Genomic DNA, 57,671 nt, shown 5'->3' on the forward strand with positions numbered 1-57,671 from the left:
ATGACGATTCCGAAACACGAGCCGCGCGAGGTCTTCGATCGGGCGATCGAGCATACGCGGGCGCTTTCCCCGGCCACTTTCGATCAGTGGTTCGGGGGAGTTCAGTTCGATGATCTGACCGACGGCGTCCTGACGCTGCGTGTCCAGAACGAGTTCGTCCTCGAGTGGGTCAGGGACAATTTCCTGCCAGCGCTCACGGACAAGATCCGAGAGCTCACCGGCTGGTCGGTCCAGGTCGCGTGGACGGTGGATCAGAACCTCGACGCGCCCATTGCGCAGCGCGTGGAGCTCACCCCGGTGCGTCCGCGGGCGCTCGTCGTGCGTCCGACCAGCGCGGCGCCGGCGCCGGCGCCCCGCCCCGAGCCGGCGCTCCGGCGCGTCCCGTCGATGCCGGACGACCTCAACCCGAAGCACACCTTCGCGAGCTTCGTCGTGGGCCCCTCGAACCAGCTGGCGCACGCGGCCGCGATCGCGGCCGCGGGCGGCGGGGGGCGCCGCTACAACCCGCTCTTCATCTGCGGCGGCACGGGGCTCGGCAAGACCCACCTCATGCACGCGATCGCGCACCGCGTCTTCGAGGGCAGGCCGGACGCGCGGATCATCTACGTCTCGGCCGAGAAGTTCACGAACGACTTCATCACGGCCATCCAGCACCACCGGATGGACGAGTTCCGCACGCGGTACAGGTCGAGCTGCGACGTGCTGCTGGTCGACGACATCCAGTTCCTGGCCGGACGCGAGCAGACGCAGGAGGAGTTCTTCCACACCTTCAACGCGCTCCACACGCTCGACCGGCAGATCGTGGTGACGAGCGACAAGTACCCCCAGAACCTCGAGCGCATGGAAGAGCGGCTCGTCTCGCGGTTCTCCTGGGGGCTCGTCGCCGACATCCAGGTGCCGGAGCTCGAGACGCGCGTCGCGATCGTGCGGAACAAGGCGGCGCTCGAGGGCATCGCGCTCACGGACGACGTGGCGCTCTACCTCGCGCAGATGGTCCGCTCCAACGTCCGCGAGCTCGAGGGGACGCTGATCCGGCTGGCGGCCAAGAGCTCGCTCACGGGCCGCCCCGTCGACCTCCCGTTCGCGCGCGCCGAGATCACGGCCACGTCGCCGCCGCGCGCGCAGATGATGAGCGTCGAGGACATCCAGCGCGCGGTGTGCCACCACTTCCACCTGCGCTCGATCGACCTCACCTCGAAGGACCGCCACAAGAGCGTGGCCTTCGCGCGCCACGTCGCGATGTACCTCTGCAAGCAGCGGCTGAAGTGCAGCTTCCCGGAGATCGGGCGGGCCTTCGGCAACCGCGATCACACGACGGTGATGAGCGCCGTCCGCAAGATCGAGGCGCAGCGCGACTCGGATCCGCAGGTCCGCGCCCACCTCGAGGCGCTCGAGAAGAAGCTCGCCGACGAGTGAGCGGCGCGCGCGCCGCGCGGCGAGCGCGCGAGGTCAGAGCTCGGACAGCGCGGAGCGCGCGTCGTCCGCGACGAGCTTGTTGCCGTACGCGGACGCGAGATCGAGCACCTCGGCGAGCTCGCGCCGCGCCTCCTTGACCAGGCCCCGCTGCTTCAGGAGCGCGCCGAGCAGGTACCGGCTCTCGAGGGCGTCGGTGCGGTAGGAGCGCGCGTCGGCGTAGCGCGCGAGCTCGCGCAGGAGCTCGCCGGCGCCGGCCGCGCCGCTCAGCCCGTCCAGGTAGGCGAGGTGCGCGCGGTTGATGGAGGCGAGGCGCTCGTGGCCGCTCTCCTCGGCGAGCTCCTTCGACTCGGTGAGCGACGCGTAGGCGCGCGGCAGATCGCCGAGCCGCCGGCTCGCGTCGCCGAGGTTGTGCAGCGCGGCGGCCGTCTCGAAGCGCAGGCCCGCGGACCGGGCGAGGTCGACGGCGCGGGCGGAGCTCTTCACCGCCGCGTCGAAGTCGCGCAGGAACACGTGCACGAGGACCCGCTGCTTCTCGCGCTCGCTCGCCGCCGCGAGGTCGCCCGGATCGCCGAGCGCCTCCGCCCGATCGAGGGCGCGGAGCGCCGCCGCGATGTCGCCCGTCGCCGCGCGCGTCTGGGAGATCGCGAGCAAGAGCCTCGGATCGTCGATCGCGCCCGTCGCCTCGAGCTGCTCGACGGCGCGCTCCGCGCGCGCGAAGTCGCCGCTCCGGACGCCGATCTCCGTCTCGCTCGCGAGCGCCTTGCGGCGGAGGTCCTCCCGATCGCCGGCGAGGGCGTAGGCCTCCTCGAGCCTCGCGTACGCGTCGGCGAAGAGATCCACCGCGCCGAGGGCGCGCGCCAGGTCGACGCGGGCCGAGAGCTTCTGCTCCGGCGCGCCGGCCTCGTCGATGCGCCGGAGCGCGCGGGCGGCGACGTCGACGAGATCGGGCGCGGAGCGCACGCGCACGACGACGTCGGCGAGCGCGCCGAGCCACGCGGCGAGCTCCGCCGGCGAGCGGTGGGCGTGGTCGCCGAGATCGAGCGCCTGGAAGATGAGCCGGAGCGCCGGATCGAGCTGGCTCGCGCGGATCTTGTGGAGCGCCGCGCGCGCGTAGAACGTGGCGGCTCGGTCGCGATCGCCGGCCTGGTAGAAGTGCTGCCCGATGCGCTCGGCGTGCTCGGTGCCGTCCTCGCCGACGACGGCGACGTACGCCGCCGCGGCCGCGGCGTGCAGCTCCCGGCGGAGCTCCGGCGGGATCGCGTCGAGGACGATCTCCCCGTGCATGGGCGACGCGAAGCTCGCCTGCGCGGGGCCCTTGAGCCGCAAGAGGTCGCGGGTCGCGAGCCCGGAGATCGCGCGGTTCACGGCGGGGAGCTTCTGCTGGAGGAGCGCCGCGAGGACCTCGGTCGGCACCGGATCGCCGAGGATGGCCGCCGCCTGGAGCACGGCGCGGTCGCTCGGATCGAGCCGCCGCACCCGGGTCGCGATGAGCGTGCGCAGCGAGCGCGGCACCGCCGACGCGCCGTCGAGCCGCGCCTTCACGACGCCGCTGACGACGCTGAGCGCGCCGGAGTCGAGGAGCTCCTTGATGAGCTCCTCGAGGAAGAGCGGGTGGCCGCCGGCGCGCTCGCGGCAGAAGGCGACCACGTCGGGCGGCAGGAAGCTCGCGCCGATGCGCGCCGACATGAGGCGCGCGCTGTCGCTGTCCGAGAGCTCCCCGACCTTGAGCCGGTAGAAGTGGGGGTGCGCCTCGAGCAGCGGCGGCGGGTCGCAGCGCGTCGCCAGCATCAGCACGGCGCGGAGCCCGCCGGCGCGGCCCGCGGTGGCGAGCAGGGTCTCGGCGGTGAGCTGGTCCATCGCCTGCGCGTCGTCCCACGCGAAGCAGTGGAGGCGATCCTCGCAGAGGCTCTGCACCATGCGCGGGAACGCCGTGCGCAGGATCGCGGTCGTCCCCTGCGGCGCCCGCCTCTCGGCGAGCGCCGCGCCGAGCTGACCGAGCACGGCCGCGGACTCGTCGTCGCGCAGGCCGAGCGCCCGCAGCCGCGGCAGCACCGCGCGGATGCGCTCCTCGTCGTCGCCCTCCTGGATGCCGCAGAGCACCTGGAGCATCGCGGTGAGGCCGCTCCACGGGACGTCGGCGCCGTTGTGCGGGCACGCGGCGACGTAGACGCCGACGTTGTAGTCGCCCTTCGAGAGCCGCCGCTCCATCTCGGCGAGCAGCCGCGTCTTGCCGATGCCGCGATCGCCCTGGATGACGACGATCTGCGCGCGCTTCCTCGTGGCGGCGGCCAGGATGTCGCCGAGCTGCTTGAGCTCGTCGCGGCGGCCGATGAAGCGGCCGTACGCGCCGTCCGGGGGCTGCGCGGACGTGACGACGCGCCCCCCCTCGGGCGCCGTCCGGCCCGCGCCGGGCAGCTCCTCGGTCGCGAACGCGTTGCGGAGGACGCGCCCGGTGAGGTTCGACACGGCCACCTGGGACTCGGTCGCGCGGGCGAGCGCCTGGGCGGAGGCGATGAGCGAGGTGAGCCGCTCGTCACGGATCGGCGCGCCGGCGCTGTCGACGAGGATGCGGGCGAGGTGGATGCCGGCGGAGACCGCGGCGCCCCCGCCGCGCGAGCGCAGGATCACGAGGGCGGCGCGCACCGCGGCCTCCGTGTCGCGGCCGTCGGCGTCGCCGAGCCCGAAGACGGCGACGAGCTGCGACGCCTCCTGCTCGAGCAGCAGCGCGCCATAGCGCGCCAGCACGTCGCGGGCCCGCGCCATGCGCCTCGCCGCGTCGTCCTCGGATCCCGTGAAGATGAGCACGAGCGCCGTGACCTCGCGCCGCTCGCCGAGCCCGCGCGCGGCCGGGCCGCTGTCGGCCTTCTCGAGCAGCTGGAGGAGCCCCGACGCCGAGCGGCTGCGCGTGCTCGTCGTGTGCGGCACCTCGACGGGGGTGCGCTCGTTGGCCCCGTTCGGCTCCTCTTGGAGCACGGCGCTCGCCTGGATCTCGGCGCTCTTCTCCTCGTGGAACGGCTCCAGGAAATCGGCGAGGTCGTTCGCCCCGAACCGCTCGGCCGTCGCGTAGAAGAAGCCGAGGAGCGCCTCGTGCAGCCGCCCGGCGTCGGGGAACCGATCCTCCGGGTTCTTCGCGAGCATCGTGCTCACGACGTCGGCGAGCGACCGGGGCACGTCGGGGCGCACGAGCGCGAGCGGCGGATACTCGCTCGCCTGCAGCCGCCGCATGATCTCGAACGCCGTCGGCGCCGCGAACGGGTTCGACCCGGCGAGCATCTCGTAGAGCACCGTGCCGAGCGAGAAGAGATCGCTCCTGCCGTCGATCGCGCCGGCGCGCGACTGCTCGGGGCTCATGTAGGCGAGCTTTCCGCGGATCCTCCCTGCGCGGTTCTCGCCGACCTCCTCGTCGGTCATCGATTGCGTCGCCTTCGCGATGCCGAAGTCGGTGACCTTCACCTCGCCCTCCCAGGAGAGCAGGATGTTCTGCGGAGAGATGTCGCGGTGGACGATGCCGAGGGGGCGCGACTGCTCGTCGCGCCGCCGGTGCGCGTGATCGAGCGCCTTCGCGATCTCGGCCGTCATGAAGACGGCCATGGCGAGGGGGATCGGCTTCTTCGCCCTCCGGCAGCGGGCGAGGAGCGTCGCCAGGTCGAGCCCGGGGACGTACTCCATCGCGATGAAGTAGCTGGTCGGATCGCCGTTCGGATGGTCGACGCGGCCGAGGTCGAACACCTGCACGATGTTCGCGTGCGAGAGGCGCACGGCGAGCTTGGCCTCGTGCACGAACATGTCCACGAAGCGCCCCTGCTCGGCCAGCTTGGGGAGGATGCGCTTGATGACGAGGACCTTCTCGAACCCCTCGACGCCGAAGCTCTTCGCCTTGAAGACCTCGGCCATGCCGCCTTCGCCCAGGCGCTCGAGCAAGCGATACCGCCCGAAGGTCTCGCTCAGCATCGCCCCGCCCGCGCTCCACGCAGCCTCGCGCCTTTGGCGCGCGCGGCGCTCCGGAGGGGACGGCCCGCGATCGGCGCGCGAGCCGGCGCCGCCGCGCCGGCCGCGTCGCCTAGCCGCGCGTCATGTCTCGACGGCCTTGTTTGCGCCGGCGTCATCGTCCCCTCCATACATCGACTCCGCGATCCGGAACGCCGCCCCCTCGAGACGCGCGTACGCGTCGCGGAGCGCGTCGAGGTCGCCGCCGGCTTCGAGCAGCTTCCGCAGCGCCGCGCACTCGGCGTGGACCTCGCCGAGGAGCTCGGCGTCGAGCAGATCGCCGTAACCTTCGAGGGCCTGCTCGGTCGTGTAGACGAGGGTCTCGGCCTGGTTGCGGAGCTCGGCGAGATCGCGCCGGAGCGCGTCGGTCTCCTTGAACCGCTCGCCCTCCGAGACGAGCCGCTCGACCTCGTCCGGCGTGAGGCCGCTCGTGGGGGTCACCCGGATCTCCTGCACCCGCCCCGTCCCGAGATCCCGCGCCTCGACGCGGACGATCCCGTTCTCGTCGATGCGGAAGGTGACCTGGATCTTGGGCAGCCCGCGCGGCGCGGGGGGGATGCCGGTGAGCTCGAACCGGGCGAGGCTCCGGCAGTCCGCGGCCATCTCGCGCTCGCCCTGGAGCACGTGCACGGGGACGAAGCTCTGGTTGTCGACGCTCGTCGTGAAGATCTCGCTCCGCTCGGTGGGGATGGTCGTGTTCCGCGGGATGAGCTTGAAGCTCACGCCGCCGCCGGTCTCGACGCCGAGCGACAGCGGCGTCACGTCGAGGAGCAGCACCTCGTCCACCTGCCCGGAGAGCGCGGCGCCCTGCAGCGCGGCGCCGACCGCGACGACCTCGTCGGGGTTCACGCCCTTGTTCGGCTCCCGGCCGAAGAACTCGCGCACCGCCGCCTGCACCGCGGGCATCCGGGTCATGCCGCCGACGAGGACCACCGTGTTGACGGCGGAGACGGGGAGCTTGGCGTCCCCGAGCGTCGCGCGACAGACGTCGATGGTCCGCCGGATGAGGCCCTCGCAGAGCATCTCGAGCTCGTTGCGCCGCATCGTCCGCTCGAGGTGGAGCGGCCCTCCGCCCGGGCCGACGGCGATGAAGGGGATGTTGATCTCGGTCTCGAGCGACGACGAGAGCTCGTGCTTCGCCTTCTCGGCCGCCTCCTTGAGCCGCTGCAGCGCCATGCGGTCCCGGCGCAGATCGATGCGGCTCTTCCCCTCGAACTCGTCGGCGAGCAGGTCGATGATCCGCTGGTCAAAGTCCTCGCCGCCGAGGTGCGTGTCGCCGCCGGTCGCCTTGACGCTGAAGACCCCGCTCGCGATCTCGAGGATCGAGATATCGAACGTGCCTCCGCCGAGATCGTAGACCGCGATCGTCTCGGCCTTCACCTTGTCGAGGCCGTAGGCGAGCGCCGCGGCGGTCGGCTCGTTGATGATCCGGCGCACGTCCAGCCCGGCGATCCGCCCTGCGTCCTTCGTCGCCTGTCGCTGCGCGTCGTCGAAGTAGGCGGGGACGGTGACCACCGCCTCCGTCACGGGCTCGCCGAGGAACCGCTCGGCGACCTGCTTCATCTGGCCGAGGATCACCGCGGAGATCTCGGGCGGTGAGTAGTTGCGCCCCTTGACCTCGACCCACGCGTCGCTGTTCGGCGCCTCGACGATCTTGTAGGGGGCGAGGCTGATCTGCTTGCTGACCTCGGGCGCGGTGAACTTGCGGCCCATCAGCCGCTTCACCGCATAGATGGTGTTCTGCGGGTTCGTGACCGCCTGGCGGCGCGCGACCTGCCCGACCAGGCGCTCACCGCTCGCGGGAAAGCCGACCACGGACGGCGTGGTGCGCGCGCCCTCGGCGTTCGGGATCACCCGAACATCGTTCGCCGAGGCGACGCCTGCCCCTTCGACGACAGCCACGCACGAGTTCGTCGTCCCGAGATCGATGCCGATCACCTTCCCCATATGCGGCGAAAGATACTACAGGCCTGGATGCTCGCCGGGTGGGGAGACGACCTGGGCGCCCGCGATATTTGGGGAGATCGTGCGGCGAGGTAGCGGGGCACGGCAGATCCCGGACACGATCACCGCAAGGATGCGCACCGTGCCGGAGGTGTGCGCCGAGGGAGCCGGCGCGACGCCGCGCGGAGGTTCAGTTCGCCGCGGGCGCCGGCTCGACGGGCGAGCCCTTCGAGACGACGACCATGGCCGCGCGGATCAGGTAATCGCCCAGCATGTATCCCGGCTGGACCTCCGCGATCACGACGCCGGCGGGGTGCTCGGTCGAGTCGAGCTGCTGGATGGCCTCGTGCACGCTGGGATCGAAGGGCTTGCCGACCGCGGCGATGCGCTTGATGCCCATGCGATCGAGCGTGTCGACGAACTGCTTCGTCACGATCCGGACGCCCTCGGCGACCGACTTCGCGTCCGGCGCGCTCTCGGCGTGGCTGGCGGCGCGCTCGAGGTTGTCGAAGACCGGGAGCAGATCCTTCAGGATCGCCTCGCGGCCGCGGCGCTGCGCCTCTTCGACCTCGCGCCGGGAGCGCTTACGGAAGTTGTCGAAATCCGCGGCGGTGCGCAGCAGCTGCTCGCGCATCCGCGCGGCCTCGGCCTGCGCCTCGCCTAGCTTGTCTTCGGGGGTGGAGGCCTGCTGCTCCGCGGCTTCTGCGCGCTCCGCGTGCGCCTCTGCCGTCTCCCCCGTGTTCTGGTTCGACCCATTTTGTTCCGAATCGCTCATAGGACGGCGGCACTATAACCAGCCGCGATCCGCTGGCAATCGCCAGGCCCATGGTCGGTCCGCAGGCGAGCGCCGCCGACCGAGCGCGCCGGCGCTCGCCGCCGCGCCGGCCCAGGACGCCCGTGGGGGGGGCCGGCGCGCGGGCGCTCCGGACGCGCTCCGGCCGCGTCCCCGGCCGCGCTCCGGCCGCTGAGATTGCCCGGGTCTCCACGATCCGCTGCGGGCGCTGCATCGAGCGTTTGCTCCGACCCCCCGCCCGGCGTTAGATCGCCCCCATGAGCATCGCCACAAGCCCCGCCGCCGAACCTCCTCCGGCGAACGCCTCGACGCCGGCCAGCGCGCCGCTCCTCGCGGCGCAGAAGCACCTGCTCGGAAACTACCGGCAGCCGCCGTTCGTCCTCGACCGCGGCAGGGGTTGCGAGCTCTTCGACACCGAGGGGCGCCGGTACCTTGACATGTGCGCGGGGGTGGCGGTGGCTTCGCTCGGGCACGCTCACCCGCGGCTCGTGGCGACCATCTCCGAGCAGGCGGGTCGCCTGATGCACGTCTCCAACTATTTCTTCAACGCCGAGAACCTCCGCCTCGCCGAGGAGCTCTGCGCGAAGACCGGCTTCGACCGCGCCTTCTTCTGCAACTCGGGCGCGGAGGCGAACGAGGCGATGCTCAAGCTCGCGCGCCGCCATTTCTTCAACCGGGGCGAGGAGGGGCGCTACCGGATCATCGCGTTCGACAACGCGTTTCACGGCCGCACCCTCGGCGCGGTCGCCCTGACCGGGACGCCGAAGTACCGCGAGGGCTTCGGCCCTTCGCTCGCCGGCGTCACGCACGTGCCGTACGGAGACGCGGCGGCGGTGCGCGCGGCCATGGGCCCGGACGTCGCGGGGATCCTCGTGGAGCCGGTGCAAGGGGAGGGCGGCGTGCTGCCGGCCCCGGCCGGCTTCCTCGCCGAGCTGCGGCGCATCGCCGACGAGCACGGCGCGCTGCTGCTCATCGACGAGGTGCAGACCGGCATCGGGCGCACGGGGCACTGGCTCGGCGCGATGTACGACGGCGTCCAGGGCGACGCCGCGGCGCTCGCGAAGGGGCTCGGCGGTGGGTTCCCTGTCGGCGCGCTGGTGCTGCGGGAGCGGCTCAACGGCGCGCTGCCCCCGGGCTCGCACGGCTCGACCTACGGCGGCAACGCGCTCGCCTCCGCCACGGCGCGCACGGTGCTCGCGGTCATCGAGGAAGAGAAGCTGTGCGAGGCCGCCCTGAAGCGCGGCGAGCAGCTCGGCCGCGGCCTCGCCGCGATCGCCGCGCGGCTGCCGGGCGTGTGCCTCGGCGAGCGCGGTCGCGGGTTGCTCCGCGGGCTCATCCTCGCGCCGACCGTCGACGCGCGCGCCGCCCTCGGCCGCGCGCGCGATCGGGGCGTGCTGCTCACGATCGCGGGGAGCAGCGTGCTCCGGTTCACGCCGCCCCTGATCGTCAGCGAGGCGGAGATCGACGAGGCGCTGGCCGAGGTCGAGGCCGCGCTCTCCGAGACGCCGGCTGCGGGTTGAGGTGGTCGCCTCGCGCGCTGCGGGTCCCGCCGCCGCACCCGTCCCGTGCTCGGGCTGCAGCAAGCTGATCGATCCCCTGCGCGCGGGGCAGGTGGGGATCTTCGATCAGCGCTTCCATTACTTCTGCAACGCGCGGTGCCGCCACGCCTTCCTCGGTGAAGCGCCGCCTGCGCCCGGGGACGGCCGGCCTGCGGGCCTCGCGGCGTCGGGCGCGCCCTTCGCCGGCGCTCCTCCCCGGGGGCTCCCGTCGGGCGCGCCGCCCGGGGCCGGCGGGCACCACGCCTCCACTCCGCGCACCCCGCGCGCGGAGCCCGCGCGGGCGAGCGCCGACGAGGTCGCGGCGCGCGTCGCGGACCTCGACGCGCCGATCGTGGACGCGTTCCCGCCCGTGTCGCTCGACGAGAAGCTCCCGGACCTGCCCGTCCTCGACGACGATCGCGCGCTGCTCGAGCCCATCGGGAACACCATCCTGAGCGAGGAGCCGCAGCGCTACGACGCGGTCGAGGGGCGGGACATCGGCGCGCTCCTGCTCGTGCTCGCGATCATCGCGGGGACGCTGGCCGTCGCGCTCACCCTCGCCGGGGACGCGAAGCTCGTCATCGGCGCGCGGATCGTGCTCGCCACGGTGAGCGCCGGGATGCTCCTTGGCCGCGCCGCCACGACCGCGCGCGACGCCACCGATCCGCACCCTGCGCCGATGCTCGCCCCCGTCCTGGGCGGGCTCGTCGCCGCCGTCTGGGCCCTCTTCGGTCAGGACCGCGCCCTCGCGGCCGAGGCCGCGTCGCTCGCCGGCGTGATCGCCACCGCCAGCGCGATCAGCGCGTGGCTCATCGAGAGCGCCCGACATCGCGTGTTCGCGGAGCGGGCGTGGATCGGATCCGTGCTCTCGACCCCCGCGCGCCGGCCGCCTGGCGCGTGGGCGCAGGGCCAGGCGCCCGCCGACCGCGCCCCTCAGCGCGGCGGCGACGGCGGTCCTGTCGAGGGCGCCGGGGATGAGCTCTACGAGCTGCGACCGGGCGAGAGCGTCCAGGTCGACGCGGGGGAGATCGTCCCCGTCGACCTCGTCGTCACGGGCGCCGACGTCGAGGTGCTCCCCTGGATCGGCGCGACAACGCCGACCCGCCGCCGCGACGGCGACCCGGTCGTCGCCGGGGCCACCGTGGTCCGGGGTCGCCTCGTCGGCGCGTGCACCTTCTCCGGCGGCGATCGCGCGGTCGCGCGCGTCCTGCTCGACCCCCGCCGGCGCGCGGACGCCCTCGCGCCCATCGCGCAGGCCTCCCGCGCGCTGACCGAGCGCTGGGCGATCGGCGCCGCGGCGATCGGCGCGCTCTCCGCCTTCGTCGCCGGGCGCGCTCCGGTCGAGATCGCGATGACCGCGGCCGCCGTGCTCGCCGCGCTGTCCACGGCGATCACGGCCTCCATCGCCTCGGTGCACGTCGCGCGGGGCATCTTGCTCGGGCTCCGCCGGGGCATCGTTTACAAGAGCGCCGACGCCTGGGATCGCGCAGGGAAGACCTCGGTCGCCGTGTTCTGCGCCCGCGGCACGCTGCTGCTCGGCGAGCCCGAGCTCGCGGAGCTGGAGGCGACCGGCCAGAAGCTCAAGCCGAGCGACGTGCTCGCGCTCGCGGCCGGGGCGGAGCGCACCGAGGAGCACCCCGTCGCGACGGCCATCGTCCGCGCCGCGCGCGCCCGCGGCTTGCGGCCCGACGGCGTGCGCAACCCCAACTTCCACCCCGGCCTCGGCGTGACGGCCGTCACCTCGTCCGGCGAGGAGCTCTGCGTCGGCAACCGCGCGCTCATGCTCGAGCAGCGGATCTCGATCGCCGCGGCCGAGAGCCGCGTCGCCGAGCTCGAGGCGCTGGGGCGCACGGTGGTCCTCGTCGCGGTCGGCGCTCGCCTCGTCGGCATCATCGGCCTGCAGGACGGGCTGCGCCCCGGGGCGCGGGCCGCCATCCAGCACCTGCTCGACGCGCAGATCGAGCCCGTGCTGATGTCGGGCGACGCGCGCGAGACGTGCGAGGCGATCGGCCGCTCGCTCGACATCGATCACATCCGCCCCGAGATCCTCCCCGCGGATCGCGGCACGGAGGTGCGTCGCCTGATCGACGCGGGCACGAGCGTCGCCGTCCTCGGCCACGCGGGCGTCGACGACGCCGCGCTCGGCGCCGCGGACGTCTCCGTGGCGCTCGGCGCCGCCGGCTCGGCGCCCGCCGACTTCTCGACGGTCCTCGCGTCGGACGACGTCCGCGACGCCGCGCTCTCCCTCGCGCTCGCGCACCGCACGCGCCTCGAGGCACGCGTCGGGCTCGCGCTCAGCGTCGCCCCGGCGCTCGTCGGCGCCGCGGTCATCGCCGCGTTCGTGCTCCCGCCGGCCTACGCGCCCATCGCCTCGCTGCTCGGCGGCGTCATGGCCGTCGTCCACGCCCGCGCGCTCGACGCGAAGAGCTGAGCGCCGGGCGCGCTCGCCGGCGCGGGGCTCCTCGCCGCGCCGGGGCGGCCTACGAGACGTCGGGCGTCGTGTCCTTGGCGTCGCGGCAGTCCGCGCAGACGCCGTACATCTCGTGCTTGTGCCAGGTCACCTCGAAGCCGTACTTCGCGGCGATCTCTTCCTGGAGCGCCTCGATCCGCGGCTCCTCGAACTCGATGATCTTCCCGCAGTTGACGCAGATCAGGTGGTCGTGGTGCGCGCTGGCGTCGTCCGCCAGCTCGTAGCGGCTTAGGCCGTCCCCGAACCGGCGCTCGGAGGCGACGCCGCACTCCGCGAGCAGCTTGAGCGTGCGGTACACCGTCGCGTACCCGATGCCTCGGTCGTGCGCGCGCACCTCCGCGAGCAGGTCCTCGATGGTCATGTGCGGGGCGCCGGAGAAGAACGTGTCGACGATCAGCCGGCGCTGCGCCGTCGATCTCAGCCCCTTCTTCGCCATGTACGCCTGGAGGCGAGCGCGAAGCCGGTCGAGGGCAATTTGGTCCACGTGGCTGGCGCCGCTCCCCTCTCTCTCCATGACGGCCATGGCAAGTTTATCCCGTTCGCGGCGAACCGCGTCAAGGCCGGTGACCGAGCCCACGCGGCGCGACCTCGCCGATGCTGCCTGTGCCCCGCTCGCCGGCGCTACTCGCCGACCTGCGCCATGTAGCTGATCTGAGCCGCCGAACCTCCGAGGGGGCTGAGCAGCGTGATGGGAGGCGCGACCAGGCCGGCCGCCGCCGTGTTGTCGATGACGACGTAGTAGAGGCCCGGGCGCAGCGCGTAGCGGCGGGTCTCGATGATCCCGGGCTGGAGAGGGCCGCCTGCCTGCACCGGGCCTGGCGGGGGTCCGAGCGGCTTGCCGGTCTGGTACGCCTCGCGCCACGCGTCGCCGGTGGGCTTGTCGACGATCATGAGGTCCACGGGCGCGCCCTGCGCGCTGACCTTGAGGTAGAGCGCCTGGTCCGGGTCGGCGATCTCGAACGGCCCGAGGTAGTCGCGCTGGTTCGCGTACACCTCGACGGTCTCGTTCGCGAACGTGTACCGCTCCTCGTCCTCCGCCTCGAACGGGTGGTGCGGTCGCTGGGGCGGCATGAGGATCCCCAGCGTGAAGTCCTTCCCGGTCTCCTCGTTGTAGAGGACGGTGAACCCGCGGGTCAGCTCGCCAGCGACGATCTGGTTGCCGAGCAGGTTGGCGAGCCCTCCGAACGGCGGGACGTTGGCCATCACGTCGATGACCGGGTTCTCGACGTAGCCCAGCTGGAAGCTCGGGCCTTGCACGATCCGGTTCAGCCGTCCCCACACGTAGACGTTATCGTCCGCGAGCTGGAAGTCGGGTCGGTACTCGACGGACGTCGTGAGCGAGAAGCCCACCCGCTTGGCCGGCTGCATGTAGCCGTAGCCCGTGCCGGCGATGTGGACGGTGATCGTCTGGGCCGCGTCGTTGACATCGTACGAGCACTGCATCGGGAAGAACCGCCCCATGGACGCCGATCGGTCCTGCAGGCGCAGCGAGACCCCGCTCTTCAGCATCTCGGGGCAGATCTTGCTGGCGCCGAAGTTCGAGAACAGAAACCAGCGGAGGGCGGGGCTCGCGTTCACGGGACCGCTGACGCAGGGGCAGCCGACGAACGTGAACGACAGCGCGACAGCGGCGAGCGCCAGCGCGGCGGACGCGCGGGAGAGCGGGGGTCTTCGTGCGGGCACGCGGGCTAACATAGCGGGTCGACCTCGGAGGGAGAGCGGGTTTGCGCGCGGGGGGACGGCCCCTCCCGGATCAGCGCACGAGATGCCATTGGACGCCGGGGGTCACCTCGAGATGCAGGTGATTTTTGTGCGCCCGGTCGTAGTTGGGCGTGAGGATCGACGTGAAGATGTGCTGGTCCACGGCCTCGCACACGATGGATCGCAGCTCTCGCGCCGCCGCGTCCGCTGGAGGGCCGCTGCCCGCCCCCTTGCCGGCCCCGCGGGGCCGCCCGGCGGTCGGGCCGGCGCGCTCGCCGCAGACCGGCGCGCCGCGCCTGCCGACGAAGTCGCGCTCCACCTCGAGCCAATCCTCCGCGAACCCGCCACCGACGCGCTCCTTGATGAACCTGTAGGGGTCGATCGCGAGCCCGCCGGGGTGCCTCGTGGCGAGCCTGCCCTCGGGCCACATCCTGGCCGGAGGCCGCCAGGCCGAGAACATCAGCACCTCGTCGATGTCGTGCGCGCGGAGGATCCGGCTGAAGTCCGAGAGCGCGAGCGCGAGGCGGCAGTCGAAGACGTCGTGCGGGTTTCCCGCGCGTTGATGGGCCGGCAGCGCCGTCCGGTAGAGGACCCCGCCGACCCCCTGCATCAGCCGCACCGGAGCGAGCACGCCCGGCGCGCGCTGCACGGGCTCGAACGCGATCTTCCGCTGCGTGAGCGCCGCGCGGCATTGCTCCGCGCTCATGGCCGCGTAGCGCGCCGACGGGTGCTTCGCCCAGTCCTGGTGGTACCTGACCTTCGGCTTGCCCTGCGCGCTCGGCGCGGCGGCGAGGGGGCCGAGCGCGAGGGCGAGCGCGCAGGCAGCGGCGGCATGGCGTGCAAGCGGCATCGTTGCGGTACATCCTCGTGTGAAGCAAGTCAGGCCGACCCTCTCGGGGGGCCAAGGGACCACGTGCACCTGTCACGTGTATCGAGTGGCCGAGTGGCCGAGTGGCCGAGTGGCCGAGTGGCCGAGTGACCGAGTGGCCGAGTGGCCGGCCGCGCCGCCATCCGGTGGAGCGGGGCCCCCGTGCGCGGGGTGGCACCTGCCCGATCCTACCGCGACATTTGACCGGGCCGCGCGATCCCCTCAAAATGGGTCGCATGCGTGTCCGTGGGTCCAGCGCCCGCACGCGCAGCTTGACGTACGGGAGCGAAGGTCCGGCCCGCATGGCTTCCCGGTCCGGGCGGTCCCTGTCCAGGTAGCCACGGCGGCGCGCTTGTACGCTGCATGCAACTGACATGGGTGATCTTTCCAACCGAGCTCGAAAGATCCTTTTCGCCGCGGTCACCGAGTTCATTGCAACGGGCGACCCAGTTGGCAGCAGGACGCTCGCCCGGAAGTACGGGCTGGATCTCTCGGCTGCCTCGATCCGCAACGTGCTCGCCGACCTCGAGGAGGCCGGGTACCTCCACCAGCCGCACACCTCCGCCGGGCGGATCCCGACCGATCGCGCGCTCCGGCTGTTCATCGACGCGCTCGTCGAGCTCCGGTCGCTGTCCCCCGAGCAGCAGGCCGAGCTGAGCGCGAGGTTCACCGAGATCTACGCGGGGGCGAACGATCCGCTCCGCGAGACCGGGCGCTACCTCTCGGAGCTGTCCGGCGCCGCGGCGGTCGTCGCGGCGCCGCGGGCGGAGCTCCGCGCCCTCGCCCAGCTGCGCTTCATCCCGACCAAGCCCGGGCAGCTGCTCGCGGTGCTCGTCTTCGCCGACGGCTCGGTCGCGAACCGCTTCATCTCGGTCGACGAGGCGATCAACGAGGGCGAGCTCACCCGGATCCACAACCTGCTCACCGACGTCATCGAGGGGCGCACCCTCGGCGAGATCCGGGACCTGTTCGCCCGCCGCCTCGCGGACGAGCGCCTCCAGATCGACGCGCTGAGGCGCCGCGCCTTCGAGCTCGGCAGCAAGGCGACGGCCGACGTGACCCCGCGGAGCGAGGTCGTCATCGAGGGGCAGAACCGGCTGATCGATCTGCCTGAGTACGCCGACGTCGACCGGCTCAAGAAGCTGATGAAGGCGCTCGAGGAGCGCGAGGAGCTCGTCGATCTGCTCGACCGGACGCTCGCCGCCGGCGCGGGCGAGGTCACCGTGTTCGTCGGCAGCGAGGCGGGCGACCTTGGCGGAGGCCAGCTCAGCCTCGTCGCCGCGCCGTACATGGAGAACGGCCGCGTCGCCGGGACCGTGGGCGTGCTCGGCCCGACGCGGATGGACTACGCGAAGGTCATGCCGCTTGTCGACGCCACGGCCGCGGCGATGACCGAGGTCCGCGGCAAGGTCAAGTAGCGCCCTTCCGCTGCGGCGCGCGGAGCCGCTCGAGCACGTCGTCGAAGTCCGGGGGCGGCGGCGCCTGGAAGCGCATCGGCCGGTCGTCGGCCGGGTGGTCGAAGCCGAGCTCGGCCGCGTGGAGCATCAGCCGCGCGGCCGGGACCTTCGTCCGTCGGTAATCCCGCACGTAGACGGTCTCGCCGACGAGCGGGTGCCCGGCCTCCGCGAGGTGGATGCGGATCTGGTGCGTGCGTCCCGTCTCGAGCCGGCACGCGACGAGCGTCACGCCCCCGGCGCCGGCCCCCTCCTGCGGCCCTCGGAGCACCTCGATCGGCTCCACGTGCGTCACCGCGAGCTGCCCCTCGCGCCGCCCGTCTCGCGCCGAGCCGCGCAGCCCGTCGCCCCGATCCTCGACGAGGTAGCTGCGGTAGGTGCCGCGCGGGACGGCGCCGTGCGCGAGCGCCAGGTACTGCCGGTGCATCGCGCGGACGCGGAGCTGCTGCGCGAGGTGCTTCTTCGCGGCGAGCGTCCGCGCGAAGACCAGCAGCCCGCTCGTCCCCTTGTCGAGGCGCTGCACCACGCCGAGCGGCGCGCGCCCGCGCAGGCGGTCGCGCCTGGCCAGCACCTCGCGCACCAGCGCGTCGAGGGTCGCGGCCTGCTCCGCGGGGGCCTCGTCGCCGTACGGGATGGTGCTCACCCCGGCGGGCTTGTTCACCACGACGACGCTCGCGTCCGCGTAGACCACGAGCTCGCCCTCGAGCTTGCGCCGCCGCACCGTCTCGGGCCTCGGCGCGTGCAATCGGATCTCGATCAGCTCGCCGCCGAGCACCCGCCGACGGGCGCTCGTCGCCACCGCGCTCCCGACCAGCACCTTGCCGGTCTCGATCAACCGGCGCGCGTCGGACCACGAGACCTCGGCCAGCGCACGGACGGCCCCGTCCAGCGGGCGCCGATCCAGCTCGGCGGGAACCGTCCAGCGGCCGTCCTGCGGAGGTCGCACCTGGGCGGCCGGGTGGACGCCGCTCGTTTCGGCGGCTTTGTCTTCGTGGCTCGGCGGAGTGGCGGGTCGGAGCGGACGCATGTAGAGCTCACCGGGGCGCCTCGGCTCCGCCCACCAGCGTGGGACCGGGCTCTACCGGCGCGGAAAAACGCGCCTCCGCGGGGCCCGCGGGGGCGAAATACACCGCGAATGTTGACACATCGCGCGACGGGGGCCGAAGATATCCAGAGCCGTCATCGCTTTCTCGCCATCTGAGAGGAGACCCGTTCGTGGCCAGCACCCTTCTCGCCGTAGACGACAGCGTGACCATGCGCAAAGTGCTCGAAATCACCTTTGCGGGTCAGGATTTCCGCGTCGTGACGGCGAGCAGCGCCGACGCTGCGCTGCAGAAGCTCAAGAGCGATAAACCCGACCTGGTGATCGCCGACGTCACGCTCGAGCCGAAGAACGGCTACGAGCTGTGCAAGGCGATCAAGCAGGCCTCACCGGCGACGCCCGTCCTGATCCTGTCGTCCAAGCAGAACCCGTTCGACCCCGCGAAGGGATCGGGCGCGCAAGCGGACGATCACATGGACAAGCCGTTCGACACCCAGCAGATGATCGACAAGGTCAAGAAGCTGCTGGCGTCGCGCGGCGAAGCGAAGCCCGCCGCCGCAGCGGCCCCTGCTGCCGCGGCGCCTGCGCCCGCGCGCTCTCCTGCGGCGCAGCCCGCGGCCGCCGCGCAGCCCGCGGCCGCCGCGCAGGCGGCAGCGAGCCCGCTCCAGCGCGCGAAGACCCTCATCTACACGCCCAACGCGCCGGCCACGAGCGCAGCGCCGGCCCAGGCGTCGGTCAAGACGGCGCCGGGCGGCCCGGCGAACGTGCCGGTCACGACGACGATGGCCTTCTCGCCGACGCCGGTGTCCGGCGTGCCGAAGACCGCGACGGGGCCTGCCGCCGTCGCCGCGACCGCCTCCGCGCAGGTCAACGGCCAGATGGCGAGCAAGCTCGAGGGCCTCGGCCTCACCTCCGAGCAGGTGGAGGCGGTGATGGCGCTGTCCCGCGACGTCGTGGAGCGCGTCGTGTGGGAGGTCGTGCCGGTGCTCGCCGAGACGATCATCAAGGAAGAGATCGCGCGCTTGACGAAGTAGGCGCCCGCCGCGGCCGCTGCCTGGCCGTGGCTGCTTTGTCCGGCGACCTGGAGTTGCTACGCCAGGGCCGCGCCTCGTTCCGTGCTTGGCGCAGCCATGAACGACACACACGACAAATGCAGCGGTGCGCCCGCGGACGCCCGCGACGGGACGGCCGCGGGCGATCTGGAGAGCCCGAGCGCTCCTGAGCCACGCGCGCCTTCCGCTGGCGACGGGCTGGCAGAGAGCGACGGCATGGTCGGGGCCGCGGCCGACGCTGAGGAGGCTCGCCTCGTGCCGCAGGGCAACCCGCTCCGCTGGCGTGGCGCTGCCGTGTCCGCCGCGGGCGCCCTCCTCACGTTCGTCGTGATGGCGCTCGCGCCTCAGCTGCGCTGGGGTGTCCCGATCGGCGCGCTCGGCGTCGCCATCGCGGCGATCGGTCTGCTCGATCTGCTCGGCACGTTCGACGATCCCCCCGAGCGCGTGGCCACGCGCGTCGGGATCCGCGACCTCCTCGGCCCGCTCGCGCTGCTCGGGGGCGGGCTCGTCGCGCTGTTCGTCCTGATCACGCTGAGCGTCGCGGGCTTCTTCTCGCCGAGCCCCCCCTCGTCGGACGGCGCGCCGACGCTGCTCTCGCTGGCGGTGCCCGCCGTCGCCGTCCCTGCCGCGTTTCTCACCGCGGTCATCGGCGCGTTCCGGTTCGGCGAGCGCCTCGGCCCCTGCCGCGTCGACGAGGCGGGAGCTCCGCGCCCCCTCGGCCGGCGGCACGGCTTCTGGCTCGTCGCCGTCGTCACGCTGCTCTACCTGCCCATGCTCGGGAGCCACTCGCTCACCGATCCCTGGGAGACGCACTACGGCGAGGTCGCGCGCGAGATCCTGGCCAGGAACGACTGGATCTCGCTCTGGTGGGCGCAGGACGGCTGGTTCTGGTCGAAGCCGGTGCTCGACTTCTGGATGCAGGCGCTCGCGATGGCCGCGTTCGGCGTCCGCTACCGCTCGGGCGAGATGCTCTCGGCGGCCGCCGAGGGGCGCGCCCCGTGGCCCGAGTGGGCCGTCAGGCTCCCCGTCTTCGCGCTGACGCTCATCGCCGTCTATCTCCTCTACAAGGCCGTCTCGCGGATCTTCAGCCGCCGCGCGGGGCTGCTCGCGGGGCTCGTCCTCGCCACGATGCCGCAGTGGTTCCTGGTCTCCCACCAGACCATGACCGACATGCCGTTCGTCGCGACGATGGCCGCGGCGATGGCGCTCCTCCTGCTCGGCATCCACACCGACGACGCGGAGGAGGCGCGCGTCTACGAGGTGGATCTCGGCCCGCTCAAGGTGGGCCTCTCGGCCTATCACCTCGTGCTGGGGGCGATCCTCGCCTGCGCGCTGCCGCAGATCCTCTACCTGCTCTCGCGTCACGTCGAGATCGGCCTCTCGCCCTTCGGCCTCCACTTCCGCGGCGACGTCTTCAGCTCGGGCTCACCGGGCAACTGCGGCCTGCCCGGCAACGAGGCCTGCCGGTCGGTGCTGCCCGTGCTCCCCGGCCTTCAGCCCGCGCTGCAGGCGCTCGTCTGGGCGCAGACGCTCGGGATCGTCCTGTACGCCAGCTGGGGCGAGCGGCGCGTCCAGCGGCTCCTCTTCCTCTCGGCCTGGTTCTTCGCCGCCCTCTCCACGATGGCCAAGGGGCCGGCGGGCTTCGGGCTCCCGGTGCTCTGCGCGCTCGGCTACGTCGTCGTCTCCCGCCGGTACCGCGACGTGCTCAAGATGGAGATCCCCGTCGGGCTGCTCGTGCTCGCGTGCGTCGCGTTGCCCTGGTTCGTCGCGATGTACGCGCGTCACGGCCAGCCGTTCACCGACAGGCTCCTGTTCCACGACATGTTCAAGCGCGCCTTCACCCACGTCCACGACACGAACGAGGGCGACGACGTGAGCTTCCGCTATTACGTGTGGCAGCTCGGCTACGCGATGTTCCCGTGGACGGGGCTCGTGCCCGCGTCGCTCGTGTGGTGGCTCAGGCGGCGCGAGGGGGCGGCGCCGGGGGAGCGCGGCTCGGCCGACGTCCGCCAGGGCGACGCCTCGGTGTTCCTGGCGATGTGGTTCCTCTTCGGCTTCGCGCTGTTCTCGCTGATGCTGACGAAGTTCCATCACTACATCCTGCCGGCCGTCCCGCCGGCGGCGATGCTCACGGGGATCCTGCTCGACGACATGCTGCGCCTCGATGGCCGCGCGGGAGGGCTCGCGCGCCGCTCGATCGGCGCCTCCTCGCCGGCGCGGTCCGCCGCGGTCGCCAGCTATGAGCGCGCGATGCTCGGCGCCGTCGCGCTCGGCGCTGCGCTCCTCGTGTTCCTCGTCGGGCGCGATCTCGCGATGGTGCGCGAGGGACAGCCGAGCCAGGCCAGGCTGCTGCACCTGTTCACGTACAATTACAAGCGCCCCTGGCCGCAGTCGCTCGACTTCTCCGCGGCCCTGTGGGCCTTCACCGCCGCCGCGGCTGCCCTGTGCTTGCTGCTGATGGTCGCGCGCTGGCGACGCCACGTCGTCTACGCGCTCCTGTCGCTCGCCGTCGTGTTCACGGCGTGGGGCATCGACGTGTACTTCGTGCGGACGTCGCCTCACTGGGGGCAACGCGAGACGTTGCTCGCCTACGTGCGCGCGAATCAGCAGATCCCGGGGCCGCTCGTCGCTTACCAGCTGAACTGGAAGGGCGAGAACTTCTATGCCGGCAACCGGCTGGCGGCCTTCGTGTCGAGCGGAAAGAAGTTCCAGGATTACATCAACGAGCAGAAGAAGAAGGGCGTGAAGACCTTCTACTTCGTCACCGAGCACGGACGCACGGGCTCCTTGTCGAACGAGCTCGGCAGCCCTCGCATCTTCGAGAAGCTCACTTCCATCGAGCTCAACAACAAGTTCCTCGTGGTGCGAGCGACGTTCGAGTGAGCCGAACGGCCCCGGAGCGCGCTCATCTCACCAGCGCTGTCCGGCTGTGACGCTGTACGCCTGCTCCGGCCCGGGGAAGGCCGCTGTCGATGTCCGACGGTCATGCTGAGTCAGGAGTGTCCTTGCATCTCTGTCGCTGTGGCGGCGCAGCAGCGCAAGGGGACTCCCGCTGGGACGCCCTAAGTACCTGAATCGACTTGAAGAAGTCGCAGGCACGCGCCCTGCTCTCCCCTCGAATCGAGCGTCGCGGCGGAGACCTTCCCCCCCCAGGTCCGCTGCGACGCTCTCTTTATTTCCGCAGCTGCCCCGGCCGCCGCACATCGTGCGACCAGCTCATTCGCTCCCGGCGCCCTCAGGGGCAGCTTGCAATGCAGTGAAATGTCGATCCAGCGCGTCCAGGAGACCTGCTGTGGTGCTCACCTCGGCGGTCACGCCGATCCGGAGCCCCCGCTTCTCGGCGGTCGCGGTCGTGATCGGCCCGATGCTCGCGAGGAGCACGCGCTCGAGGCGCGCTGCGGCGCCCTCGCCGAGGAGATCGCAGAGGCTGTCGACGGTGCTGCTCGAGGTGAGCAGCACGACGTCGATCGCGCCCGCCGAGAGCGCCCGGAGCAGCTCTTCGCGGCGGCCGGCCGACGCAGGGCGGGTCTCGTAGACAGGCACGACATCGACCTCGCAACCGGCGGCGCGGAGGCGCTCGGGGAGCACCTCGCGGGCGACCAGCGCGCGCGCGAGGAGCACGCGGACTCGAGGGGACGCGGCCCGGCGTACGGCCAGCGCGGGGTCGGCGAGGATGGCCTCCGCGAGCTCCTCGCCGCGGAATTCCCGCGGGACGATGTCGGCGCGGACGCCGCGCGCGGCGAGCGCGGCGGCGGTCCCGACGCCGATCGCGGCGAGGCGCGCAGGGCCGAAGGCGCGCGCGTCCAGGCCGAGCCGATCCATCTCCTTGAAGAAGCAGGCCACCCCGTTCTCGCTCGTGAAGACGACGGCGTGGTAACCGGAGAGGCCGCGGACAGCCTCGGTGACGCGCGCGGGGTCGGGGGGCGGGTGGATCTCGATGGTCGGGAGCTCCACCGCCTCGCCGCCGCGGAGGCGCACGAGCCTCGACGTCGAGCGCGCCTGGTGGCGCGGCCGGGTCACGAGCACGCGCTTGCCGAAGAGCGGCTTCCGATCGAACCAGCGGAGCGTGTCGCGCAGGCCGGTGACGGCGCCGACGACGATGACCGCGGGGCTCTCGATCCCTGCCTCCTTCACGCGGCGATGCAGGTCGTCGAGGCGGCTGGAGACGACGCGCTGGTCGGCCCGCGTCCCCCACTGGATCGCCGCCGCCGGCGTGGCGGGATCGCGGCGCCCCGGCCCCATCAGCCCCGCGATTACCGCGTCGAGGGCCTGCATGCCCATCAGGACGCAGATGGTCCCGCGGACGGAGGCGAGCTCGCTCCAGTCGAAGGATCTGCCGGCCCGGGTGACGCCGCTGACGATCATCACGCTGGAGGCGATGTGCCGGTGCGTCAGCGAGATGCCGGCGTAGGCCGTCGCGCCGAGCGGAGAGCAGACGCCTGGCACCACCTCGAACGGCACCCCGGCCCGCGCGAGCGCCTCCGCCTCCTCCGAGCCACGCCCGAAGAGGAACGGATCGCCGCCCTTCAAGCGAACGACGCTGCGGCCCGCGAGGCCGAGCGCGACGAGCTCCGCGTCGATCTCCGCCTGCTTCGCGTCCTTCACCACCCGATCGCCGCCGCGCTTGCCGACCGAGCGCACGTCGGCGCCCTCCCGCACGCGGTCGAGCAGCGCGGGGTGGACGAGCTCGTCGTGCAGGACGACGTCGGCCGTGGCGAGGAGCTCTGCGCCGCGCAACGTGAGGAGCCCCGGATCCCCCGGGCCGGCGCCGACCAGGTACACGACGCCTGGCCTGGCCGCGCCAGGCGCTCCGTCGTTCATTGCCCCCGCGGCCGCCGCGCCGGGGCCCTCCTCGGAAGGATCGTTACGCCTCGGAAACACAGTCAAACTCCCGTCATTCTCTCGTTCATGCATGGCAGACGTTGATTGTCATAGCGATTCTGCGGTGATGTTGACCCGGTGCGTTATGGGATTAGAATCGCATCCGGTCGATTCAACGTCCGGCGGTTTCTGGAGTCCATTCGATGAGATCGGTGAAACTGGTCGAAGAGCTGCTGAGCTCGGAGCGCGGCTTTCCGGACCGATGGTACGTCACCAACGGGGAGCGCTCGGTCGGGCCGGTCAAGCTCGAACAGCTCGCGCGCGGCATCGAGAGCGGAGTGGTCCCCCTCGATAGCTTCGTCCGCAATGAGGCATGGACCGTGTGGTGCCCGCTGTCCGACATTGCGACGGTCACGGTCGCCGCCACGGCGACGCCGGCGGAGGGCTCGGCAGCGGATGACGACGACGACACGCTTCCCCTGTCGTCCCAGCAGACGCCCCAGCCGAGGACGCCGCGCCCCGGCCCGGCGGCGCGCTCGGCCGCGCGCTCTGGAGCGGCTCACCGCTGAGCGATGGCTGCGCGCGCGGACCGCGCCCGGCGCGAGCTGCGCGCGCGGCGGGGCGAGCGCGGCCGGAAAACGGGAAGTGGAGGGCCGTTCTCATGCTGGCGGTTTCGGGCGAACGCTGCGAACACTGCGAACACTAACCGATTCGCAGCGCCCAGGCGATCCACGGATCGCGCGCTCCTCTGGACCGGAGCGGCTCACGCGGGCGCAGGGCTGCTATGCTCCGCCGCCGTGTTCCCCACGAAGAGACCGCGCCGGCTCCGTCGTTCGCCCGCCCTCCGCGCCCTGGTGCGCGAGACAACCCTCCATCCGGGAGATTTCATCCTCCCCCTCTTCTTCAACGAGGCGCTCGACGCGCCTCGGCCGGTCGGGACGATGCCGGGCGTCTCGCAGCTGCCCGTGAGCGCCGCGGCAGCGCAGGCGCGGCTCTGCAAGGAGCTCGGCATCGGCGGGACGATCCTGTTCGGGCTCCCGCGCACCAAGGATGCGTCGGGCACGAGCGCTTACGACCCGGACGGGCCCGTGCCGCGCGCCGTGAAGGCGATGAAGGAGGCCGTGCCGGAGCTGCTCGTGATCACCGACGTGTGCGTGGACGAGTACACCGATCACGGCCACTGCGGCCTGCTCCGGCAGGACGCGTCCGGGGCGGTGGACGTCGACAACGACGCGACGCTGGAGGTGCTCGCGCGGGCGGCGGTGGTCCACGCCAGGGCGGGGGCCGACGTGGTCGCGCCGAGCGACATGATGGACGGCCGGGTCGCCGCGATCCGGCGCGCCCTCGACGCCGAGTCGCTGACGGGGACGGCGATCCTCTCCTACGCCGTGAAGTACGCGTCCGGCTTTTACGGGCCGTTCCGCGAGGCGGCCGACTGCGCGCCCAAGTTCGGCGACCGGGCGGGCTACCAGATGGACCCCGGGAACGCCCGCGAAGGCCTGCGCGAGGCGGCGCTCGACGAGGAAGAGGGGGCCGACATGCTCATGGTCAAGCCCGCGCTCGCGTACCTCGACGTCATCGCGCGCGTGCGCGAGGTGACGACGCTGCCGCTCGGCGCGTACAACGTCAGCGGCGAGTACGCGATGATCAAGGCGGCCGCGGAGCGCGGAATGATCGACGAGAAGCGCGCCGTTCTCGAGCTGCTGACGTCGATCCGGCGCGCCGGGGCGGACTTCATCCTCACCTACCACGCGCTCGACGCCGCGCGCTGGCTCGGCTGAGCGATGCGGAGCCAGGGCGCAGGCGGGAGCGCCGCGCAGCGCTTGAGGTGGGCCGCCGCCTGGGCGGCGTGCGCGTCGGCGGCGTTCGCGGCGGGGTGCTCGCCGAACAGGTGCGACCGGTCCGAGGAAGCGAACCCGCCGATCGAGTTCGTCGAGGCCACACCGGAGGGGGGCATCTACGAGACCTCGGCGCCGGACGGGGAGCTCCTCTACTTCCCGGGCGGCATGCGGTACGCGCTCAAGCATCACCTCGGCGCGCGCCCGCGGTGGTGGCAGCTGTACCTGTCGTTCGAGCGCGACGGGACGAAGAGCGGCGGGACGCTGGCGCAGGCGGCTGGCAACCAGGCCGAGGTGCCCTGCGTGGACGACCAGCACCTGATCGTCGTCAACGGCAGCTGCTCCGAGTACTGGCTGCGGGTGGTCGCCGGGGGCGCGATCGGCGCCGATGACGGCGCGACCGGCGCCGCGGGAGGCGGGGCCGGCGCCGACGGCGATGGGATGGGAGCCGCCGGGGGCACCGTCGTCGGCAGGTGCTTCGGCGACGGCGCCGATCCCGGCGGAGGGAGCGCGGAGCCCTAGGGCCCGCGCTCCTAGGCGTGCGCCGCCGCCTGCCGGGCGAACTGCAGCCGGTAGAGCTTGCTGTAGACGCCGTCCGCGGCGAGCAGGTCCTCGTGCGTGCCCTGCTCGACGACGCAGCCCTTGTGGAAGACGACGATGCGATCGACGGCGCGGATCGTCGAGAGGCGGTGCGCGATGATCAACGCGGTGCGCCCCTCCATGGCTCCCTCGAGGGCGCGCTGGAGGCGCGCCTCGGTGTCGCTGTCGACGTTGGCCGTGGCCTCGTCCAGGATGAGGAGCGGCGGGTCGCGGTAGAGGGCCCGGGCGAAGGCGATCAGCTGGCGCTCGCCAGCGCTGAAGTTGCTGCCGCGCTCGAGCACGGGGGCGTCGAGCCCGCCCTCGCGCCGCTCGAAGAGGTCGAGGGCGCCGATGCGGTTCAGCGCGTTCACCACCTTGGCCCGATCGGGGATCGCGTCGCCGGCCGCGATGTTGGTGAGCACCGTGCCCGGGAACAGGAACACGTCCTGAGGGACGACGGCGAACTGGCGGCGCAGCTCGTCGCGAGGGTACGCGCCGACGTCGCGGCCGAAGACCCGCACGACGCCCTCATCGACGTCGTAGAGGCGGAGCAGCAGCGACGCCACGGTGCTCTTGCCGGCGCCGGTCGCGCCGACCAGCGCGACCTTCTCGCCGCGCCTCGCCGCGATCGACACGTGCCGCAGCACGGGCACGCCCGGCTTGTAGCCGAAGCCGACGTTGTCGAGCTCGAACGCGACGCCCTCGTCCGTCGCCTTCGCCACGTCGCCGCCGCTCGTCGCCGCCGCCGTCGCGTCCTCGTCCTTGTTGTCGAGCAGCTCGAAGACGCGCTCCGCGCCGGCCATCGCGGACTGCAGCAGCGTGTACCGAGCCGAGAGATCGCGGATCGGGACGAAGAACATGTCGATGTAGGCGACGAAGGCGAACAAGGTCCCGAACGAGATCTCGTCCTTCAGGCTGTTCACGCCGGCGTACCAGAGCACCGCGGCGATGCAGACGCTCGAGACCATCTCGATGGCGGCGTCGAGCGTCGCGTCGAGCACGATCGAGCGGTTGTTCGCGTTGCGGTACGCCGCGTTGATCTCGTCGAACTCCTCGGCCGAGCGCTCCTCCCTGGCGTAGGCCTGCACGACGGCCATCCCGGACACCTGCTCGTTGAGGTAGGCGTTCATCCGGGCCGTCTTCGCCCGCACCTCGCGGAACGCGTCGCGCATCCGCCGCCGCGTCCAGTTGACGCCGAGGGCGACCGGGGGGACCGCCGCGAAGGCGAGCAACGACATGCGCCAGTCGAGCGACACCATCACCGCGACGATGACGGCGAGCCGGAGGAGATCGCCGAACGCGTTGAGCGCGCCGGACGCGAACATCTCGCCGATCGCGTCCACGTCGTTCGTCACGCGCGTGACGAGCCGGCCGACGGGCGTGCGATCGAAGAACCCGAGGCGGCGGGTGTGCAAGAAGCCGAAGACGCGCACGCGCAGGTCGGCCATCGCGCGCGCGCCGGCGAGCTGCATCAGGTAGAGCTGCGGGAAGGCGAGCGACTGCTCCAGGACCATGACGCCCGTGAGCAGCAGGCCGCAGCGCGTGAGGTGATCGAGCCCGCCGGGCGTGTCGAAGGCGTCGAGCGCGTCGCGCATGATGAGCGGGCGCAGCAGCGCCAGCAGCGCCGTGACGACGAGCAGCGCGAGCGACAGCGCGAGGTGCGTGCCCTGCGGGCGCACGAACGGCCACAGCCTCAGCAGCATGCGCGCGTCGTACGCCTCGCCGAGCCGTGACTCCTCGTGGAACCGGCTCAGCACGTCCTCCGTGCGGCTCGCCTTCGTCGCCCCGCGGCCCTTGGCCGTCGCCGCCTGCGCCGGCCGCCGCGGGCCCGCGCCCGCCTCGCCCGCGGCCGAGGCGCCGCCCGATTTCGACCGCATCGTCGCGCTGTCTCCGTGAGCCGGCTGTGTCACGAGAGCCCCACCGGTTGCGAGGACGGCGACGCCTCGAAGGTCGCGAGATCCTCTTCGAGCTGCTGCTCCTCGGCGAACGACGCGTAGATCCCGCCCGCGCGGACGAGCTCGTCGTGCGTGCCGCGCTCGACGACCCGACCCTGCTCCAGCACGACGATCGCGTCACACCGCCGCGCGGCCGCGACCCTGTGGGTGATCAGGATGACGGTCCGTCGCGCGGCCTGCCGCTCGATCGCCGCGAGGATGGCCTGCTCGGTCTTCGCGTCGACCGCGGAGAGCGGATCGTCGAGGACGAGGACGTTCGGCTCGCGCACGAGCGCGCGCGCGAGCGCGACGCGCTGGCGCTGCCCGCCGGACAGCTGCACGCCACGCTCCCCGACCACGGTATCGAAGCCGTCGGGGAGCGAGAGCACCTCGTTCAGCACCTCGGCCTCCGCGGCGGCCGCGCGGATCGTCTCGAACGCGGCCGGCGAATCCGGATCGTCGAGGGAGTAGCCGATGTTGCGGGCCACGGTCGTCGAGAAGAGGAACGCGTCCTGCTGCGCGTAGCCGATGCTCGCGCGCACGGTGTCGAGCGGCAGGTCGCAGATGTCGACGCCGTCGAGGAGCACAGAGCCGCGGGGCGTGGGCATGAGCCTGGCGAGCAGCGTGGCGATGGTGCTCTTGCCCGAGCCGGTGCGCCCGACGATGGCGAGCGAGCTGCCCGCTTCGACCTCGAAGCTCACGCCGTCGACCACCTTCCTCGCGCCGTGGGAGAACGTCAGGTCCTTGACGGAGATGGCGCCGCGGACGACCTCGGGGGAGGGCATCGGGCCGCTCACGACCTCGGGGATGGCCTCGAAGATCGCCCTGAGCCGGTCGTAGCCGGCGCGACCGCGCTGGACGATGGCGGCGACGAAGCCGAGGGCGAGCATCGGCCAGGTGAGCCGCAAGAGCGCCAGCCAGAACGAGACGAAGTCTCCCCGGGTCATCTGCTGCTCCAGCACGAGCCGCCCGCCGTACCAGAAGACGATGAGCACGCCGACGGAGCTGATGGCCCCCATGAGCGGCGCCATGGATCCGCGCAGCTTGGCGAGCGCGAGGCTCTTCTCGAGGTAGCCCTGGTTCGTGCTCGTGAACGCGGCCATCTCGGACGCCTCGAGCGCGAACGAGCGGACGACCCTGACCCCGGCGAGGCTCGCGAGGACGCGGTCGCTCATGGCGCCGATCGCCTCCTGGTTGTCGCGGGTGCGGACGAAGAGCTTGGTCGAGAACGACCGGGTGACCAGCATCAGCGCGGGCATCGTCAGGAGCGCCGCGAGCGTGAGCTTCTTCGAGATGTGGAGCATCACGTACAGGGCGCTCGTGAACGCGAAGAGCGAGCCCACGACGTTCAGCAGGCCGAAGCCGAGGAGGAGGCGGACCTGCGTCAGATCGTTCGTCGCCCGGCTCATGATGTCGCCGGTCGGCATCTTGCGGAAGAACGCCGGCCCGAGCTTGTGCAGGCGCGCGAGCAGGATCGCCCGGAGCTCGTACTCGACGTTGCGGCCCGCCGTGAAGATGGTGACCCGCGAGAACACGCGCATGATCGCGGCGCCCACGCTGACCGCGAGCATGAGGAGCGCCGCGTGCGCGGCCTCGCTCGACTGCGCCTTCACGGCGGCGTCGACGGCGTCCTTGACCAGGAAATCTCGCCTGGCCATGAGGAACTGCTGCGCGGCGAGCAGCGCCGCGCCCGTCAGGTAGAGCGGAAGCTTGTGGCGGAACTGTGCGCCGAGGCCGACAGGATAGGTTGAGGGATCGCGCTTGACCATTGCGTGGGGGGGCCGCGCGGCGACGCTCAGCGCGCCTTGCGCGGCGTCGGCGCGAGCGGCTTGCGGTGCGACGTCGAGAGCGCGGGCCGATCTCTTCCGTCGACCACGAGCTCGAGATCGTCGAGCTCGAGCCTCGTCGAGAGCAGGCCGAGCAGGACGCGCGCGCCTCCGCGCCCATCGAGCTCGCTCACCACGCCGATCTTGTCGCCGAAGGGGCCTCGTCGCACGCGGACGCGGCTGCCCTTCTCCAGCACGCCGCCCTTGGCGGGATCGGGCGCGACCTTCGCGGCAGCTTCCGGCTCGCCGGACGGAGCACGCTGCGCTCGCGGCGCGTGATCGGCCGAGGGTTTCTGCGGAGCCTCGGCCTTCGCTTGCTGCTCCGCTTCGCCGTGCGGCGCTCGCCGGGCCGGGGCGCTGCCCTCTCCGACCCGCTTCAGCGAGGGCCGCGGCTCTCCGCCGCGGCCGGCTCCGGCGCCGGCGTTGTTCGGCGACTTGAACAGCGTCGCCAGGGTCGGCCGGCGGGCGGGCAGGGCGGCCTCGACGCGCTCATCGCCGCGCGCTCGAGCCTGCTCCATCGAGCGCTCTCGCGCTCGGGCCTGCTCGGAGCGCCACCGCTCGTTCTCGGCCTCGATCTCGGCGTGGGCGCGCGCCCGCTCCTGCTCGATGCCCTCGAGCTTGCGGTCGAGCGCGATGCGGTCGTTCTCGCGCGACCACGCGACGAGCCGGTAGATCGGGGCGAGCGCGACGAGCGCGTCCTCGAGCTGCTCATCGAGGATGTCGGCGTGCTCGATCGCCGTCTCGCGCGGGACCGCCCAGCCGATCCAGAGCGGCACCTGGCCGTCGGCGGCGCGGCGGAGCATCTCGGCGATCGCGTCCGAGGTGGCCGCGCTGCAGGCCACGCGATCGCCGCCGGCGGCGCCGAACGAGAACTGCTCCGGGAGCGCGTGGAGCGCGCTCGTCAGCTCGGCGGAGAGCGGCGAGGCTGGCGCGCCCGTCGCCTCTTCGGTCGCCGAGAGGCGCGCCCGGAGGTTGTCGACGTCCACCTTCGCGTCCGGGTGGACCGCGAAGCACACCTGCACCTCGCTCTCCGAGATGCGCAGCGCGAGGAACGCGTGGCGCGTGAAGGGGCTCGGGTCGTCGATCGCGTCCGAGATCGAGCGGCCGCGGTCGAGGAGGCGATCGAGCTCGTCGCGCGCCGCCTGGTCGCGCCAGAAGAAGACCCACTGGCAGTCGGCCCGGTGCTTGTTGCGGATCGACGGGTGCTCGTCCGAGCCATGGACATCGACGGAGATGCCGAGCTCGGCCAGCCGGGCGACGACGCCGCGCGCCCAGGCGAGCGCGCGCTGCTTCACCTCGAGGCGGGGGCGTGAGTAGGCCTTCGAGGTCGCTTTTTCGGCCGCGTACGCGTCGAAGTCACGAGCGGTGAGGTGCAGGGAGGGATGGCTCATTGCTTCGACTGGTTGCGATGCGCGGCGTGGGCGGATGCTGCTCGTGGTCCGTCACGGGAAGAGCTGTCCTCCTCGTGAAAGTCGCGCGGATGGTATCGTGAGGAGCTTCGAAATCAAAGCTCCGCGCCGCGCGATCGATCCTGGCGTTGCGTGGAGGCGGCACGCTTGACCGCCCTGACAAGCATGTCACCGTAGGCACTCCCGTGCCCCATCAAGAGGGCGATCCCACCGATATCACGTAGAACCCCGCGTAAATCGCGCTTCTCCAGCGCAGCGGGGCAGCTCCCGGGCGCTCCAGTCACCCGAGTCATCCGAGTTACCCGAGTCACCCGAGCCCGTGAGCCTGCGAGGCCCGTCGGCCTGACGAAAGAGGAATCATGGAACAGCATCGAGACGAGCACATTGTCTGCGCGAGCTGCGGCACGTCGTTCCTATTCTCGGCTGCGGAAGCCGCCGTCTACGCCGAACGGAAGCTCGCGGCCCCGCCCAAGCGGTGCCGGACTTGCCGCCGCGCGCGCAAGGACAATCGAGGGGAGAGCGGATCGCCGGCTCGCGCAGCGGAGCGCCAGCGCCCTGGCCCGGCCCGGGGTGCCGGGGGGCATCGCGGCCTGGCGCGCGCCGACGGCCAGCCTCGGAAGCCTCGCTACACGGGTGATGTGAACGAGTACCGCAGCCCGATGCAGGACGCGTACTCGGGGCTGACGCCCGCATGGGCGGTGCCGAGCCACTACGCGAACCGCCCGCGCGGCGGCGCGCCCTTCCGAGATGACGGCAACTACCGCGCCCCCTCGTTCGCCGGTGAGCGCCGCGCTGCCGCGCCGAGCCGCGGCCCGGCGCAGCAGCCTCGCGCGCCGCGCACTCGTCCGACGTTCTCGATCACCTGCAAGTCGTGCGGCTCCGAGGGCGAGGTCCCGTTCAAGCCGGTCGAGGGCCGCGACGTGTTCTGTCAGGCGTGCTATCGCGCGCGCAAGCCTTCCTGAGAGACGCCTCCAGCGACGCGCGGCCATCGCGCCAAGGCACATCCCCGAGCGCCGGCCGCTCCTCGTGCGGCCAGCGCGGCGCGGCCGCGGAGCGGCGCCGAAGTCCGGCCAGCTCTGGTCGGACTTCGGGCGGGCGGAGCTAGAGGCTGATCTCGCAGGCGAGCTCGGAGGTGAAGCCGAGCTCGCCGAGCGTGATCGTGACCTTCACGCCGCCGCCGGACGCGCGGCGCGCTGTCTCCTCGACCATCCCCACGACCCACAGCCGGAGCGGCAGCGAAGCAGGGTCGAAGTCGCCGATGTGGAGCGTGACCCGCCCGGTCGGGCCCGTCGCCACGCGCCACGAGCCGAACGTGAAGAGCCGCGACCAGATCGAGGTCCCGCGGCGCATGAGCGACGCGATGTCGGTCAGCGGGCGGGCGAACAGCGTGCGCACGAGGCTGTGCAGCTCGCCGCCCACGCCGAGCCTGCCGATGTCGCGCCAGCGCTCGAGATCGCGCAGGACCAGCGATGTCGCGAGCTCCATGTAGGCGTCGAGCGCCTCGAGCTCGTACCCGACGAGCGCGTTGATCGAGTCGTGCTTGAAGTCGTCGGCGTAGCGGAGCGGCATCTGCGAGACGACCTCGTCGCGCGCGCTCCTCCCGTACTCATCCACGATGGTGCGATCGACGCTCCGCAGGACGGGGCCGCGCACCTGGTACTGCCCGGCGAAGCGCGCCGGCAGCGGCCGGACCGGGGTGACGTTGGGCCGCCGCGTGTCGCGTGTCCGGTTCATCAAGGAGCCGAAGTCCGCGCTGCGGACGGTCGGCTCGGCCCGGTGCCCGAGGTCGGCGCTGCGCACCGTGGGCAGCGACTCGCCGCGCTGCGAGAGCATCGTGGGCTCCGAGCCGCGGCTCCGCAGCGCGTTCGAGAGCGTCACGCCGGGCGCGGGCTTCGCTGGCTCCGAGGACGACGGCCGCATCCCGGGCGGCGCCTCGGTGACGCGCCCGCTCGGCACGATCGACGGCGAGATGCGCATCGGCGGCGGGGGGCTCACGTCGAACCCCGGGCGCGATCGATCGCGCGAGGACGACAGGCGGTCGCGCTCGTTCTCCGGAGCGTTGCCCAGGCTCAGGGCCATCCGCCGCTGCACGTTGATCAGCCTGCCGAGCGCCGTCGTCCGCCGGGGCGGATCAGGCGCGACGCGCTCGAGCTCGCGGACGACGTCGCCGGCCGTCTGGAACCGCTTCGCGGGATCCTTTTGCAAGAGCCGCTGCACGATCGCCTCGAGCCGCGGGTCGACGGTCACGCCCGCCGAGGCGAGCGTGGGCACCTCGGCGTGCACGACGCGGAACGCGGTCGCCACGGCGGTCGGCGCGCGGAACGGCCGCGTGCCCGTGAGCACCTCGTAGAGCAGCACGCCCACCGAGAAGAGATCGCTCCGACCGTCGAGCGGCGACTCCCCCGTGGCCTGCTCGGGCGACAGATAGTCGGGCGTCCCGAACACGACGCCCGTGCGCGTCCGCGGCGAGGGGCCATCGGAGTCGAGCACCTTGGCGATGCCGAAGTCGAGCAGGCGGACGACGGCCGAGCCGCGGCTCGGATCGAAGGCGATGAAGATGTTCTCGGGCTTGAGATCGCGGTGGATGATCCCCGCGCGGTGCGCGGCGTCGAGCGCCTCGAGCACCGGGATCGCGACGCCGACGGCGGCCTCCATGTCGAGGCGACCGAAGCGCGCGAGCGCCATGCCGAGCGACTCGCCGTCGAGGTGCTCCATCACGATGTACGGACCGAGCTCGCCGACGCCGGCGTCGATCACGTCGACGATGTTCGGGTGGCGGATCCGGTTGACCGCCTGCGCTTCCTGGAAGAAGCGGTGGGAGAGCTCCGAGTTGTCCGCCAGCTCTGGGTGGAGGAATTTGATCGCAACGGCGCGACCTGCGAGCACGTGCTCCGCCCGGAACACGTCGCCCATGCCGCCCCCGCCGATGCGCTCCGCGAGGCGGTACTTGTTGTCGACGAGGAGGCCGGGGGTCGGGGGTCGAAACGCCATCTGCTGCCGCTGGCGGGCGAGGGACCAACGTCATGGTCCCCGAGAACACGCGCCCCTGTAAAGGGTTGGGAGGCACGGCCCTCCCGAAAGACCGATCCTATTCCTTCAGTGCGCGCCGCGGCTAGGTTACCTGCATCAGGTGTGGGGCGGATCGCAGCGCGAAGTGACTTGCGCGCGGCAAGATCACGGCTCGGGTGCATTCTTCCGCAGTTCGGCGATCTGCTGGGCGATCTCCGCGAACCCGCGGCCCATGGGGAGGGACGCCACGAACTGCGGCGGTACGGACAGCTTACCGAGGTGGGCGCGTACGTTGGCCACCCCGAAGGTCAGCACGAACGCGGCGAAGGCGACGCCGTCGTTGCCGCTGTCGCCGACGAACGCGTAGCGGTGCCGCGCCCGGGTGGGATCCTCACCGAACCGAGCGGAGAGCAGGCGCACAATCCCCGTGGCCTTGTCGGACGGGTCGTGCGTGAGGTGGAGGTGGACGCTCGACACCAGCGTCCTCACCCCCCGCTCGCGCAGCTCGGCGCGCATCTTCTGCACGTCTTCCGGCGGGACATGCCGGTGCTCCCCGATGTCGATGGTAACGTCGGTCACTCTCAGGTCGTTGTCGTCCGCGAGCGCCGCCGCTGGAAAACGACGCACCATGTCATTGGCGAGCCCGATGAGCTCGGCTCGACGGGCTCGCCGCGCCTCGCGGTCCAGGTCGTCGAGCGTGACGACGCGGCTCGCGCCGGCGCGCGGGGCGCGCCCTCCTCGATGGCCGGCGGCGTCGCTTTCCTCCTCGCGGACCAGCGCGAGGGCTCCGTTTTCGACGATCGTCGCGTCGATCGGCCACTGCCGCTGGATCACCTCGCCCCAGCCGGCGGGCCTGCCGGTGCAGGCGATCAGCGCGAGCCCCGTCTCGCGTAGACGGAAGAGCGCTGCGTACGCCGCCTCGGTGAGGGCGCCGTGATCCAGCACGGTGTCGTCGAGATCGAAGATCACCCCGGCGAGGGCGCGCGCGGCGTCGGGAGGCAGAAGGGAGAGCGGCTTCATCGGGCGGTCGTCAGAGCGCGTCGATGCGCGCGATGAGGCTCTTCAGGTAGAGCCCCTCGGGGAAGGCGGCGGGGACGGGGTGATCCCCTCCCTGGAAGTGCCGGTCGAACACCGCGGCCTGCATGCGCGCGTCGCGCGCGCCGAGCGCGAGCACCCGGGTCAGATCGTCGAGGCTCACGGCGCTGGAGCAGGAGCAGAGCACGAGGACGCCGCCCGGGCGCGTGGCGCGGCACGCCCCGGCCGCGAGGCGCCGGTACGCCGTGAGCGCGGTGTCCTTGGAGGCGCGCGTGCCTGCGAGCTTCGGAGGGTCGCAGATGACGAGATCGTAGCCCGCCTGCCTCGACGCGTTCTGCAGCGCCTTGCGGGCGTCGTCGCGCGTGAACTTGATCCGGTCGAGGAGCCCGTTCTCCCGCGCGCACTCCGCCCCGACCTCGATCGCCGTCGCGCTCTCGTCGATCGCGAGGACCTCGCTCGCCCCGCCGCGGGCCGCCGCCATGGCGAACGTGCCGACGAAGCAGAAGGCATCGAGCACGCGCCGGTTGTGGGCGAGCTGCTCGACGCGGGTCCGCAGCGTCCGCTGGTCCAGGTAGAACCCGGTCTTGTGGCCGAGCGCGAGCGGGATCGTGTACCGCAGCCCCCGCTCGACGAACCGGAGCTGATCGAGCGCGGGATCGCCGCGCACCACGCCCGCGTCGGCGGTGAACCCCTCGAGCTTCGCGAGGGATTCCGGGGTCCTGTCCACGATCGCGCGGGGCGAGAGCGCCGCCTGGAGGGCGTCGAAGATCACCCCTTCGCGGCGCTTGATCCCGATCGTCCCGAGCTGCACGACCACCACGTCGCCGAACAGATCGACGATGAGCCCGGGCAGGCCGTCCCCCTCCGCGTGGATCAGCCGGAAGGCGTCGGTCTCATGGCCAGGCGCCCGCGCGGGCAGGCCGAGCTCGCGGCGGTGCGCGATGGCGCGCTCGATCCGGTGCCGGAACAGGGCCGCGTCGATCGGCCTGTCCTCGCGCGTGTACATGCGCACCGGGATGGCCGAGCGCGGGGTGTAGAGCCCGCGCCCGAGCACGCTGCCGTAGGGGTCGGTGACGACGACCTCGTCCCCGGCCACCGCGCCGCCCTCGATGCGCGCGATCGCCTGAGCGAACACCCAGGGATGCCCCGACCACACCGGCCGAACATGACCCTGCTTCAACGTAACCGTAGGCATGGTGGAATCCGATTGGTCTCGATGTTGGCAGGGCTCCCGACGGGGGCGACCGCGCCGTGACCTTTGCCGTGGGAGCTAGTACCCTGCGGAACGGCGCGCGTGTGAACCTTCCGCCACAGCGTGCCGTGGCGGCCGATGCACGCCGGCGTGCTGCGTGGCCATGGTGACGACGATCCCGCAAGATGGTCGATGGCATCCCGGTTGCTAACTTCCCTGCACCGAAGAGGAGTCGCCCGATGCGCCGTTGCTTGACCCATGCCCTTGTTGCGGTGGCGATGACCGCGCCGATGAGCGCGTTCGCGCAGGAGGACAGCAACTGTCCCCCCGGCGCGTGGTTCTGCGAGGAAGTGGAGCCGCCTCGCGATCCCGTCGCGGAACCGCCGCCCGCCGCTCCTGCCGAGGCCGCGCCTGCCGAGGCGCCGCCGCCCCCGCCCAGGGGGGCCGCCCGTCCAGCCCCGCCGGTCGTCGTCTACGAGACCTCGCCGTCGGGCCCGCCTCCTCAGGTGATCGTCGTGGCGCCTGGGGCGGCCCCTCCGCCGCGCGTGATCGTGCGCCGCGTGGCGCCCCCGGCGCCGCCCCCGCCGGTGAAGCGGCGCTGGCGGCGCCACTGGGGGATCAACCTCCGCATGGAGGGCGTCATGTTGGGGCGCGAGCACGGCGGAGCGGAGGACGCTGGCATGGGAGGCGTCGGGATCAGCCTGCGCTACCGGCCTGTCCCGGCGTTCGCGATCGATGCGGGCGCCGACTTCCTCGCGGGCACGGACTACAACGGCGACCAGCGGACCGAGGTGCCGCTCTCGCTGAGCGGGATGCTGTTCGTCAACCCGCGCAGCCGCACCCAGTTTTACTTCATGGGCGGCCTGAACATCGCGCACGCCGAGGTCGATCGCTCCTCGAGCGAGGCCGCGGCCGGCGGCGCCGAGTTCGCTCCGGACGCGGAGTACGACTATTTCGGCGCGCACGGCGGCATCGGCCTCGAGTTCCGGCTTTCGCCCCGCATCGCCCTGAACGTCGATGCGCTCGGCTTCGTGCGCAGCCGCACGGACGGTGGGCTCGTTCCCGAGTTCACGGATCCCGACACCGGCCGGACGACCAACACGTCGGGCGGGGGGCTCTTCCGCGGCGGGCTCAGCATTTACTGGTGAGCGGCTCGTCATAGCCTCCCGTCCACCCTGACCGCGCGGTGTTCGCGTCGGTTCTGCTCTCGACCAGGCGGTCGCGGTCCGGACCGTCTCCACGCGGTATAACGCACGCATCGTGCCCCAGGCCTCGATCATGCGCGCGCTCCGTGGCCGCGCCCCGCTGTTGCTCGCCCTCGCTGGCGGCGCGACGTTCGCCCTCACGGCGCCGCCGACGGATCTGGTCCCCGCCGTCATCGTTGGCCTCGCCCTGCTGGCGGCCGCCGTCCACGACGCCCCGACGGTCTGGCGCGCCTTCGGGCGCGGCGCTGTCTGGGGAACGGCGGCGGGCGTCGTCGGCCTGCGCTTCGTGCCGGAGGTCATCCAGCGGTTCACACCGCTCGGCTCGGCGGCCTCGTACCTCGCGCTGGGGCTGCTCGCGGCCGCCCAGTCGCTGGTCTGGGCGATCTGCGGCGGCATCACGAGCGCGCTCCTCCGGCGCCTCCGCGTTCCCCTCGAGCTCGCCTTTGCGACCGGCGTGTTCGCCGCCGTGGCCATCCCGACCGTTTTCGGCTGGACTCCTGCGGGTCTCATGAGCCCCTGGCCGGCGCTCGTGCAGCTCGCCGACCTCATCGGCGAGCGGGGCGTCTCCGTGCTGTTCGCCGTCGGGGCGGCCTTGCTCACCCGCGCTGGCCTGGCCGCCTCGGGGAGGGCGCCGGGCGGGCGGCCGCTCGAGCGCGCGCCCGCGCAGGAACCGCGGCCCACCCGCCTTCGGTCGTCCCGCGCGATCCTCTACCCGGCGCTCTCGAGCGTCGCGCTGTTCGGGCTGCTCGCGGCTCACGGCGCGCTGCGGATGGCCGCGGTGGAGCGCGCCAGCGCCGGCCTGCCGACCGCGCGCGTCGCGCTCGTCAACCAGGCGGTCGGACCTCACGAGCGCTGGCAGGCGAAGAACCACCCGCGGATCCTGCGAACCCTGCACGAGCTCACCCGGAAGGCCGAGGCCGGCGGCGCAGAGCTCACCCTCTGGCCCGAGGCGGCGTACCCGTACCCTCTCTCGCACAGCGCCCGGCAGGCGCCGCGCGGCGGTCGCGCGATCCTGGGGCCCGGCGTCCGTGGCCCGATCCTCGCGGGGCTCATCACCCAGGCGCCGCCCGTGAAGGCCGCCGACGGCGTCGAGGAGCGGAACAGCTACAACTCCGCGACCCTCGTGCTCCCCGATGGGAGCATGCAGCCGACGCAGGACAAGCTGCAGCTGCTGTGGTTCGGCGAGACGGTCCCGGGCGGCGCTTACCTGCCCTGGCTGCGGCGCATCTTCCAGAAGAGCGGTGGGCTCGTCCCGGGCGCGGAGCCCCGCGCCCTCACGTTGCCCCGAGAGCACGGGCCGGCGCTCCGGATCGGGGTGCTCAACTGTTACGAGGACACGCTCACCGGGGTGGGGCGGCGGATCACCGGGGCGCTCGCCCCGAACCTCCTCGTCAACATCACGAACGACGCCTGGTTCACCGGGAGCGCCGAGCCCGAGCTGCATGCGAGGCTCGCGGTCATGCGCGCCATCGAGCTGCGCCGCGATCTCGTGCGGGCGGTGAACCTCGGCGTCGTGTCATGGATCGACGCCCGGGGCGTGGTGCGCAGCCGCGATGAGAGCGCTGCGCCCGGGGTGACCTTCGCGACCCCCTCGGTCAGGGACACGCCGCTGACGCTCTACACGCGTCTGGGCGACGCCCCGATGGCGTTGCTGCTCGCCTTCGCGAGCGTCGCTTGCGCGCTCCGGGCGCGACGCTCCACAGCGAAGGCCCCGCGGCAAGCCCGGGGCACCGGCTCGGGGGCGAGGCCCCCGGAGCTCGCGCCGCCCGATGCGGCGACGCAAGCTGCGGCCACGGACGCGCCGCTCAGCCGTCCTTGAGCGCCTTGACGGGCGCCGCGCGGAGCTTGCGGCTCGCGGGCTTGCCCTTGATGGTCATCGGCTGCTTCGTGAACGGATTGATGCCTTCCCGGTCCTGCGTGGCCGGGATCTCCTTCGCCTTGATCTTCACGAGGCCCGGAACCGTGACCTCACCCGGCCCCTCCGGACCGAGCTCCTTCTTCACCAGCTCGCCGAGCGCATCGAGCACGCTGGCCACGGACTTCTTGTCGAGGTGGGTGGCCTCAGCAAGACCGACGATCATCTGGGCCTTGGTCAGCTTGTTCGAACCGGGCATGTCTCCTCCAAGTCGAAAGGGGGCGTCCGTTTAACAAGCGAGGTTTCGCCTCGCAAGCGAGAACTTCATCACGCCCCCGTCTTCTTTTGCCTCGCGGTGCTGCGACGCGGCCCGATTACAGTGTTGCTGTTGCTTCGTGACGCCGCCGCGGCCTCGAGCTCCCGGGTCAAATCCGTCATTTCCCGTTCTTCTGCGTCGGTCTTGTGGTCGTAGCCGAGCAGGTGGAGCAGGCCGTGCCCGAGCAGCATCGTGATCTCGTCGAGCAGCGGGCGATCGCGCTCCGCGGCCTGCCGCGCGGCCGTGTCGATCGAGACGATCACGTCGCCGAGGAGACCGCGCCATACCGACGGATCCACGGGGCCTCGCCGGCCGCGCCTGCGCGAGTCGGCCCCGTTCTGGTCCAGCATCGGGAAGGCGAGGACGTCGGTCGGCTTGTCCTTGCGCCGGTAGCTGCGGTTGAGCTCGTGGATGGCCTCGTCGTTCACCAGGGCGACGGAGAGCTCCACGCCCTGCAACGCGAGGTGGGAGAGCATCTTGCCCGCCCGCCGGCGCACGACCGCCGTCGACACCCCCTTGAAGGGCCCTCCCTGCGTCGTGACGGACACGAGCGCGGGGGCCGCCGGGCGGCTCCCGCGGCGCTTCGTCCCCGAGCTCTCCTTGCGCTTCTCGGCCACGGGATCGCTATACCAGCTCGGGGATCTTCTTCGCATCAGCCAAGAACTGCGCGAGCCCGACGTCGGTGAGCGGGTGCCTGGTCAGCTGCTTGATGACCTTGAGCGGCATCGTCGCGGCGTGCGAGCCGATCATGGCGGCCTGCACGAAGTGGACGGGGTGCCGTATGCTCGCGGTGAGCACCTGCGTCGAGAACCCGTAGTTCCTGAAGATGGTCACGACCTGCAGGACGAGATCCATCCCGTCCCCCGCGGCGTCGTCGACGCGCCCGACGAACGGCGACACGTACGTGGCCCCAGCCTTGGCCGCGAGCAGCGCCTGGGCGGCCGAGAAGCAGAGGGTCACGTTCGTCTTGATGCCCTCGGAAGCGAAGATCCGGGCGGCCTTGAGCCCCTCGTCGATGAGCGGCACCTTGACCACCACGTTCCGGTGAATCTTCGCGAGCTCGCGACCCTCGCGGAGGATCGCGTCCTTCTCCACCGCCACCACCTCGGCCGAGACGGGGCCGTCGACCACCTCGCAGATCTCGGCGATCGCCCGCTTCGTCGGCTTGCCGGCCTTGGCGAGGAGCGACGGGTTGGTCGTGACGCCGTCGATGACCCCCATCGACTGCGCTTCCTTGATTTCCGCGATATCCCCTGAATCGATGAACACCTTCATGATGCTGCCTCCGGGACCGATGGATCGGCCCTTCGGCGGTGTTCATGCTGGGGTCAGATGCCGAGGAGCAAGGGCCTGACAGGGGCCCTCGCTGCCTCGTTCTGGCTGCCAGGCGGAGCGGGCAGGGGCAGGGGGCGCCGGCTCAGGCCGTCGCCTCGTCCTCGCCGCCATGGCACTTGTTGAACGGCTTGCCGCTGCCGCAGGGGCACTCCTGCTCCTGCATGACCGCAGGCTGCGGGCGCGCCGGGGCGGGGTTCGCGCCGAGCGGGAGGGACTCGTCGTGCTGCGCGACCGCGTCGAGCAGCGCCGCGGCGTGCCGCTCGCGATCCGCAGCCTCGATCTGCGCCTCTTCCTGCTCGGCGCGCCTGACGTTCACGCTGAAGAGCTTCGTGACCACGTTCGAGGAGACGCGGGCCACCATGTTGACGAACATGTTGTAGCCCTCCTTCTTGTACTCCTGCTTCGGGTCCTTTTGCCCGTAGCCGCGCAGACCGATGCCGTCGCGGAGGTGGTCCATGTCGGTCAGGTGGTCGACCCAGGCCTTGTCGAGCTCCTCCAGGTAGAGGTGGCGGAAGATGCGCAGCGACAGCTCGACGCCGATCTCCTCCTCGCGCTTCTCGTACGCCTTCTCGGCGCGCTCGTAGAGCTCCCGCGCCAGCGTCTCCTGGTCGCCGATGTGCGCGATGTCGTCCGGCAGCTCGACGCTGAAGTGCTCGCGGAAGCCCTGGAAGATGCCGCCCCAGTCCCAGTCCTCCGGCGGCTTGCGGGCCGGGCACGACTCCTCGACCATCGCGCCGATGATCCGGTCCATCAGATCGAGCAGCCGCTCGCGCTGCTCGGTGAGCGCCAGGGGCATGAGCTCGGAGCACTCGTCGTAGATCTCGAGGACCTTGTCGGCGCGCGTCTCGAGCTCGATCTTCACGCCCCAGCGCGTGTAGATCTCGCGCTGCATGTTCTCGAGCTCGACGAAGCGCTCCGTCTTCTCGAAGTCCTTTCGCACGATCTCGCGCCGGTTGCCGTCCGCGTCGAGCGGCATCACCGGATCGTTCGCGAACATGCCGAGCAGGTAGCCGACGTCCGGGCGGACGAGCTCCACGATGGACGCGAGCGGCTTGATCGTCCGCTTCTCGCCCGTCGGCTTCCCCTCCTCGTCGAGGATCTCGGGAGAGTAACGGCCGACGAGCAGCGACTGGCGCATGTCGTAGATCGTCTTGCGCTGCGCGCTCATCACGTCGTCGTACTCGAGCAGGTTCTTGCGGATGTCGAAGTTGCGCTCCTCGACCTTCTTCTGGGCGTTCTCGACGCTCTTCGTCACCCACGGGTGCTCGATGGGCTCGTCGTCGGGCATGCCCATCCGCTCCATCAGGTTCTTCACCCGATCCCCGGCGAAGATGCGCATGAGGTCGTCCTCGAGGGACAGGTAGAACTTCGACGTCCCGGGGTCGCCCTGGCGGCCGGCGCGGCCGCGCAGCTGGTTGTCGATGCGGCGCGACTCGTGCCGCTCGGTGCCCAGGATGTACAGCCCGCCGATCTCGCGGATCTCGTCGCCCTCCGCGGTGCACTCCTTCTTGATCTCCTCGACCAGAGCCTCGAACGCCTCGGGCTCCGCCTCGGGCTGGCGGTTCTGCTCCTTGAACTTGAGCTTGGCGAGCATCTCCGCGTTGCCGCCCAGGATGATGTCCGTCCCGCGACCCGCCATGTTGGTCGAGACCGTGATGGCCCCTTTGCGGCCCGCCTGCGCGACCACGTAGGCCTCGTTCTCGTGGTGCTTCGCGTTCAGCACGTTGTGCTTCACGCCCCGCTTCGCGAGGATCCGGCTGATCGCGGTGCTCTTCTCGACGCTCGTCGTGCCCACAAGGATCGGCTGGCCGAGCTCGTGCTTCTCGAGGATCTCGTTGATGACCGCCGTGAACTTCTCCTTCTCGGTCTTGTAGACGAGATCCTCGTAGTCTTTGCGGACCACCGGTTTGTTCGTGGGGATGATGACGCAGTCGAGCTTGTACGTGCTGTGGAACTCCGCCGCTTCCGTGTCCGCGGTGCCGGTCATCCCGGAGAGCTTCTTGTACAGCCGGAAGAGGTTCTGGAAGGTGATCGTCGCCATCGTCCGGCTCTCCTCCTGGATCCGGACGTTCTCCTTCGCCTCGACGGCCTGATGCAGGCCGTCCGACCACCGGCGCCCCGCGAGGACGCGGCCGGTGAACTCATCGATGATGAGCACCTTGCCGTCGCGCACCATGTAGTTGACGTCGCGCTTGTAGAGCGTGTGCGCGCGCAAGCACTGGTTCAGGATGTGCAGCGTCTCGAGGTTCACCGGATCATAGAGGTTCGTGCCCTTGAGGACCTGGAGCGAGGCGAGCAGCCGCTCTGCCGTCTCCACGCCCTCGTCGGTCAGCGTCACCGAGTGCGCCTTCTCGTCGAGGGCGTAATGCTCCTCGTTCCGGAGCTGCGGGATCACCTCGTTGATCGTGCGGTACTTGTCGCTCGACCGCTCCCCCTGCCCGCTGATGATGAGCGGAGTCCGCGCCTCGTCGATGAGGATGGAGTCGACCTCGTCGACGATCGCGTAGTGCAGCGGGCGCTGCGCGTACTCGAGCGCCGAGAACTTCATGTTGTCGCGCAGGTAGTCGAAGCCGAACTCGTTGTTCTGGCCGTACGTGATGTCGCAGCGGTACGCGTGGCGCTTCTCGGCGTCGCCCTGCTGGTTGACGACCACGCCCGTCGACAGGCCGAGGAAGCCGTACAGCTTGCCCATCCACTCGGCGTCGCGCCGCGCCAGGTAATCGTTCACCGTGACGACGTGGACGCCCTTGCCCTCGAGGGCGTTCAGATAGCAGGGGAGCGTCGCGACCAGGGTCTTGCCCTCGCCGGTGCGCATCTCGGCGATGCAGCCGTTGTGGAGCACCATGCCGCCGATGAGCTGCACGTCGTAATGGCGCATCTTGAGCGCGCGCTTCGACGCCTCGCGACAGACCGCGAACGCCGGGACCAGGATGTCGTCCAGCGTCGCCCCGTTGGCGAGCTTCTCCTTGAACTCCGCCGTCTTTGCTCGGAGCTGGGCGTCCGAGAGCTTCTGCAGCTCCGGCTCCATCCTGCCGATCGCCTCGACCCGGGGTCGCATGCGGCGGATGGCACGCTCGTGCGAGGTGCCGAAAATCTTCTTCATCGCCCAAGTGAACATCTTTACGTGCCTTGGCTCCGCGGCGGTCAGGTGGGAGGAGAGGGTCCGGCCGAGGAACGCGAACGTAGTCGCGCCGCGGGCGTCGCGCAATTCCAGGACCGCGCGCGGTCGACGACGCCGCCGGCGCGATCCGCCCGAGGCTCCGCGGCCCGGGCCCCCGTCGCGCGTCCGTCGTCGGAGCCGCGCGCGGGCGAACGCGCCCCCGCGCCGCGCGCCCAGCGGACCACGACCGTCCCGGGCCACCAGGGGAGGCGCCCCGGAGCGGCGCGTCACGCCGCGAGGTGGTCGGGTCCTCCAGGCGTCAAGCCGTGGTGCACGAGGGGGGACTCGAACCCCCAAGCCTCCCGGCGCCGGAACCTAAAACCGGTGCGTATACCAATTCCGCCACTCGTGCGCGCGGACGCTTGTGGCACCCTATGCCAGCCTCATCAAGCGGGAAAATCAGTTTGCTGCGTTGCGCTAAACGCGTCAGGGCGGGGCAGCGCGAGCGGCCCGGACATGTGGCCCGCGCTACGTCGGGCCTGGAGCAACCGGCGGATCGGCGGACCGCGCCGCCTTGGCGGGGCCGCAAACCTGGGCTGGCCCGTGCGCACGAACCGCCCACCGACGGCCAGCGACGCGGTGGGCAGGCCGACAGGGTGGGGGGGCGCTCTTCGTCGGGGCGGAGAGGCGCCGCGGAGGGAGCGCGAAATGGGCACAGCGGCGGTCCCGCGGTCGGCGGGGCAGCCTCACCGGCAGCGACGCGCGAACGAGCGCGCTGCCGCCGAGAACAGGGGAAACGAGGCCCAGGCGGCGGCGGCGCCTCGCCTTCGGCACGTGCGTTGCGAAGGGGGGACCGTCCGCGGACGCGGATGCTGCCGCTGAACGACGGAGGGGCGCGCTCGTCGCCGTCCTCGTCGATGCGGCGCAATTCGACTGCAAGCCGCAGGGATACCCGATGACGTACCAACCGAACGTTCTCCTCCTCGATCAGGACCATGTCCTCCGGAGGGCCACGGCGCTCCTCCTCTGCAACCGCGGCGCGCTCGTCAGCCCGGTCGCGACCCTGGAGGAAGCGATCTCCCTCTCCCGCGAGCGCGTCTACGACGTCGCGCTGATCGATCTCGCCCCCGGAACGAAAGGCGCCCGGGAGATCCTGGGCCGCCTGCGGCGCGAGGGGACGATGCCCCGGCGGGTCATCTTCTGTGCCGACGAGCCGGTCTCGTGCGACGGCACGGACGACGCCAGCGAGGTCCTGCTCAAGCCGTACGCCTTCGGTCGGCTGCTCAGCACGATCTTCGTCGACGTCAGCCCCCGGCCCTCCACGCAGTCCGGGATCTTTCCTCGCCTCCGTCTGGTCCAGGGCGAACGCGACGACCTGGAGGGGAGCCGCCCGAGCGCGCCTGGCGCTGCGGCGGGCGTGGAAGGCGTGGAAGGCCACCCGGCCGAGCGGCGCACCTTCATCGAGCCGAACGGCGCCGCGGTGTACCGGCTCCAGCGCAGGCCGCGCAGCGGCCCCTCCGGGCGGACGCTCAGGCCGTCGCGGCGAGCGCCTCGAGGTGCTCGCCATCCCGGATGACGATCCGCCGCCGGTCGAACGCGATCAGGCCGGCGCGCTTCAGCTTGCCGAGCAGCAGGGTGACCGTCTCGCGGGTCGACCCGATCAGCAGCGCGATGTCCGCGTGCGTGAACGGGGCCGACACCAGCTGGCCGGCGGTGTGGGGCTGCCCCCATCGCCGCGCAGCGGCGCGGAGGAACTCGATCAGGCGCGCTTCGACCGTGCAGAGGAGCAGGGAGCCGAGGCGCGCCTCGGTCTCGAGCTGGCGCGCCACGAGCGCCGCCGCGAGCGCGCCGCGGAGCGCTGCGTCGGAGGCCAGCTGCCGCTCGAGACCGGCGAGCGGCACCACGAGCGCGTGCCCCTCGTCGAGCACCGTCGCGCTCTCGGAGGAGACCGCCGCGCCCGCGAGCGCGCCCTCGCCGACGAGCTCGCCAGGCCCGCGGTGCCCGAGCGGAACCACCCGACCATCGGCGACGCGCTCGACCTTCACGCGACCCGCCCCGATCAGGAACAGGTGCCTCGGCGGCGCGCCCTGCTGGCAAACGCACTGCCTGCGCGCGAGCCGCTCGACCCTGCCGAGCTCGAACAGCAGACGCCGGCTCGGTGAGGCCAGCGAGGCGAGGGGCGAGCGAGACAGGATCCGCTCCTTCTCGGCATCCTGCGAAGCCCCGCCGCGCACGCCCTCCACCCCCATCCCGTGCCCGTGCGTAGGTCCGCGCACCTTCGGCTTTCCCATCGCGCCTTCGCCCAACCTTTCGGGATTTCAAGCCTCCCGATCGGCGGCCGATAGTGCAACGATCGGCAGATGGGGGCCAATCCGAACTGGCTGCTGGCAGAGCGCCGCGCGGGGCGAAAAATCTACCGCGGCGAAGGCTGAAACCATGTTCAGCGGTGTAGGATGCAAGCCCTGCGCTATTTTTTGGTGCAGACGTGAAAGCAAGACCCGGGCCGCTGCCCCGTTCGATGCTACGTTGGGGGTGAGGCCACCAATGAGACACTCGATGGCACGAACCTCGCGCAATGCCCCGGCCCCCGTTCGGCGGGTGGCGCTGGCGGCGAACTGAGAGAAGGAGCTCCTCATGGGCATGGAGATGAAGCTCCAGTTCAAGCTGTCGCAGCAGCTTGTGATGACCCCGCAGCTGGTGCAGGCCATCCGGCTGCTGCAGCTCTCACGGCTCGAGCTGGTCGACGAGATCAGGAAGGAGCTGGACGGCAACCCTGTCCTCGCGGACGACATGACCGACCCGAAGGCGCGGGACGGCGACAAGGGGGATCAGCGGGGGAGGAACGCGGACCTGCCGACGGAGCAGCGGCTCGAGAACGGCGAGCGGTTCGACCGAGACACCGACATCGCGGCGCGCGAGACGGAGAAGCGGGTCAAGGAAGTGGACTGGGAGCAGTTCCTGGAAAACAGGCAGCTCCAGCAGGCCATGCCCGCGCACCGGGGCGGCTTCGAGGAGCTGCCGCCGATCGACCAGAACCTGACCAAGCCGTCGAACCTGCGCGACCACCTGCTCTGGCAGCTCCAGATGAGCGATTTCGTCGAGAACGAGCGGCAGTTCGCGCTGCTCGTCATCGGCAACCTCGACGAGAAGGGGTACCTCGATCTCAAGGGGGGCGAACGTCCGGACGGCACGAAGGGGCCCGACCTCAGCCTCGTGGACCTTGCGCGGGAGGCGGAGCTCCACCCCGAGGACGCCGAGGAGGTGCTGTCGATGATCCAGCGCTTCGATCCGGTCGGGGTCGCGGCCCGCGACCTGTCGGAGTGCCTGCGGGTGCAGGCGGAGGTGCTCGGCTTCGACGACATCGAGATGGCCATCATCAAGGACCACCTCCACAACGTGGAGCGGCGCAACTTCCCCGCGATCGCGAAGGCGCTGAAGATCCCGCTGGAGGACGTCTACGACGCGGTCCAGGAGATCCAGAAGCTGGAGAGCGTGCCGGCGCGCAATTTCGCCGAGGTCGACGAGAAGACCATCGCCATCACCCCGGACGTGTACGTCATCAAGGACGGCACCCAGTTCGTCGTCACCGACAACGACAAGGGGCTCCAGCGGCTCTACATCAACGAGAACCTCGCCCAGCGGATGCTCCGGGACCCGAAGGCGAAGGAGTTCATCAGCGAGAAGCTCCGGAGCGCGCAGTGGCTGATCCGGGCCATCGAGCAGCGGCGGCGCACGATCATCAAGGTGACCGAGTGCATCGTCGAGAAGCAGCGCGAGTTCCTGGAGCGCGGCGTGGGCTACCTGAAGCCGATGATCCTCAGGGACGTCGCCGAGTCGGTGGGCATGCATGAGTCGACCATCTCCCGCGTGACGTCGAACAAGTACGTGCACACGCCCCAGGGGCTCTTCGAGCTGAAGTACTTCTTCAACTCATCCATCCACAGGGTCGCCGACGAAGACATCGCCTCGGAGAGCGTCAAGCAGGCGATCAAGAAGATCATCGTGGCCGAGGACAAGTCGAATCCCTACAGCGATCAGGCGATCGTCAAGATCCTCGAGGAGACGGACGGCATCAAGATCGCCCGCCGCACCGTGGCCAAGTACCGCGAGATGCTCGGCATCCTGAGCTCGTCGAAGCGCAAGAAGATGTTCTGAGCCGCGGCGGCCGGCCGCGGTCGCCCGCCCCTCTGCCACGCCCATCCTCACGGCCCCGAGCCATGCCCGCCGAACCGATCACGGCCGCCCAGATCTTCGAGCGCTTCTTCGCGCCGCAGTACCCGCCCGACGCGCTCGCCGACCTGGCAGGCGTGCGCTCCACGGACGCGAACCCGGCTGGAAACCCGTCGATCCTGGCCCAGATCGACCACGCAGCGGAGGTGTTCGCCCGCCTCGCGCCCGCGGCGTTCGGCGCGCCCGATCTCGGGCTCGACTTCTCCGATGCGTCGGTCCACCGGCTGGGCGCGGCGCTGACGCGCGAGCGACGCGACGCCTGGCTCGCGCCGGCAGGCGGCCCTTCCGGTGCGCGCGGATCGAGCGGCGCGTCGGCGGCCAGCGCGGGTGGAGGGCCTCCCCTGCTCGTCACCCTCGTGACGCACGGGGCGCTCTACGTCGGGGCGTGCGTCGTCAAGAATCACGGCGGAAAATGGCAGGTGCGGAGGCCCCTGTGGGAGTCGCTGGTCCGGCTCGAGTCGAGCGCAGGGACGGGCGATCTCGCGATCTTCCAGTGGTGGCTCAAGGCGCTCAGCGACGAGGAGATCGGCCGCGGCAGGCTCGTGGATCGCTACCGCACCCACGTGGAGGTGCCGACGTTCGACGCGGAGCGGCTGCCGATCCTCGCCGCGGGCGACCGGCGGATCCCGAAGCTCGCGAAGGTCCGTTACGACACGCTCTACAAGCACCTCCGCGCGCACCTGCCGGAGCTCAGGTCCGTGGGCGACGATTTCCCGTCCCCGGAGCGCTTCGAGGAGCTGGGCTTCAAGAGCATGGAGTTCGCGCTGCTCGGCGGCGGGCGGATGCTCCTCATGCACGGGGCGACCGCGGACGGGGTGCACCTGCTCTGGCTCGACGCGAGCGGATTCGTGAAGTCGCTTTACTACCCTGCGGACAGCTTCCCCGCCCACGTGGTCCAGATCGAGGGCCAGAAGATCCGGGTGATCGTGCCCGTGCGCGGCGAGAGCCAGGTGCACGAGATGCTCTGGTGGGGGGCGTAGCCGGCTCGCGCACCGAGCGCGCCGGCGGTAGGCTCGCCCCGTGCTCTCGCCCGACGTCCGCTTCGAGGGGTTCACCGCGACCGACTGGGTCCGCGTGCTGTCGTTGTTCCGGCCCAGGCGCACGGGCATCGAGGAGCGCGAGGTCGGCCGTCCGCGCGGCGGCGTCGTCGCGGTCCACGCGGGCGGCAAGCTCAGGAAGCTCGTGCACACGGACGCGGGCCGGCTCCGGATCGACGACGCGCAGCGCGCCCTCCCGCGCTCCGCGGAGGAGCTCGCCGCGAGCCACCACGCGAGCTGGGCCGCCGTCATCGAGGCGGGCGTCCTCGAGGCCATCGTGGAGCGGTTCGGGGCGCGGGTGCGGCGCGGCGACGATCTCATCGGCCAGTCGCTCCTGCTGCTGCAGCTCGCGCGCGAGGAGCTCCTCGCGGGGAGGATCGATCTCTGGCCGGCGAGGCTGCGCGGCGTGCCGATGCCCTCGGCGGGCGTCGTGCGCGGCACGCTGGAGTCGCTCGCCGGGGTCGGCAAGACGGTGGTGATCGGCCTGTTCGAAGGGGGGGAGCTCTGGACGAGCGTCGCGCTCCGCCGCGACGCCCGCGGGATCAACCTGATCCTCGGGCCGGACGAGGTGCGGGAGGACATGGGGCTGCTCGCGGGCGACTGGCGCCGCGACTACCGGCACCTCTCGCGCGCCATCGAGGAGCGGGCAGGGGAGCTGTCGCTCGGCTGCTTCGCGGAGGCGGAGACCATCCGGCAGCTCGAGGTCGACCCGAGCCCGGGCGCCTGGGCCAGGGCGGTGGCGGTGCGCGACGTGATCCTCGCGCCGGTGCCGGCGGCCCTCGCCATCCCGCTCGGGATCGACGCGGGGCGCGCGGCGCTCAGCGCGCTCCGCGCGCTCGTGGAGCGGATCGACCCGATGGGGATCGTGGCGCCAGCGGTGCGGGCGGTGCTCGAGCGGGCCGGGACCGACAGCGACATGGCAGCGATGCTGCCGTTCCACCCGCTGGAGCTCCTCCGCAAGCTGATCAGCCGGGATCGCTGAGCCGGCGCGGCCCCGCCGCAGCGCGGCCGGCGCCCCGAGCGCGGCCGCGCTGCCTGGCTCAGGGGTGCGCGGTGCTCGAGTCGCCGCCCTGGACGGCGGGCGCGAGCTGGAAGCGGCGCTCCTCGCAGGCATACGCCGTCGGGGTCAGCTCGATGACGGTGTGCAGCGGGATCGGCAGCGTCGGACACGAGGGCGCGGGGCGATCGACGAGGTAGGCGTAGAGCGCGCGCAGCACCGCCTGGTGGCCGATCACGAGCACGGGCGAGCGCTGGCGCTCGAGCTGGATGATCAGCGGGTCGAGGCGCTGGATGACGTCCTCGTACGACTCGCCGCGCGGGTAGCGGTAGCGGAACTTGTCGGCCGCGCGCGCGTTGAAGACCTCGGGCATCTGCTGGCGGATCTCCTCGTACGTCATGCCCTCGCAGACGCCCGCGTCGATCTCGTCGAGGGCGCGCCAGGCGACGTGGTTCTGCGTCATCGGGCGCGCTGTCTGGATGGTGCGGCGCAGCGTGCTCGTCCAGACGTTGACGTGCTCGTCGCCGGCGCGCTCGCGGATGAACGCGGAGAGGTTCTTCGCGTACTCGTCGCCGCGCGCGCTGAGATCCGAGTCGCCGCCGAGCAGCCCCTTCTCGTTGAACACGCTCTCCCCGTGGCGGGTCAGCCAGATCGGGTGCGGCGTGAGGTGCATGTTCATCAAGAGCGGGACGAGGCGCGCCGGCAGGTAGCCGTGGATGCGGTTCAGCACGACCTGGCGGCCGACGTCGATGATCTTGATGTAGCTCCGCTCGGGCTCGCCGAGCGGCTCGTACGCGCGGGCGTAGTGCGCGATGCGCGCGCGGAAGTCGCGCAGCGCCGCCTCCGGGTCGACGCCCTGGTAGTCCGGCGAGCGGAGCTTCGTCTCGCGGACGTTGGTCTCGATGATCGACTCGTCGTTGCAGATCGACTCGATGAAGACGACCGGGAAGCCGTGCGCCTGGCAGCGCTCGATGACGAGGTTCCGGCGAGCGCGCGTGCTGTTCGTGGCGTCGTAGATCGCCACCTCGCCGCCGGAGCTGAGCCAGCCGATGAGGTCGTCGAGGGCGGTCATCGCCATGCCGAGGAGCGCCTGGCGTCCCTCGGTGTTGTTGGGGTCGAAGAACTGGTGCGGCTGCGCGGTGCCGAGGTGCGCGCGGCGGTAGTTGCCCACGTTGAAGAGCCGCGTGGGGTGGCCGAGCCACGACAGGTACCGCGCGATCTTGCGGGCGATGGACGTCTTCCCGCGGGCGGGCAGGCCCACCATGGCGAGCACGATCGGCGAGGAGTCGCGCGCGAGCGAGACCATGGGAGCGTTCTAGCCGATGACGGTACGGCCGGCGACGATGACGGAGAGCAGGCGGCCGCTGCGCTGTCCGTCGCGCCGGTACGAGAAGAAGCGGGCGGGGTCACACGCGGTGCAGCCAGGGACGTCCTCGACCGAGGTTGCGTCCAGGCCGGCCTCGGTGAGCTGGGCCTTGAGGATGCGGCGGACGTCGACGTGCGGGCGCGCGCCGGGCGCCCCGCGGACGACGGCGGCGGCGCCCGCGCTGGAGCACGCGGCGAGATCGGCGGCGACGTCGTCGCCGACCTCGAAGCAGCAGGCCTCGATGTGCGGGCCGATGGCCGCGATGAGATCCGCGCCCGGGCCGGTGAGCGAGCGGAGCGCGCGGGCCGCCTCGACCACGACCCGGCGGACGGTCCCACGCCAGCCGCTGTGGATCGCGGCGACGGCGCCGGTCCGGCGATCGGCGAGGAGGATCGGGGCGCAGTCGGCGCTGCGGACACCGCAGCCGACGCCGGGTACACGCGACAGGGTCACGTCCCCGACCTCGCGGACGACGTCGTCGCGATCCTCCTCACCGGTGAGGACCCGCGCCTCGACGCCGTGGACCTGGCTGAGGAAATAGAGCCGCGCGGCCGGGATGCCGAGGCGCCGCGCGGCGCGCTGCAGGTTCTCCCGGACGGCGGCGGGGTCGTCGCCGAGGGCGATGGCGAAGCTCAGGGTGTCCCACGGGGGGGCGCTGACGCCGCCGCGCCGCGTGAAGAAGGCGTGCGCGAAGCCGGCGGCGGCGAGGAGCGGGCTCTCGAGCGCCTCGGCGGCCCCGGGGTCGTCGATTTTTACGGTCATTTTGGCTCCACGGCGGGATCCGATGCGTCGGCTGCTTCGGTCATAGACGATACGGGTGGGTTGCGTGGTATTTTCCGGCTCCACGCATGGCTGCCGGTCCGGACCCGAACATCGGTCGAGATCTGCTCGGAGGGCAGTTCCAGATCCTTCAGAAGATCGGCTCCGGCGGTATGGGGTCGGTCTACAAGGCCGCGCAGCCGGCGATGAACCGGATGGTGGCGGTGAAGATCCTCCACCCCAAGCTCGCGAACCGGAAGGATCTCGTGTCCCGCTTCCGCCGCGAGGCGCGGGCGATGAGCCACCTCACGCACCCGAACACGGTCAAGGTGCTGCTCTACGGCGAGCTCGAGGACGGCTCGCTGTACATCGTGATGGAGTACCTGGAGGGAAAGAACCTGAACCAGGTGGTCCGCAAGGAAGGGCCGCTGCCCGTCGAGCGCGCGATCCCGGTCCTCATCCAGGTCTGCGGCGCGCTGCAGGAGGCGCACATCCAGGGGATCGTGCACCGCGATCTCAAGCCCGAGAACATCTTCCTGTCGACCAACGGCGGGCTGAAGGACTACCCGAAGGTGCTCGACTTCGGCCTCGCGAAGGTGACGGAGCGGGAGCTCAGGCCGGGGTCGGTGATGCTCACGCAGGAGGGTATGGTCTTCGGGACGCCGGAGTTCATGTCGCCCGAGCAAGCGCAGGGCAAGGTGCTCGACGCGCGGAGCGACATCTACTCGCTCGCGACCATCCTGTACGAGGTGCTCACGGGCAAGCTGCCGTTCGAGGCGCGGACGCCCATGGAGTACATCCAGCACCACGTGACGAGGAACCCGATCCCGCTCGACGAGCGCGTCCCCGGGAAGCAGTTTCCGCCGGGGCTCAGCGCGGTGCTCGCCAAGGCGCTCGAGAAGCGGCCCGAGGATCGGTTCGAGTCGGCCGCGGAGTTCGCGGACGCGCTCAAGCCGTTCGCGGGCGGCGCGGGCAAGGGCTACACGGCGATGATGCCGAAGAAGGCGAACGCGGCGCTCGAGCAAGCGTCGAAACAGCACGCCGCCGCGCTCCAGGCGAACAAGGCGCCCGCGTCGTCCGCGTTCAAGTCGCCGGCGAAGACGGTGAAGATGGTCCAGCAGCCGCCGGCGCCGTCCGCGAAGCCAGCGCCCGCGCCGGCGCCCCTCGCCAAGCAGCCCACCAAGGCGCCGGTCAAGGCGGAGGCGAAGCCGCTGCTCCTCGTCGGCATCGCGGCGGGCTGCCTGATCGCGGGCATCCTGATCACCATCGTGGCCATGCGGCTGTTCCAGGGCTGATCCTCCGCGAGCGCGCCCCGGATCGAGGCGGGCCTCCGCGGGCGTGCTAGCGTCGCCGCGCCGGCGCGCCGGGCGCTCTGGATGCGCATCGCCTGCGCCAGCGTTCACGGGGACGGCGTCATGGCCTCGGAGCAATCACGGAACCCAGGGGGAAACGAGAACGATCCGGTCAGGAAGACCGATGCGCCGGATCGGGCGTCGGATCCGCTGCGTCAGGCGTCGGATCCGCTGCGTCAAGCGTCGGATCCGCTGCGCCGAGCGTCGGATCCGCTGCGTCAAGCGTCGGATCCGCTGCGCCGAGCGTCGGATCCGCTGCGTCAAGCGTCGGATCCGCCGCGTCAGGCGTCTGATCCGCTACGCCGAGCGTCGGATCCGCCGCGTCAGGCGTCTGATCCGCTGCGCCGAGCGTCGGACCCGCTGCGTCAGGCGTCGGAGCCGCCGGCGCGGCGGTCGGGGCCGCCGGGGCGAGGGAGCGAGCCGCCGGAGCGGATCAGCGGGGCGACGCGGCCGGCGAGCGCGCCGCACCTCGAGGGCGCGCAGCGCTTGCCCGGCCAGCCGGACGGGGCGCCCCCGCAGGAGAGAGGCCCCACGATCGCGACGTGGGCGAAGCGCATCGGGATCGCGCTCGCGGCGCTGCTCGTCCTCGCCGCCGCCACGATCGCGCTCGTCATCCGGCACTACGAGGCGGATCTCCCCTCGACCCACGAGCTCAAGGACTACCGGCCCCCGCAGGTGACGCGCATCCTCGCGCGCGACGGGACGCGCCTCGGCGAGGTCTTCACCGAGCGGCGCACCGTGGTGCGCATCGGCGAGATCCCGAGCCAGGTGAAGCTGGCCGCGCTCGCCGCCGAGGACGCAGGCTTCTACGAGCACGCAGGGCTGAACTACCTCGGCATGCTCCGCGCCCTCGCGGTGAACCTCCGCTCGACCCGGGCCCGGCAGGGCGCGAGCACCATCACGCAGCAGGTCGTGAAGAACGTCCTGCTCACGCCGGATCGGACCTTCAACCGCAAGGCGCGCGAGATCATCCTCGCCCGCAAGATCGAGCAGGAGCTCACCAAGGACGAGATCCTGGAGCTCTACCTCAACAAGATCTACTTCGGCCACGGCCGCTACGGGGTCGAGGAGGCGAGCCGCTACTACTTCGGGAAGAGCGTGCGCGACGTGACGCTCGCCGAGGCCGCGCTGCTCGTCGCCATCGTGAAGGGGCCGTCGGTGTACTCGCCGCGGGTGAACCTCGAGCGCGCCGTGGCGCGGCGGGACTTCGTGCTCGATCAGATGCAGCGCAAGGCCTTCGCGGACGAGATCCAGGTGGCGCAAGCGAAGCAGGAGCCGGTCGTGCTCGCCATCGAGACCGAATCGCTCGCCGAGCTCGCGCCCGAGGTGGTCGCCGAGGCGCAGCGCGTGCTGCGCGAGCTCGTCGGGCCCGCCGCGCAGCAAGGCGGCTACACCATCACGACCACGATCGATCCGGCGATGCAGGCGGCGGCGCGCGCGTCCGTCCGCAAGAACCTCGACGCCTACGCGAAGCGGCACAAGCTGCTCGGCCCGCTCGCGCGGAGCAAGAAAGAGCCGCCGGCCTTCGAGGGGACGCCCGCCGGCCACAAGGTCTTCCGGGGGGTCGTGACGGGCGCCGACGACGCCCGAGGGACGCTCTCGGTGCGCGTGGGCACGCTGGAAGGCACGGTCACGCTCCGCGGCGCGCAGCGGTACAACCCGAACGGGCTCCCGCCGAGTAAATTCGCCGACGTCGACAAGGTGGTGCGCGTCAGCCTGATCGGCCCCGCGCCGGAGCCGGTCGTCGAAGCGGCCGCCGCAGGCCAGGAAGAGGACGAGGACGCCGCCGGAGAGGCAGGGCGCGCGGCGCCCGCGGGCAAACCGGGGAAGCCCGCGGCCCCGGCGCCGCTGCGGCTCGAGCTCGGACCCGAGGGGGCGCTCGTCGCGATCGACGTGCGGACGCGCGAGATCGTCGCCCTCGTCGGCAGCTACGAGGCGATGCGCGGCGGGCTCGACCGGGCGACGTTCGCGCGGCGGCAGCCAGGGTCGACGTTCAAGGCGTTCGTCTACGGCTACGGCATCCACGCGCGCACGCTGACGCCGGCGACGATCCTCGACACCGATCCGCTGGCCATCGCCGGGTACAAGCCGCAGAACTACGACGAGAGCGAGGGGAAGTCGCCGGCGCGGCTCCGGGAGGCGGCGGCGCACAGCGTGAACGTGGCCGCGGTGTCGGCGCTGTCGCGCGTCGGCGCCTCGAACGTGGTCGCCTTCGCCGGGGCGCTCGGCGTCCAGTCGAAGCTCGGCGCAGACCTGTCGCTCGCCCTCGGCGCCTACGAGGTCACGCCGCGCGAGATGGCCGCCGCGTACGCGAGCATCGCCGCGGGCGGCGTCCACGAGCAGCCTGTCCTGATCACGAAGATCGTCGGCCCCGGCGGGGTGGAGATCCCGCTGCCGCCACGCCCGCCGGGGCACCGCGTGATGGAGGAGGCGGAGGCCTACGTGCTCACGAGCGTGCTGACGTCGGTCGTGCAGAGCGGGACCGCCAGGCAGGCGCGCTCGCTGGGGCGCCCGATCGCTGGCAAGACGGGGACGACGAACCAGTCGAAGGACACCTGGTTCGTGGGCTACTCGACCGACATCGCGTGCGCCGTGTGGACCGGCTACGACGACGCGGCGCCGCTCGGCAGCGGCGAGACGGGCGCGATGGCGGCGCTGCCGGCGTTCGTGGACTTCATGAAGCAGGCGCACGCGAAGCGCCCGGCCGCCGATTTCCCGGTGCCGAGCGGCGTCGTTCGCGTGAAGATCGATCCGCTGACGGGTCTCCTCGCGCGCGAGGGGCAGGAAGACGCCATCGAGGAGGTGTTCGTCGCCGGGACGGAGCCGACCGAGGAGGCGCAGGTCCCCGAGGCGGACGCGGGCGCGGAGCCGGCGGACGGCGTGGCGCCAGCCGAGCAGCAGGGCACCCCGCCGGCGCCAGGCGAGGGGCCGCGGCCGGTGGAGCCGGGCGCCGCGCCAGCGCCGGTCGAGTCGGAGCACGCGCCGGAGCCGGGCCCGCTGCCGACCGGCGAGACGGCGCCGCCGCCGTTCTGAGCGGCGCGGGCGCACGAGCGCCCTGATCGGCGGCCCATGCTCCGCGCGTTGCGCGCGGAATCGAAGAGATGCCCGCCCAGCATCACGCCTCGAAGGTAGTTCCCTCGATAGCCATCCTCCGCCATGAAGAGCTCTCGAAAACACCCCATGCCGTCGGGCCGGCCGGGAACTCGGTATTGAAAGGCACGGAAGGCAATTGCCACATGGGCGCCGCGGGGCCGGTGGACGAGAGGAACGCAGGGCCGCGCGAAACGAGAGGTCGAGTCGGTCAGCGCGCTGGCGGGGACATACGCCACCTTCGTGGCGTCATCCCACCTGGCCTTCGTCAGCGACGTTACGGGCCAGGACCTTCGAGGACACCCGGCCGACGAGCCGCCGCAGGGCCTGCTTCGCGCCTATCGCGCCGCCAGCGCCGACCGCGAAGACGAGAGGCGCCGCGGCGCCGCCGGTCACCGCGACGAGGCCCGCCGCGAGCAGCACGCCGGCGCCGGTCGCCATCGCGCCTGTCGAGGCCTCCTGCGCCGCGTGCGCGAGCGCTTCCTTCCTCGTCATCTCGCCTCGCTGGTAGGCCGTGACGCCCTCGTAGGCGCCGAAGGCGCCGTCGATCACGAACCCGATACCGGCCGCCTTGCCCGCGCCCTTCAGGATCTCCCGGCCCGCGGCCCTCATCGCCTCGCGGGCCAGCCCCTTCGCGACCGCGGCCGAGACGCCGTCGGTGAGCGCGGCCTGGCCCGCGTGCCGCCCCGCCGCCTGCGCGACGATCGCGGCGGCCTGCGTTCCGCCCTGATCCCCGATGATCTTCGCCGTCGTCTGCGCGCCCAGCGAGAGCCCCGGCGCGAGCGCGTCCACGACCGCCGTGGTGTTCTCGACCATCACGCGCCGCAGGCCCTCCCGCGCGCCGTCGTCGAGGAGCCTCTTGCCCGCCGCCGAGAACAGCGCCTCCGCCGCCCCGCGGACGGCGACCGCGCCGCTCCCTGCGATCGAACCAAGGATCTTGTTTCGCTGTGAGCTCATCTCGACCTCCCCGCCTCGCGCGCCCTCGCCTCGATCATGGGGTAGCGCCCGGGTGCGGAAAGACAAGCTCAGCGACGCGCGCTCCCACGCTGCCGTGTCGCGGCGCCGGCCGCGTCCGAGCGCCTGACCTCAGAACCTCACGAGCAGGCGCGAGCCGAGGCCGC

The 57,671-nt window shown here is 71.8% G+C and carries 41 protein-coding genes, 1 tRNA gene and 2 pseudogenes (1 of these 44 running past the window's edge); 19 read left to right on the top strand and 25 right to left on the bottom strand.

Features of this window, described 5'->3' with window-relative positions:
* Entirely contained in the window at positions 1-1,416 is a 1,416-nt protein-coding gene (dnaA, locus tag WMF34_RS00005; RefSeq protein WP_012232635.1) for a chromosomal replication initiator protein DnaA, read from the top strand.
* Positions 1,417-1,449: 33 nt separating this feature from the next.
* On the opposite strand, the gene WMF34_RS00010 is transcribed toward dnaA, so the two are convergent.
* The 3 genes from WMF34_RS00010 to grpE all read right to left on the bottom strand — a co-directional run bounded on the left by WMF34_RS00010 (position 1,450) and on the right by grpE (position 8,122).
* Positions 1,450-5,367 (bottom strand): serine/threonine-protein kinase, encoded by a 3,918-nt coding sequence (locus WMF34_RS00010; protein ID WP_437992003.1) that lies wholly within the window; start codon positions 5,365-5,367, stop codon positions 1,450-1,452.
* Positions 5,368-5,487: 120 nt separating this feature from the next.
* Positions 5,488-7,350, bottom strand: coding sequence for a molecular chaperone DnaK (gene dnaK, locus WMF34_RS00015; RefSeq protein WP_012232637.1), 1,863 nt, complete (start codon positions 7,348-7,350; stop codon positions 5,488-5,490).
* 187 nt (positions 7,351-7,537) lie between these two features.
* The gene (gene grpE / locus WMF34_RS00020) at positions 7,538-8,122 is read right to left on the bottom strand and encodes a nucleotide exchange factor GrpE (RefSeq protein ID WP_012232638.1); all 585 of its coding nucleotides are present in this window, start codon (positions 8,120-8,122) and stop codon (positions 7,538-7,540) included.
* Between the two features lie 275 nt (positions 8,123-8,397).
* Here grpE and WMF34_RS00025 point away from each other — a divergent pair, with 275 nt between their 5' ends.
* Positions 8,398-9,660 (top strand): aspartate aminotransferase family protein, encoded by a 1,263-nt coding sequence (locus WMF34_RS00025; protein WP_437992004.1) that lies wholly within the window; start codon positions 8,398-8,400, stop codon positions 9,658-9,660.
* 1 nt (position 9,661) lies between these two features.
* Complete coding sequence (locus WMF34_RS00030; protein WP_012232640.1) at positions 9,662-12,109, top strand: HAD-IC family P-type ATPase; 2,448 nt, start codon at positions 9,662-9,664, stop codon at positions 12,107-12,109.
* Between the two features lie 49 nt (positions 12,110-12,158).
* Here the strand turns inward: WMF34_RS00030 and WMF34_RS00035 are convergent, their stop codons facing one another.
* From WMF34_RS00035 to WMF34_RS00045, 3 genes are all read right to left on the bottom strand, one after another.
* The gene (locus WMF34_RS00035; protein WP_080598730.1) at positions 12,159-12,671 is read right to left on the bottom strand and encodes a Fur family transcriptional regulator; all 513 of its coding nucleotides are present in this window, start codon (positions 12,669-12,671) and stop codon (positions 12,159-12,161) included.
* Between the two features lie 98 nt (positions 12,672-12,769).
* A complete protein-coding gene (locus WMF34_RS00040; protein WP_157906330.1) occupies positions 12,770-13,831 on the bottom strand; it encodes a hypothetical protein in 1,062 nt (353 codons plus the stop codon).
* Between the two features lie 70 nt (positions 13,832-13,901).
* Positions 13,902-14,699: a hypothetical protein gene (locus tag WMF34_RS00045; RefSeq protein ID WP_437992005.1), complete on the bottom strand. Its 798-nt coding sequence runs from the start codon at positions 14,697-14,699 to the stop codon at positions 13,902-13,904.
* Between the two features lie 392 nt (positions 14,700-15,091).
* Between WMF34_RS00045 and hrcA the strand changes: the two genes are divergently transcribed.
* Entirely contained in the window at positions 15,092-16,135 is a 1,044-nt protein-coding gene (gene hrcA / locus WMF34_RS00050) for a heat-inducible transcriptional repressor HrcA (RefSeq protein WP_012232644.1), read from the top strand.
* Here the strand turns inward: hrcA and WMF34_RS00055 are convergent.
* A complete protein-coding gene (locus WMF34_RS00055) occupies positions 16,128-17,117 on the bottom strand; it encodes an RluA family pseudouridine synthase (protein WP_437992006.1) in 990 nt (329 codons plus the stop codon). The genes hrcA and WMF34_RS00055 overlap by 8 nt on opposite strands.
* A 269-nt stretch (positions 17,118-17,386) precedes the next feature.
* Between WMF34_RS00055 and WMF34_RS00060 the strand changes: the two genes are divergently transcribed.
* Positions 17,387-18,247: a response regulator transcription factor gene (locus WMF34_RS00060; protein ID WP_012232646.1), complete on the top strand. Its 861-nt coding sequence runs from the start codon at positions 17,387-17,389 to the stop codon at positions 18,245-18,247.
* Positions 18,248-18,343: 96 nt separating this feature from the next.
* Positions 18,344-21,148 carry an ArnT family glycosyltransferase gene (locus WMF34_RS00065; RefSeq protein WP_437992007.1) on the top strand — a complete coding sequence of 935 codons (2,805 nt, stop codon included), beginning with the start codon at positions 18,344-18,346 and terminating at the stop codon, positions 21,146-21,148.
* A gap of 333 nt (positions 21,149-21,481) precedes the next feature.
* On the opposite strand, the gene cobA is transcribed toward WMF34_RS00065, so the two are convergent.
* Entirely contained in the window at positions 21,482-23,086 is a 1,605-nt protein-coding gene (cobA, locus tag WMF34_RS00070) for a uroporphyrinogen-III C-methyltransferase (RefSeq protein ID WP_437992008.1), read from the bottom strand.
* A gap of 203 nt (positions 23,087-23,289) precedes the next feature.
* Between cobA and WMF34_RS00075 the strand changes: the two genes are divergently transcribed.
* The 3 genes from WMF34_RS00075 (at position 23,290) to WMF34_RS00085 (ending at position 25,446) form a co-directional block, all read left to right on the top strand.
* Positions 23,290-23,655, top strand: a complete 366-nt coding sequence (locus WMF34_RS00075) for a DUF4339 domain-containing protein (protein ID WP_437992009.1) — start codon at positions 23,290-23,292, stop codon at positions 23,653-23,655.
* Between the two features lie 228 nt (positions 23,656-23,883).
* Positions 23,884-24,867, top strand: a complete 984-nt coding sequence (hemB, locus tag WMF34_RS00080; RefSeq protein ID WP_044963547.1) for a porphobilinogen synthase — start codon at positions 23,884-23,886, stop codon at positions 24,865-24,867.
* A gap of 3 nt (positions 24,868-24,870) precedes the next feature.
* Entirely contained in the window at positions 24,871-25,446 is a 576-nt protein-coding gene (locus tag WMF34_RS00085) for a hypothetical protein (protein ID WP_437992010.1), read from the top strand.
* Between the two features lie 11 nt (positions 25,447-25,457).
* Here WMF34_RS00085 and WMF34_RS00090 read toward each other — a convergent pair whose 3' ends face one another.
* Genes WMF34_RS00090 through WMF34_RS00100 form a run of 3 tightly spaced genes read right to left on the bottom strand, consistent with a single transcriptional unit; the run spans position 25,458 to position 30,654 of the window.
* A complete protein-coding gene (locus WMF34_RS00090; RefSeq protein ID WP_437992011.1) occupies positions 25,458-27,380 on the bottom strand; it encodes an ABC transporter ATP-binding protein in 1,923 nt (640 codons plus the stop codon).
* 29 nt (positions 27,381-27,409) lie between these two features.
* Positions 27,410-29,206 carry an ABC transporter ATP-binding protein gene (locus WMF34_RS00095; protein ID WP_012232653.1) on the bottom strand — a complete coding sequence of 599 codons (1,797 nt, stop codon included), beginning with the start codon at positions 29,204-29,206 and terminating at the stop codon, positions 27,410-27,412.
* A gap of 26 nt (positions 29,207-29,232) precedes the next feature.
* Positions 29,233-30,654 carry a transcription termination/antitermination protein NusG gene (locus tag WMF34_RS00100; RefSeq protein WP_012232654.1) on the bottom strand — a complete coding sequence of 474 codons (1,422 nt, stop codon included), beginning with the start codon at positions 30,652-30,654 and terminating at the stop codon, positions 29,233-29,235.
* A 377-nt stretch (positions 30,655-31,031) separates the two neighbouring features.
* Here WMF34_RS00100 and WMF34_RS00105 point away from each other — a divergent pair.
* Positions 31,032-31,172 (top strand): annotated as a pseudogene (locus WMF34_RS00105) (zinc-ribbon domain containing protein); the annotation flags it as partial.
* 138 nt (positions 31,173-31,310) lie between these two features.
* The gene (locus WMF34_RS00110; RefSeq protein WP_231865107.1) at positions 31,311-31,634 is read left to right on the top strand and encodes a CxxC-x17-CxxC domain-containing protein; all 324 of its coding nucleotides are present in this window, start codon (positions 31,311-31,313) and stop codon (positions 31,632-31,634) included.
* A gap of 139 nt (positions 31,635-31,773) precedes the next feature.
* Here WMF34_RS00110 and WMF34_RS00115 read toward each other — a convergent pair whose 3' ends face one another.
* From WMF34_RS00115 to WMF34_RS00125, 3 genes are all read right to left on the bottom strand, one after another.
* Complete coding sequence (locus tag WMF34_RS00115; protein WP_012232656.1) at positions 31,774-33,663, bottom strand: serine/threonine-protein kinase; 1,890 nt, start codon at positions 33,661-33,663, stop codon at positions 31,774-31,776.
* Positions 33,664-33,846: 183 nt separating this feature from the next.
* The gene (locus tag WMF34_RS00120; protein WP_437992012.1) at positions 33,847-34,701 is read right to left on the bottom strand and encodes an HAD family hydrolase; all 855 of its coding nucleotides are present in this window, start codon (positions 34,699-34,701) and stop codon (positions 33,847-33,849) included.
* Between the two features lie 10 nt (positions 34,702-34,711).
* The gene (locus tag WMF34_RS00125) at positions 34,712-35,911 is read right to left on the bottom strand and encodes a class I SAM-dependent rRNA methyltransferase (protein ID WP_157906332.1); all 1,200 of its coding nucleotides are present in this window, start codon (positions 35,909-35,911) and stop codon (positions 34,712-34,714) included.
* 236 nt (positions 35,912-36,147) lie between these two features.
* On the opposite strand from WMF34_RS00125, the gene WMF34_RS00130 reads away from it, so the two are divergent.
* A complete protein-coding gene (locus tag WMF34_RS00130) occupies positions 36,148-37,056 on the top strand; it encodes an outer membrane beta-barrel protein (protein ID WP_437992013.1) in 909 nt (302 codons plus the stop codon).
* Positions 37,057-37,168: 112 nt separating this feature from the next.
* Positions 37,169-38,932 (top strand): apolipoprotein N-acyltransferase, encoded by a 1,764-nt coding sequence (gene lnt / locus WMF34_RS00135; RefSeq protein WP_437992014.1) that lies wholly within the window; start codon positions 37,169-37,171, stop codon positions 38,930-38,932.
* On the opposite strand, the gene WMF34_RS00140 is transcribed toward lnt, so the two are convergent.
* The 5 genes from WMF34_RS00140 to WMF34_RS00160 all read right to left on the bottom strand — a co-directional run bounded on the left by WMF34_RS00140 (position 38,919) and on the right by WMF34_RS00160 (position 44,131).
* On the bottom strand, positions 38,919-39,227 hold the full coding sequence (locus WMF34_RS00140) for an HU family DNA-binding protein (RefSeq protein ID WP_012232661.1): 309 nt from the start codon (positions 39,225-39,227) through the stop codon (positions 38,919-38,921). The two genes, lnt and WMF34_RS00140, sit on opposite strands and share 14 nt — an antisense overlap.
* A gap of 68 nt (positions 39,228-39,295) precedes the next feature.
* Positions 39,296-39,937 (bottom strand): rRNA maturation RNase YbeY, encoded by a 642-nt coding sequence (gene ybeY / locus WMF34_RS00145; RefSeq protein WP_437992015.1) that lies wholly within the window; start codon positions 39,935-39,937, stop codon positions 39,296-39,298.
* Positions 39,909-40,559: a fructose-6-phosphate aldolase gene (fsa, locus tag WMF34_RS00150; RefSeq protein ID WP_437992016.1), complete on the bottom strand. Its 651-nt coding sequence runs from the start codon at positions 40,557-40,559 to the stop codon at positions 39,909-39,911. Before fsa ends, ybeY begins: the two co-directional genes overlap by 29 nt.
* A gap of 142 nt (positions 40,560-40,701) precedes the next feature.
* Positions 40,702-43,737 carry a preprotein translocase subunit SecA gene (secA, locus tag WMF34_RS00155; protein WP_012232664.1) on the bottom strand — a complete coding sequence of 1,012 codons (3,036 nt, stop codon included), beginning with the start codon at positions 43,735-43,737 and terminating at the stop codon, positions 40,702-40,704.
* 309 nt (positions 43,738-44,046) lie between these two features.
* Positions 44,047-44,131 (bottom strand) — tRNA-Leu (locus WMF34_RS00160).
* Between the two features lie 543 nt (positions 44,132-44,674).
* On the opposite strand from WMF34_RS00160, the gene WMF34_RS00165 reads away from it, so the two are divergent.
* Positions 44,675-45,295, top strand: coding sequence for a response regulator (locus WMF34_RS00165; RefSeq protein WP_437992017.1), 621 nt, complete (start codon positions 44,675-44,677; stop codon positions 45,293-45,295).
* On the opposite strand, the gene WMF34_RS00170 is transcribed toward WMF34_RS00165, so the two are convergent.
* Positions 45,249-46,010, bottom strand: a complete 762-nt coding sequence (locus WMF34_RS00170; protein WP_044967560.1) for a Crp/Fnr family transcriptional regulator — start codon at positions 46,008-46,010, stop codon at positions 45,249-45,251. The genes WMF34_RS00165 and WMF34_RS00170 overlap by 47 nt on opposite strands.
* A gap of 343 nt (positions 46,011-46,353) precedes the next feature.
* Here WMF34_RS00170 and rpoN point away from each other — a divergent pair, with 343 nt between their 5' ends.
* The 3 genes from rpoN to WMF34_RS00185 all read left to right on the top strand — a co-directional run bounded on the left by rpoN (position 46,354) and on the right by WMF34_RS00185 (position 49,968).
* Positions 46,354-47,874 (top strand): RNA polymerase factor sigma-54, encoded by a 1,521-nt coding sequence (gene rpoN / locus WMF34_RS00175; protein WP_012232667.1) that lies wholly within the window; start codon positions 46,354-46,356, stop codon positions 47,872-47,874.
* A gap of 62 nt (positions 47,875-47,936) precedes the next feature.
* Positions 47,937-48,929: a hypothetical protein gene (locus WMF34_RS00180; protein ID WP_437992018.1), complete on the top strand. Its 993-nt coding sequence runs from the start codon at positions 47,937-47,939 to the stop codon at positions 48,927-48,929.
* A gap of 40 nt (positions 48,930-48,969) precedes the next feature.
* The gene (locus WMF34_RS00185; RefSeq protein WP_012232669.1) at positions 48,970-49,968 is read left to right on the top strand and encodes a hypothetical protein; all 999 of its coding nucleotides are present in this window, start codon (positions 48,970-48,972) and stop codon (positions 49,966-49,968) included.
* A gap of 58 nt (positions 49,969-50,026) precedes the next feature.
* On the opposite strand, the gene WMF34_RS00190 is transcribed toward WMF34_RS00185, so the two are convergent.
* Together WMF34_RS00190 and pgeF are read right to left on the bottom strand one after the other, a co-directional pair.
* Positions 50,027-51,289 carry a bifunctional nucleoside/nucleotide kinase/histidine phosphatase family protein gene (locus tag WMF34_RS00190; protein WP_012232670.1) on the bottom strand — a complete coding sequence of 421 codons (1,263 nt, stop codon included), beginning with the start codon at positions 51,287-51,289 and terminating at the stop codon, positions 50,027-50,029.
* A 9-nt stretch (positions 51,290-51,298) separates the two neighbouring features.
* Positions 51,299-52,111, bottom strand: a complete 813-nt coding sequence (gene pgeF / locus WMF34_RS00195) for a peptidoglycan editing factor PgeF (RefSeq protein WP_012232671.1) — start codon at positions 52,109-52,111, stop codon at positions 51,299-51,301.
* A gap of 86 nt (positions 52,112-52,197) precedes the next feature.
* Between pgeF and WMF34_RS00200 the strand changes: the two genes are divergently transcribed.
* Positions 52,198-53,403, top strand: a complete 1,206-nt coding sequence (locus WMF34_RS00200) for a serine/threonine-protein kinase (protein ID WP_437992019.1) — start codon at positions 52,198-52,200, stop codon at positions 53,401-53,403.
* A 169-nt stretch (positions 53,404-53,572) separates the two neighbouring features.
* On the opposite strand, the pseudogene WMF34_RS00205 reads toward WMF34_RS00200, so the two are convergent.
* A pseudogene (locus WMF34_RS00205) lies at positions 53,573-53,851 on the bottom strand (hypothetical protein); the annotation flags it as partial.
* Positions 53,852-53,946: 95 nt separating this feature from the next.
* Here WMF34_RS00205 and WMF34_RS00210 point away from each other — a divergent pair.
* Entirely contained in the window at positions 53,947-56,493 is a 2,547-nt protein-coding gene (locus WMF34_RS00210) for a PBP1A family penicillin-binding protein (protein WP_437992020.1), read from the top strand.
* A 306-nt stretch (positions 56,494-56,799) separates the two neighbouring features.
* Here the strand turns inward: WMF34_RS00210 and WMF34_RS00215 are convergent, their stop codons facing one another.
* Complete coding sequence (locus WMF34_RS00215; RefSeq protein ID WP_437992021.1) at positions 56,800-57,507, bottom strand: hypothetical protein; 708 nt, start codon at positions 57,505-57,507, stop codon at positions 56,800-56,802.
* Between the two features lie 129 nt (positions 57,508-57,636).
* Positions 57,637-57,671, bottom strand: partial view of a tetratricopeptide repeat protein gene (locus WMF34_RS00220; protein WP_437992022.1) — the final stretch only. The gene runs 973 nt beyond the window's last position; only the last 35 of its 1,008 coding nucleotides appear in the window; its start codon lies beyond the right edge, outside the window — the gene reads right to left on this strand; it ends in the stop codon at positions 57,637-57,639.

Origin of the sequence: Sorangium sp. So ce145, assembly GCF_051525985.1 — a bacterium.
Taxonomy (GTDB): Bacteria; Myxococcota_A; Polyangia; order Polyangiales; family Polyangiaceae; genus Sorangium; species Sorangium cellulosum_B.

What these genes read in the sequence shown, in the direction of transcription:
- dnaA (WP_012232635.1), top strand. Translation starts at nt 1, where the DNA reads ATGACGATTCCGAAACACGAGCCGCGCGAGGTCTTCGATCGGGCGATC.
- WMF34_RS00010 (WP_437992003.1), bottom strand. Translation starts at nt 5,367, where the DNA reads ATGCTGAGCGAGACCTTCGGGCGGTATCGCTTGCTCGAGCGCCTGGGC.
- dnaK (WP_012232637.1), bottom strand. Translation starts at nt 7,350, where the DNA reads ATGGGGAAGGTGATCGGCATCGATCTCGGGACGACGAACTCGTGCGTG.
- grpE (WP_012232638.1), bottom strand. Translation starts at nt 8,122, where the DNA reads ATGAGCGATTCGGAACAAAATGGGTCGAACCAGAACACGGGGGAGACG.
- WMF34_RS00025 (WP_437992004.1), top strand. Translation starts at nt 8,398, where the DNA reads ATGAGCATCGCCACAAGCCCCGCCGCCGAACCTCCTCCGGCGAACGCC.
- WMF34_RS00035 (WP_080598730.1), bottom strand. Translation starts at nt 12,671, where the DNA reads ATGGCCGTCATGGAGAGAGAGGGGAGCGGCGCCAGCCACGTGGACCAA.
- WMF34_RS00045 (WP_437992005.1), bottom strand. Translation starts at nt 14,699, where the DNA reads ATGCCGCTTGCACGCCATGCCGCCGCTGCCTGCGCGCTCGCCCTCGCG.
- hrcA (WP_012232644.1), top strand. Translation starts at nt 15,092, where the DNA reads ATGGGTGATCTTTCCAACCGAGCTCGAAAGATCCTTTTCGCCGCGGTC.
- WMF34_RS00065 (WP_437992007.1), top strand. Translation starts at nt 18,344, where the DNA reads ATGAACGACACACACGACAAATGCAGCGGTGCGCCCGCGGACGCCCGC.
- cobA (WP_437992008.1), bottom strand. Translation starts at nt 23,086, where the DNA reads ATGAACGACGGAGCGCCTGGCGCGGCCAGGCCAGGCGTCGTGTACCTG.
- WMF34_RS00075 (WP_437992009.1), top strand. Translation starts at nt 23,290, where the DNA reads ATGAGATCGGTGAAACTGGTCGAAGAGCTGCTGAGCTCGGAGCGCGGC.
- WMF34_RS00085 (WP_437992010.1), top strand. Translation starts at nt 24,871, where the DNA reads ATGCGGAGCCAGGGCGCAGGCGGGAGCGCCGCGCAGCGCTTGAGGTGG.
- WMF34_RS00090 (WP_437992011.1), bottom strand. Translation starts at nt 27,380, where the DNA reads ATGCGGTCGAAATCGGGCGGCGCCTCGGCCGCGGGCGAGGCGGGCGCG.
- WMF34_RS00095 (WP_012232653.1), bottom strand. Translation starts at nt 29,206, where the DNA reads ATGGTCAAGCGCGATCCCTCAACCTATCCTGTCGGCCTCGGCGCACAG.
- WMF34_RS00100 (WP_012232654.1), bottom strand. Translation starts at nt 30,654, where the DNA reads ATGAGCCATCCCTCCCTGCACCTCACCGCTCGTGACTTCGACGCGTAC.
- WMF34_RS00115 (WP_012232656.1), bottom strand. Translation starts at nt 33,663, where the DNA reads ATGGCGTTTCGACCCCCGACCCCCGGCCTCCTCGTCGACAACAAGTAC.
- WMF34_RS00120 (WP_437992012.1), bottom strand. Translation starts at nt 34,701, where the DNA reads ATGAAGCCGCTCTCCCTTCTGCCTCCCGACGCCGCGCGCGCCCTCGCC.
- WMF34_RS00125 (WP_157906332.1), bottom strand. Translation starts at nt 35,911, where the DNA reads ATGCCTACGGTTACGTTGAAGCAGGGTCATGTTCGGCCGGTGTGGTCG.
- WMF34_RS00130 (WP_437992013.1), top strand. Translation starts at nt 36,148, where the DNA reads ATGCGCCGTTGCTTGACCCATGCCCTTGTTGCGGTGGCGATGACCGCG.
- WMF34_RS00140 (WP_012232661.1), bottom strand. Translation starts at nt 39,227, where the DNA reads ATGCCCGGTTCGAACAAGCTGACCAAGGCCCAGATGATCGTCGGTCTT.
- ybeY (WP_437992015.1), bottom strand. Translation starts at nt 39,937, where the DNA reads ATGCGAAGAAGATCCCCGAGCTGGTATAGCGATCCCGTGGCCGAGAAG.
- fsa (WP_437992016.1), bottom strand. Translation starts at nt 40,559, where the DNA reads ATGAAGGTGTTCATCGATTCAGGGGATATCGCGGAAATCAAGGAAGCG.
- secA (WP_012232664.1), bottom strand. Translation starts at nt 43,737, where the DNA reads ATGTTCACTTGGGCGATGAAGAAGATTTTCGGCACCTCGCACGAGCGT.
- WMF34_RS00165 (WP_437992017.1), top strand. Translation starts at nt 44,675, where the DNA reads ATGACGTACCAACCGAACGTTCTCCTCCTCGATCAGGACCATGTCCTC.
- WMF34_RS00170 (WP_044967560.1), bottom strand. Translation starts at nt 46,010, where the DNA reads ATGGGAAAGCCGAAGGTGCGCGGACCTACGCACGGGCACGGGATGGGG.
- rpoN (WP_012232667.1), top strand. Translation starts at nt 46,354, where the DNA reads ATGGGCATGGAGATGAAGCTCCAGTTCAAGCTGTCGCAGCAGCTTGTG.
- WMF34_RS00180 (WP_437992018.1), top strand. Translation starts at nt 47,937, where the DNA reads ATGCCCGCCGAACCGATCACGGCCGCCCAGATCTTCGAGCGCTTCTTC.
- WMF34_RS00190 (WP_012232670.1), bottom strand. Translation starts at nt 51,289, where the DNA reads ATGGTCTCGCTCGCGCGCGACTCCTCGCCGATCGTGCTCGCCATGGTG.
- pgeF (WP_012232671.1), bottom strand. Translation starts at nt 52,111, where the DNA reads ATGACCGTAAAAATCGACGACCCCGGGGCCGCCGAGGCGCTCGAGAGC.
- WMF34_RS00200 (WP_437992019.1), top strand. Translation starts at nt 52,198, where the DNA reads ATGGCTGCCGGTCCGGACCCGAACATCGGTCGAGATCTGCTCGGAGGG.
- WMF34_RS00215 (WP_437992021.1), bottom strand. Translation starts at nt 57,507, where the DNA reads ATGAGCTCACAGCGAAACAAGATCCTTGGTTCGATCGCAGGGAGCGGC.